46 protein-coding genes and 1 tRNA gene are annotated in these 54,631 nt (G+C 62.4%); 16 read left to right on the forward strand and 31 right to left on the reverse strand.

The annotated features are described in order from the left end of the window. Window positions 1–516 precede the first annotated feature (516 nt). The 15 genes from V6K60_RS04615 to cfbA form a co-directional block, all read right to left on the reverse strand. On the reverse strand, window positions 517–3,387 hold the full coding sequence (locus tag V6K60_RS04615) for a hypothetical protein (protein ID WP_332449339.1): 2,871 nt from the start codon (window positions 3,385–3,387) through the stop codon (window positions 517–519). Next, on the reverse strand, window positions 3,384–3,725 hold the full coding sequence (locus V6K60_RS04620) for a hypothetical protein (RefSeq protein WP_332449340.1): 342 nt from the start codon (window positions 3,723–3,725) through the stop codon (window positions 3,384–3,386). The genes V6K60_RS04615 and V6K60_RS04620 overlap by 4 nt, the downstream gene beginning before the upstream one ends. After that, window positions 3,722–3,889, reverse strand: a complete 168-nt coding sequence (locus V6K60_RS04625; RefSeq protein WP_332449341.1) for a hypothetical protein — start codon at window positions 3,887–3,889, stop codon at window positions 3,722–3,724. Before V6K60_RS04625 ends, V6K60_RS04620 begins: the two co-directional genes overlap by 4 nt. Before the next feature lie 472 nt (window positions 3,890–4,361). Then, a complete protein-coding gene (locus tag V6K60_RS04630; RefSeq protein WP_332449342.1) occupies window positions 4,362–5,516 on the reverse strand; it encodes an ORC1-type DNA replication protein in 1,155 nt (384 codons plus the stop codon). A 163-nt stretch (window positions 5,517–5,679) separates the two neighbouring features. Next, window positions 5,680–6,213, reverse strand: coding sequence for a hypothetical protein (locus V6K60_RS04635; protein WP_332449343.1), 534 nt, complete (start codon window positions 6,211–6,213; stop codon window positions 5,680–5,682). Next, window positions 6,210–7,337 (reverse strand): IS256 family transposase, encoded by a 1,128-nt coding sequence (locus V6K60_RS04640; protein ID WP_332449344.1) that lies wholly within the window; start codon window positions 7,335–7,337, stop codon window positions 6,210–6,212. The genes V6K60_RS04635 and V6K60_RS04640 overlap by 4 nt, the downstream gene beginning before the upstream one ends. Window positions 7,338–8,330: 993 nt before the next feature. Beyond that, a complete protein-coding gene (locus V6K60_RS04645) occupies window positions 8,331–8,585 on the reverse strand; it encodes a type II toxin-antitoxin system HicB family antitoxin (RefSeq protein WP_332449345.1) in 255 nt (84 codons plus the stop codon). Continuing rightward, window positions 8,575–8,832, reverse strand: coding sequence for a type II toxin-antitoxin system HicA family toxin (locus V6K60_RS04650; RefSeq protein WP_292489055.1), 258 nt, complete (start codon window positions 8,830–8,832; stop codon window positions 8,575–8,577). The genes V6K60_RS04645 and V6K60_RS04650 overlap by 11 nt, the downstream gene beginning before the upstream one ends. Beyond that, the gene (locus V6K60_RS04655; protein WP_332449346.1) at window positions 8,829–10,073 is read right to left on the reverse strand and encodes a site-specific integrase; all 1,245 of its coding nucleotides are present in this window, start codon (window positions 10,071–10,073) and stop codon (window positions 8,829–8,831) included. The genes V6K60_RS04650 and V6K60_RS04655 overlap by 4 nt, the downstream gene beginning before the upstream one ends. Before the next feature lie 63 nt (window positions 10,074–10,136). After that, window positions 10,137–10,209: transfer RNA gene (locus tag V6K60_RS04660), tRNA-Glu, on the reverse strand. A 110-nt stretch (window positions 10,210–10,319) separates the two neighbouring features. Further along, the gene (gene ilvE / locus V6K60_RS04665) at window positions 10,320–11,189 is read right to left on the reverse strand and encodes a branched-chain-amino-acid transaminase (RefSeq protein ID WP_332449347.1); all 870 of its coding nucleotides are present in this window, start codon (window positions 11,187–11,189) and stop codon (window positions 10,320–10,322) included. Between the two features lie 114 nt (window positions 11,190–11,303). Then, the gene (gene cfbB / locus V6K60_RS04670; protein ID WP_332449348.1) at window positions 11,304–12,671 is read right to left on the reverse strand and encodes a Ni-sirohydrochlorin a,c-diamide synthase; all 1,368 of its coding nucleotides are present in this window, start codon (window positions 12,669–12,671) and stop codon (window positions 11,304–11,306) included. Continuing rightward, window positions 12,668–13,732 (reverse strand): Ni-sirohydrochlorin a,c-diamide reductive cyclase catalytic subunit, encoded by a 1,065-nt coding sequence (gene cfbD / locus V6K60_RS04675; protein WP_332449349.1) that lies wholly within the window; start codon window positions 13,730–13,732, stop codon window positions 12,668–12,670. Before cfbD ends, cfbB begins: the two co-directional genes overlap by 4 nt. Window positions 13,733–13,734: 2 nt before the next feature. Beyond that, window positions 13,735–14,886, reverse strand: a complete 1,152-nt coding sequence (gene cfbE, locus V6K60_RS04680) for a coenzyme F430 synthase (RefSeq protein ID WP_332449350.1) — start codon at window positions 14,884–14,886, stop codon at window positions 13,735–13,737. A gap of 5 nt (window positions 14,887–14,891) precedes the next feature. Then, window positions 14,892–15,299 carry a sirohydrochlorin nickelochelatase gene (cfbA, locus tag V6K60_RS04685; protein ID WP_332449351.1) on the reverse strand — a complete coding sequence of 136 codons (408 nt, stop codon included), beginning with the start codon at window positions 15,297–15,299 and terminating at the stop codon, window positions 14,892–14,894. 77 nt (window positions 15,300–15,376) lie between these two features. On the opposite strand from cfbA, the gene V6K60_RS04690 reads away from it, so the two are divergent. The 8 genes from V6K60_RS04690 (at window position 15,377) to V6K60_RS04725 (ending at window position 20,418) form a co-directional block, all read left to right on the forward strand. Then, window positions 15,377–15,874, forward strand: a complete 498-nt coding sequence (locus V6K60_RS04690; RefSeq protein ID WP_332449352.1) for a Holliday junction resolvase — start codon at window positions 15,377–15,379, stop codon at window positions 15,872–15,874. Further along, window positions 15,871–17,010, forward strand: a complete 1,140-nt coding sequence (locus V6K60_RS04695) for a methanogenesis marker 9 domain-containing protein (RefSeq protein ID WP_332449353.1) — start codon at window positions 15,871–15,873, stop codon at window positions 17,008–17,010. The genes V6K60_RS04690 and V6K60_RS04695 overlap by 4 nt, the downstream gene beginning before the upstream one ends. Then, window positions 16,997–17,803, forward strand: coding sequence for a triphosphoribosyl-dephospho-CoA synthase (locus V6K60_RS04700; RefSeq protein WP_332449354.1), 807 nt, complete (start codon window positions 16,997–16,999; stop codon window positions 17,801–17,803). The genes V6K60_RS04695 and V6K60_RS04700 overlap by 14 nt, the downstream gene beginning before the upstream one ends. Then, entirely contained in the window at window positions 17,791–18,360 is a 570-nt protein-coding gene (locus tag V6K60_RS04705; protein ID WP_332449382.1) for a DUF447 domain-containing protein, read from the forward strand. The genes V6K60_RS04700 and V6K60_RS04705 overlap by 13 nt, the downstream gene beginning before the upstream one ends. A 146-nt stretch (window positions 18,361–18,506) precedes the next feature. Beyond that, entirely contained in the window at window positions 18,507–18,953 is a 447-nt protein-coding gene (locus V6K60_RS04710; protein WP_332449355.1) for a fasciclin domain-containing protein, read from the forward strand. A gap of 39 nt (window positions 18,954–18,992) precedes the next feature. Beyond that, window positions 18,993–19,427, forward strand: coding sequence for a fasciclin domain-containing protein (locus V6K60_RS04715; protein ID WP_332449356.1), 435 nt, complete (start codon window positions 18,993–18,995; stop codon window positions 19,425–19,427). A 62-nt stretch (window positions 19,428–19,489) separates the two neighbouring features. Beyond that, entirely contained in the window at window positions 19,490–19,915 is a 426-nt protein-coding gene (locus V6K60_RS04720) for a fasciclin domain-containing protein (protein ID WP_332449357.1), read from the forward strand. A 77-nt stretch (window positions 19,916–19,992) separates the two neighbouring features. Then, the gene (locus V6K60_RS04725; RefSeq protein ID WP_332449358.1) at window positions 19,993–20,418 is read left to right on the forward strand and encodes a fasciclin domain-containing protein; all 426 of its coding nucleotides are present in this window, start codon (window positions 19,993–19,995) and stop codon (window positions 20,416–20,418) included. Here V6K60_RS04725 and uvsE read toward each other — a convergent pair whose 3' ends face one another. From uvsE to V6K60_RS04765, 8 genes are all read right to left on the reverse strand, one after another. Beyond that, the gene (gene uvsE, locus V6K60_RS04730; protein WP_332449359.1) at window positions 20,419–21,330 is read right to left on the reverse strand and encodes a UV DNA damage repair endonuclease UvsE; all 912 of its coding nucleotides are present in this window, start codon (window positions 21,328–21,330) and stop codon (window positions 20,419–20,421) included. 33 nt (window positions 21,331–21,363) lie between these two features. Further along, complete coding sequence (locus V6K60_RS04735; protein WP_332449360.1) at window positions 21,364–22,257, reverse strand: A/G-specific adenine glycosylase; 894 nt, start codon at window positions 22,255–22,257, stop codon at window positions 21,364–21,366. Then, a complete protein-coding gene (locus tag V6K60_RS04740; protein ID WP_332449361.1) occupies window positions 22,254–26,078 on the reverse strand; it encodes a bifunctional RecB family nuclease/DEAD/DEAH box helicase in 3,825 nt (1,274 codons plus the stop codon). The genes V6K60_RS04735 and V6K60_RS04740 overlap by 4 nt, the downstream gene beginning before the upstream one ends. 240 nt (window positions 26,079–26,318) lie before the next feature. Next, the gene (locus tag V6K60_RS04745) at window positions 26,319–26,906 is read right to left on the reverse strand and encodes a fasciclin domain-containing protein (protein WP_332449362.1); all 588 of its coding nucleotides are present in this window, start codon (window positions 26,904–26,906) and stop codon (window positions 26,319–26,321) included. A 91-nt stretch (window positions 26,907–26,997) separates the two neighbouring features. Beyond that, window positions 26,998–28,461 (reverse strand): redoxin domain-containing protein, encoded by a 1,464-nt coding sequence (locus V6K60_RS04750; RefSeq protein ID WP_332449363.1) that lies wholly within the window; start codon window positions 28,459–28,461, stop codon window positions 26,998–27,000. A 50-nt stretch (window positions 28,462–28,511) separates the two neighbouring features. Continuing rightward, window positions 28,512–29,408: a hypothetical protein gene (locus V6K60_RS04755; RefSeq protein WP_332449383.1), complete on the reverse strand. Its 897-nt coding sequence runs from the start codon at window positions 29,406–29,408 to the stop codon at window positions 28,512–28,514. 541 nt (window positions 29,409–29,949) lie between these two features. After that, on the reverse strand, window positions 29,950–30,858 hold the full coding sequence (locus V6K60_RS04760; RefSeq protein WP_332449364.1) for a UbiA family prenyltransferase: 909 nt from the start codon (window positions 30,856–30,858) through the stop codon (window positions 29,950–29,952). 252 nt (window positions 30,859–31,110) lie between these two features. Further along, a complete protein-coding gene (locus tag V6K60_RS04765; RefSeq protein ID WP_332449365.1) occupies window positions 31,111–31,941 on the reverse strand; it encodes a helix-turn-helix transcriptional regulator in 831 nt (276 codons plus the stop codon). A 173-nt stretch (window positions 31,942–32,114) separates the two neighbouring features. Here V6K60_RS04765 and V6K60_RS04770 point away from each other — a divergent pair, with 173 nt between their 5' ends. The 5 genes from V6K60_RS04770 to V6K60_RS04790 all read left to right on the forward strand — a co-directional run bounded on the left by V6K60_RS04770 (window position 32,115) and on the right by V6K60_RS04790 (window position 36,763). Then, a complete protein-coding gene (locus tag V6K60_RS04770) occupies window positions 32,115–33,365 on the forward strand; it encodes an MBL fold metallo-hydrolase (protein WP_332449366.1) in 1,251 nt (416 codons plus the stop codon). After that, window positions 33,362–33,601 (forward strand): DUF3006 domain-containing protein, encoded by a 240-nt coding sequence (locus tag V6K60_RS04775; protein ID WP_332449367.1) that lies wholly within the window; start codon window positions 33,362–33,364, stop codon window positions 33,599–33,601. Before V6K60_RS04770 ends, V6K60_RS04775 begins: the two co-directional genes overlap by 4 nt. Before the next feature lie 40 nt (window positions 33,602–33,641). Further along, the gene (locus V6K60_RS04780) at window positions 33,642–34,733 is read left to right on the forward strand and encodes an NAD(P)/FAD-dependent oxidoreductase (RefSeq protein ID WP_332449368.1); all 1,092 of its coding nucleotides are present in this window, start codon (window positions 33,642–33,644) and stop codon (window positions 34,731–34,733) included. A 49-nt stretch (window positions 34,734–34,782) separates the two neighbouring features. Beyond that, entirely contained in the window at window positions 34,783–35,064 is a 282-nt protein-coding gene (locus V6K60_RS04785; protein WP_332449369.1) for an ATPase, read from the forward strand. A 274-nt stretch (window positions 35,065–35,338) separates the two neighbouring features. Continuing rightward, window positions 35,339–36,763 carry an MATE family efflux transporter gene (locus V6K60_RS04790; RefSeq protein ID WP_332449370.1) on the forward strand — a complete coding sequence of 475 codons (1,425 nt, stop codon included), beginning with the start codon at window positions 35,339–35,341 and terminating at the stop codon, window positions 36,761–36,763. A gap of 9 nt (window positions 36,764–36,772) precedes the next feature. Here V6K60_RS04790 and V6K60_RS04795 read toward each other — a convergent pair whose 3' ends face one another. From V6K60_RS04795 to V6K60_RS04805, 3 genes are all read right to left on the reverse strand, one after another. Continuing rightward, the gene (locus tag V6K60_RS04795; protein ID WP_332449371.1) at window positions 36,773–38,365 is read right to left on the reverse strand and encodes a sensor histidine kinase; all 1,593 of its coding nucleotides are present in this window, start codon (window positions 38,363–38,365) and stop codon (window positions 36,773–36,775) included. A gap of 203 nt (window positions 38,366–38,568) precedes the next feature. Next, window positions 38,569–40,011 carry a heterodisulfide reductase-related iron-sulfur binding cluster gene (locus tag V6K60_RS04800; RefSeq protein ID WP_332449372.1) on the reverse strand — a complete coding sequence of 481 codons (1,443 nt, stop codon included), beginning with the start codon at window positions 40,009–40,011 and terminating at the stop codon, window positions 38,569–38,571. Between the two features lie 357 nt (window positions 40,012–40,368). Continuing rightward, on the reverse strand, window positions 40,369–41,010 hold the full coding sequence (locus V6K60_RS04805) for a superoxide dismutase (RefSeq protein WP_442919549.1): 642 nt from the start codon (window positions 41,008–41,010) through the stop codon (window positions 40,369–40,371). A 203-nt stretch (window positions 41,011–41,213) separates the two neighbouring features. Here V6K60_RS04805 and V6K60_RS04810 point away from each other — a divergent pair, with 203 nt between their 5' ends. After that, window positions 41,214–42,842: a glycosyltransferase family 2 protein gene (locus V6K60_RS04810; RefSeq protein WP_332449374.1), complete on the forward strand. Its 1,629-nt coding sequence runs from the start codon at window positions 41,214–41,216 to the stop codon at window positions 42,840–42,842. A gap of 24 nt (window positions 42,843–42,866) precedes the next feature. Here V6K60_RS04810 and V6K60_RS04815 read toward each other — a convergent pair whose 3' ends face one another. Continuing rightward, entirely contained in the window at window positions 42,867–44,909 is a 2,043-nt protein-coding gene (locus tag V6K60_RS04815; RefSeq protein WP_332449375.1) for an acetate--CoA ligase family protein, read from the reverse strand. A 445-nt stretch (window positions 44,910–45,354) separates the two neighbouring features. On the opposite strand from V6K60_RS04815, the gene V6K60_RS04820 reads away from it, so the two are divergent. Both V6K60_RS04820 and V6K60_RS04825 read left to right on the forward strand, forming a co-directional pair. Next, window positions 45,355–46,560 (forward strand): MFS transporter, encoded by a 1,206-nt coding sequence (locus V6K60_RS04820; RefSeq protein WP_332449376.1) that lies wholly within the window; start codon window positions 45,355–45,357, stop codon window positions 46,558–46,560. 135 nt (window positions 46,561–46,695) lie between these two features. Continuing rightward, window positions 46,696–48,033 carry an oligosaccharide flippase family protein gene (locus V6K60_RS04825; protein WP_332449377.1) on the forward strand — a complete coding sequence of 446 codons (1,338 nt, stop codon included), beginning with the start codon at window positions 46,696–46,698 and terminating at the stop codon, window positions 48,031–48,033. 460 nt (window positions 48,034–48,493) lie between these two features. Here V6K60_RS04825 and V6K60_RS04830 read toward each other — a convergent pair whose 3' ends face one another. The 4 genes from V6K60_RS04830 to V6K60_RS04845 form a co-directional block, all read right to left on the reverse strand. Then, the gene (locus V6K60_RS04830) at window positions 48,494–49,834 is read right to left on the reverse strand and encodes an McrC family protein (RefSeq protein WP_332449378.1); all 1,341 of its coding nucleotides are present in this window, start codon (window positions 49,832–49,834) and stop codon (window positions 48,494–48,496) included. Continuing rightward, window positions 49,803–52,010: an AAA family ATPase gene (locus V6K60_RS04835; protein ID WP_332449379.1), complete on the reverse strand. Its 2,208-nt coding sequence runs from the start codon at window positions 52,008–52,010 to the stop codon at window positions 49,803–49,805. Before V6K60_RS04835 ends, V6K60_RS04830 begins: the two co-directional genes overlap by 32 nt. 81 nt (window positions 52,011–52,091) lie before the next feature. Beyond that, window positions 52,092–53,300, reverse strand: a complete 1,209-nt coding sequence (locus tag V6K60_RS04840; RefSeq protein WP_332449380.1) for a multidrug effflux MFS transporter — start codon at window positions 53,298–53,300, stop codon at window positions 52,092–52,094. A gap of 310 nt (window positions 53,301–53,610) precedes the next feature. After that, the coding region (locus V6K60_RS04845; RefSeq protein WP_332449381.1) for a class I SAM-dependent methyltransferase at window positions 53,611–54,631 on the reverse strand (1,021 nt) is incomplete at its 5' end.

Here is a 54,631-nt window from a genome sequence, read left to right on the forward strand (position 1 = left end):
TCGATTGCGCCGGAGGTATCGGAGAAGACCCGGTACCGCGATCTTCTCGATCTCGTCCATCGCGGCTTGCTGGAAGCAGTCGGTGCGAAAAAGGGTAGAAGATACGTTTTAGCCCGGCCACATCCCGGGAAAGCCTGATGTGTCGAAGTATACTCTGCAAGATAACGGACATTTATCGGACATTTATCGGACATATCGGACATCTTCTGTTTTTAGGGGTGTCCGATATCTGACGATCGGGGGTTCTCTCGTCGGGATTGAAACGCTACAAGATCCCCGCAGCCTCGTGGTGCTCGAACTCCGGACCCGCACCTCGCACCTGCGGTGCTCGAACTCTGTTCCTGATGGAACGTCGTTCTTCGGTGCTCCTGCTCCGTTCGCACCTGACGGTGCTCATGTTCCGGGCCCGCACCTACGGTGCTCAAGCTCCCGCCCTACGGGCAGTCGCACCCTTCGGCCCGTCGCTACTCGAAAACCCGGAGGGTTTTCTCGAACTCCTGCCGTCCCGGCAGTCGTTCACCTCACCCCCACCCTCGCGTTCCCCTCCCGCACCAGCCGTGCGTAACACCCCTCGCAGATCTTCGCCTGCGCCTCTCGCGAGCGATAGACTGCCTTCCCCGTCCCGCATACGTCGCACCGGCCGAGCTCGACCTTCACCCGGGCAAATGTCCTGGGGTCAAGCACCCCCGACAGCGGCCGGACACCGTTTGCAGCAGTTGCACCCGTGCTGCAAAGGGGTGCGCAAACAGGAGCGCAAACACTCTTGGCGTGGGGAATCTTCGATACACTGTAATTTTTACGATTCGCCGTTAAATCAGCACGTTCGATCTTTTCATTTGCAGCAGATCTGAAAACACACGACACACTCCGGTTGTGCACGGGATCAAGATGATCTTCCAGTGGAACGGGATCAGGTGAACTGTGTGATCCGGATTTTGCTGCAAACGACCTCTGATCGCCGCGATCAATTTCTGCTGAAATCTCCTCGTTCGAGAAACAATCCTCTTCCTGCCCGTTATTAGCACTCTCGATCTCTTTGCAACTATGTTTGCGCTCCCCTTTGCAGCAGGGTTGTCGATGTTGCAAACCGTCGCCAGAAGGTGGTGGGGAGTCGTCCTCCCCCTCGCCCTCATCCTCCAGCCAGACCGCGAGCTCTGCCGTCCACTCCCGGTAGCGCTCGGCGTCGAACTGGAAGTGGGACTCGTGCCGGCGGACGGTCGTCCCGGTGCTCTCGTCGATGACCGTCGCGTCCACCACACCAATGGCAGGGCACTTCTCCAGCAACCCGCAGTAGACCGTTCCCCTCGTGGTGTAGCCCTGCAGGATCCGCCGGACCTGGTGATACGACAGCCCGGTCGCCTGCTGCAGCATCCGGACCGTGAACGTCTCCCACCCCATCCGGGCGATGGTGGCGAGTGCCGCCGCTTCGTTCCGGGTCATCTTCGAGTCCTGCCCGCCGCCTTCCTGGTTGATCGCGGCGTAGAGGCGTGCAGCCGCGTCGAAGTCCTGCCGGGCCGCCTCGATCCGGATCTCGTCGCCCGTCTCTTTCCCCTCCCGCTGCAGGAACCGGAGCGCCGCATGGCACTTGATCAGGTCAAAGAGCATCGCGGGATTTCGGCGGTTCGCGACGTTTGAGAACTGGATCCTGCGGGCGAAGGGGATCCGGACGAAGATCCGCTGCTGCTTCAGGACCGACCAGAGCGCCCGGCAGGTGAGAACATCCGGGTCGTCGCCTCTCCGGCAGGCGCCGGCCTCCGTCTCCTTGAGGTGCTCGAGTACGCGCCGGTCCCGCTCGGCCGAGTCGTCGATCCAGACCGTGAGCATCCGGTTCATCACCTGGTCGTCGCCGGGGTTCTCGACCTTGGCGAGCCACCAGACGCACCGCTCGGGGATCGAGCAGACCCGGAGCTGCCGGTCGGCCGTGACGGTCCGGTGCTCGATTGGTTCGTGGAAGGACGAGGTGGCCGACTTGAGGACCTCCTGCAGGTCGTCCGAGAGCGATGTGTCGTCAAAGAGGATCACCGTCCCCGGCCGGAGGTCGTCGGCGTAGTAGAGCGCCTTGTTCGAGACAGTGCCGGTCATCCTGTGGGACTCCGGGATGAGGTTGAGCATCGTCGTGCAGGCGTGGCTCTTCCCCTTCCCGGAGTTGCCGGAGATCGAGACGTGCAGCCCCTTCGTATTCGCCACCGACTGCGAGGCGACGGACATCGCGAGGCACTCCGCGACGGTCCGGTCGCCGACGTGGGCTTTGTTGAAGGTGTCGAGGAGGAAGGCGAGCGGGTCGCCGGCCTTGAGGATCTCGACGGCACGCGCCTGGTGCTCGTCCTCGATGAGAACGGGAGGAGGGAGCGGCGGCACCTCGGCCTTCTTCGCCGGGGTCCGGGCCCGCTTCGGCTCGTACATCCCCCGGAGTTCCGGCCAGCGCTGGGCGCCCCCGCCGCAACTCTGGTGGTGGCAGCCGGCGAAGACGGCACCGTTCGCAAACTGGATCGCGAACGCCCCGTCCCTGTGAGCCGAGGAGAACGGGCACTCGTCGAGGACGTAGAGGGTCCCTCCCTGGTAGGGCCTCGTGCTCCGGACCGCGATGTTGTGGTCGAGGAGCCAGGCGGCGAGGTCGATGCCGGGGCCGTTGCCGTTCGTCTTCTTCCGTTCAGGGGGCTCTTCCCGTGGGAGGAGCCCGGCGAGGTGCTGCAGATACTCCCGGGGCACCATGCGGATGTCGTCCGGCACGGCGAGGACCTTCGCCCGCCGGTGCGGGCGCTCCGGGGTGTTGTCGCCCTTCCGCGAGAGCGTGCCGTAGAGTTTCCAGATCCGGGCGGCGTTGTGGTTCGCGGTGTCGACGGTGACGGCCTCGTTGGAGAAGAGGGCGTCGAGGGTGGTGAGGCAGCCTTTCACAAGCGCGGTGGCCGCATCGTCGTTTTCGAGGTCCACCCGGTAGAGGAGGTGGGCGCCGTTCCCGGAGTCAGCCCGGACGGGCGCGGGGAAGCCCTGCTCCGTGAGGTAGGTTGCGATCCGCTCCGCAGCGGCGAGTGCCGCGTCGTGCTCCTCATCCGTCGACGAGACGCCGCTCGGCCGGACCGGGTCGATGTCGACCGGGAACCAGCGCCGGCGGAGGATGTCGGCATCGGCGGTCGTCGCGTCTTTCCGGGAGAGCCGCATCTTGATCCGGTTCGCCCGGCGGGCGAGGAGGGCCGGGTTCACGGTGTTTAAAGTCACGTAAATCCCGGCGACCGCCGGATCGGCGTCGAGGGCCTCGACGGCCCGGGCGAGCGCCTCGTGGTCGTCGAAGTAGCCGGAGTGGGTGACGCCGTCGGCGAGCGCCCGGACCTCGACCACGCTGCCGGTGGCGGCGAGCACGTTCACCGCGCTTCTGATCTCGTCCATCATGCGGTCACCCCCGGCACCAGGGGGAAGAGGGGAGCGGAGATGGCCTCCCCGCGGGCGACCCGCTGGAAACTGATGAGCGGGATGATGTAGGAGCCGACACGGGTATGGAGCATCACCGCCTTGCCCGAGGCGTTCATCGCCGCGTGTCCCTCGATGGAGATCTCGCTGACCAGGATCCCGCCCGGGGTCGTCCGCGAGCGGTCCTCGCAGATCGGGATCACCCTGCCGTAGAAGAGCAGGTTCCTGAGGTCCTCAGGCTCGATCCGGTACTTCTCGGCGTCAACGGAGATGTGGAGCGCCCCGCCGGTGCCGTGGGAGAGGGTCCCCGGCTCAGTCATGGCCGGCCGCCTCCGGTAATGGTCGTGACTGTGTAGAAGTGGCAGCCGGTTCGGACAATGTGGATCTCCCGGATCGCCCTGCCGTGCCGGCCGACCTCGGTTGCCACCACCTGCGAGATGAGGTAGAGCGGGACCGGGTTCGGTGTGCAGCCTTCCCGACTCATAGCGGGCACGCTCCCGGGGTGGGCATCCTTATATCGTTGCAGTGCCGAGTACCATTGGCGGCCCGGTGCACCCTGGTGCTGTGAACATTTGGTTGTGCCTGGCTGCCGCCGCAGATTTCTTCGTGTTCTCTTCTCGATTCTACCAGGGTCCAGATGCCCTCGCGGATCATCAGTCTCCCGATGCCCCGGTACAGCGGATACTGCTTCTCGAAGGCGTCGACATCGTCCTGGGTTACTGGTCGTGGTTGTCGTTTCATGCGTAACCTCTCTGCTACAGTTCGCGGTGCACCGGCGCTCTCCGAGGAAAGCACTCGGCGTGCACCGCTTGATTCAGCGTGAGAGTACGCGGCTTAAAAACGTGTTGTGCGTAGGGTGATGGTGAAAAGAGGCGTTATTTAACCGTTACTTTATCGGAAAACGGGAATTTGGCCGGAAGGGGGATGGATCCGGCATTCCTCGATACGAAGGGGCATTATGCCGCGCTGGTTTTCCCGATCTTTTCGCAGGCGGCGAGCACCTGATCGGGGGCGAAGCGGAGCAGGATCTCCCGGGTCCGCCCCCGGTCGGTGCGGAGCGGCAGGTCGACGAGACCCGCCTCCTCGAGCCGTTTCAACCGTGTCCGGTAGGTCGTCGCTCCGTTCGGGATATACTCCTGCGTCGCCTCGAAGACCGCTCCCGACGTCATGGTCACATCGGTCTTCTGCACCATCTCCGCGATCCGGTAGAGCAGGGCACGCTCGCCCTCGTTGAGGTCCGCGGCCCGCTTCTGCAGGGTGGGCGTGATGATCGTTCGGGAGGCATCCATCACGTCTTTTCGCGTGACGGTCCGGCGCCCGGCGCCCTCCGCGTTCTCGGCGGCCATCCGGACGAGGTCAATCCCGACCCGGATGTCCTGCTCCTTTGCGGTGAGGTCCGCGATGAGGTTCGCGCTCGCCTTCGGCACCACGTTCGGGTACAGCCCCTGCCGGATCCGGTCGCCGAGGATCTCCTGGATCTCCGACTTTGCGTACGGCGAGAAGAAGACCTCGGTCGGGTGGAAGACCGACCGGACACGCTCGTCGACCGCGGTGTAGAGGTTCAGGCGGAGGTCGCTGGAGATGGCGAAGACGCCGGGCTTCCTGACATCCCACGCCTCGTAGAGGCGAAGGATCCGGTAGAGGAGGTCGTTGAGCTGCCGGGCTTCGTGCAAGTAATTGGCGTCGTCCAGGCAGACAAGCAGCGCGGCCTCCCGCTCGCCGAGGCGTTTGGCCGCCACCCGCACGACCTCGTCGAGGTGCTTGCCGGTCGCCGGGGGCGCGTAGCCGACGACCGCCTCAAAGATGCACGCGAAGACGGCGAACGGCGTCCGGTGCTGCTTGCAGTTGATGTAGACCGGGGCGATCTGCTGCGTTGTCTCCTCGATTTCGGCAAACAGCCGGCGAACAGTGGTGGTCTTCCCCGTTCGCGGCGGGCCGCGGAGGATCGCGCTCCTCGGACTGCCGCTCCGGAGGGCCGGCCGGGCGAGGAGGGCGAGTTCGCGGATCTGGGCGTCGCGGTGGTGGAGCTCGTCGGGCATGTAGGTGAACTCGAAGACCTCGTGGTCCCGGAAGAGCGTCTGGTCGTAGCGAAGGGTTTCTCTCTGCCTCATAGGTAAGCGATCAGGAAACGGGGGCATAAGAACTCACGCCGCGGGCGGGGTGAAAGTGAAGAGATCAAAGATCTTCACTGAAGGAGGAATTCGCCCCTTGACAGAAAATGATCGAGTCAGAGCGATGAAACCTCTCAAAAATAAGAAGTGAATTGAAAAAGATTCACTCCTTCTTGATTTCTTGGATATTATAAAGAATATCAAAAAATTCGAAAATGCAGTTTAGGGCATAATCCTGTAAGAAGTCCTCAAAATAATTTAAATTTTCAGTACGGGTTACAGATTCAAAGTTAAGAGAAATGTAGTCTGAAAAAGTTTCATCGAAAAAAGTGATATTTGAGAAAACAACTGTTCTTACATCATTAAGATCCATCTCTTGAATCTCACCGATGAATTGCCGTTTCTTCTGATTTAAGTATAATAGGTAATTTTCTTTTACTACCTCTCTTTCTTCCTCAGATAGTTGATATTCTGCATAATGATCAATATTTTTGAAGATACTGATAGGATCTCTTGTGGCAGGGGAGAGGAGGTTGTATACCACCAGGTCGGGATAACGCCGTCGGCTTCCCTTTGTGATTACTTTCTTGTATTTTTCCATGTATTTTTGCGAAATATCCTCATTGTTCTCCAAAAAATTTGGTAACGTCTCAGATTTTCTGTAATTTGCCTGCGCCCTGTCTCCTTGCCTGATCATTCCTTCTCCAGAGTCAAATATCTTCTGCCGGTGACCCATTCCTCGTTGATGTCCATCAGGATGGATCCGACCAGCCGGAGGAGGGATTCTTCGTTGGGGAACGCTCCTATGACCTTAGTTCTTCGTTTGAGTTCCTTATTGACCCGCTCCATCATATTCGTCGTTCTGAGCCGTTTCCAGTGCTGTTTTGGGAATGCCGTGTAACTCATAAGTCCGGGGAGGAATCGTTCGATGGTGTTGGCAGCTTTCCGGTATCCCCGAGTGTTCAGGTCATCGGCGAGATCCTGGAGTCTCTGCTCACTCCCATACGCCTCCTTCAGCCCCTCTGCAACTTCTTTCTGGTGTTTCCGGGGAATATTCCTCAGCACCGCCCGGGTACAGTGGACTTCACACATCTGCCAGGATGCGCCGAGGAAGGCGGCTTCAGCCGCCTTCTGGATGCCCGTATGCCCATCCGAGACGACCAGTTGAACCCCGGCAAGTCCTCGTTCTTTGAGGTCCTCGAACAACCCCGACCAGAACGCTTCGTTCTCACAATCCGTGATTCTTGCGCCCAGGATCTCCCGATACCCATCGTCCCGCACTCCAGCGACCACGAGGACCGCTTTGGTGACGTACCGTGCGCCATCCCGGATTTTGTAGTAGGAGGCATCCACGAAGAGGTACGGGGTTGCCTGCTCAATCGGCCGCAGGAGGAATGCCTGCACCTGATCGTCGAGGTCCTTGGCCATCCGGGAGACTGAAGCCGGGGAGAGGTGGTCGATTCCCAGATGGGCAACGATCTCCTGGACTCTCCTCGTCGAGACCCCCTGAAGGTAGGACTCGACGATGGCGTTTACGAGAGCTTTCTCCACCCGGGCATAGCGCCCAAAGACCTGCGTCTCGAACGGGAACTCCCGAAACTGGGGTTTCCGGAGGATCGTCTCTCCGTATCGGGTCTTGAGGGATCGGTCCTTGTAGCCGTTCCGATGCGCTTTGCGTGCATCGGTTCGTTCATAGGGGGTGGCCCCCGCCTGCTGGAGAGCCTCTTGGAGCATCGCCTGATTGAGGAACCAGGTGATGAGCCTCTTCATGCCAGTTTCCTGATCGGAAAGATAATCTTCGATAAAAGCTAAGGAATCCATGGCCCTGTTTCTCCTTTGTGCAAATCTAGGTTGGATCCAGGGCCAATTCAATTTTACAGAAGATTCGTTACGTTACCAAAAATTTCTCACTTTTTTTGCAAGCTCACTATTATTGGAGTTTTCTTCAAGGAACTCAATAAAGTCCCACGGAGAAATCCCTTTCAGACAATTCTTTAGATATTTATTGACTGAATTCTGAATTTTTTGAACTACCGTTTCTTTATAATTAGGTATATACAGTTGGAAAAAGCCTGCCATAATGCCAATTAGTGTTATTAGAGCGACAAAATTATTGAAATTAAAATCCTGTGGCAATGATATCCAACCAAAGCTAAACGGGATGAAATAGAAGATGAAAAATAGCGAGCTCCAAAAGAGAGTTAAAACGAAAAGATCATTAAGGACGTTAAAGAAGAACAATCTTTGAAAAATGAGATAGTTATTGATTCTGCCTAGATTTGGACATGAATTATACTGTTCGATTTGTTCATCTGCTGTTTTCTCTCTTTTCTTCTCACGTTTTACTATGGTATCCTTAAAATCTAAAAATAAACTGGTTTTTATGATTGCGAGCGACGCAACAATTCCTAGAACATAGAGGGGAATCGAAAAAAATCCGATTAAGGAGGAGATATGGAAGAAATAGTTAAAAAGAAAAATCATTACCAGATTTGCGCTGAGAAAGCTCAAGAATGGTGTATACGATGCGAATGACTTTACTCTCTCATCGCGGACAAAATTACGCATTCTCATATCTTGAGGGATGAATGCTTTGAGGGTATTAGAGAAAAGGGACATGAAGAAACCTCTGCTTGTAATTTAGCTGGATTTCGATCCTGATTAACTTTACCAGAAGCCTTGTACAAATCTTAGTGTTGCATCCTTGTTTATCATCAGATTGTGGAGAAAGGTTTTCTCAGGAGATGATCAAGACAAATCCGTTGCTTGCAACATGAAAATAGAAAGATTCGAAAGTATGAATAGGTAATTAATTCACGCCATCTGCTCGCGAGCAACGCCCTTCCCGGCAAGGATATCCCGGAGGTGCTCCCGGCCGCTCGGCTCCGGGATCTCTCGTCCCTCTTGCCGGGCGGTGTCGAGCCAGAGGCCGATAGCCACCTTCACTTCGGAGAGCGCCTCCTCTTCGGTCTCGCCGAACGCGGAGCAGCCGGCAAGCTCCGGGACGACGGCGATAAACCCCTCGTCCTCGTCGCTGTAGAAGATCTCGATTGCGTATTTATGCGGCATCTTCGTCCTCCAACAGAGTATAGTGTTCAATGATCTTAAGAAGTTGTCTTACCTGGTACGGTTTTGCTTTACCCTTCACGTCCTGGAAATTGAGGATCTCAGGGATCCCGTCCCGCACGTAAACGGTGTGGCTGCCCTTCCCGCCCTTCCGGTGAAACCCGAAGGCCTCCGCCGCATGGCAGAGGTCTTCGAAACGCACGTTCTTCGGGTTGTGCTTCAGGTGTTCGTATGTCTCGCGCCGGTTCATGGGGCGCACCCTTGCAGTTCACCACGCTTGATCTTCTCCTCGATCAACTCGTTCAACAGTTTCCGCACGAGTTCCGGGTTATCGAGCACGTCCTTGCCCATCGCCTCCTGCACATCCTCCCTGTCGCCGGTGAACGACCTGCCGCAGGTGGTGCAGTAGTTCGCACGCGGTGCGTTGATGGTCTTGCAATCGGGGCACTGCACCGGTTCGAGGTACCGCTCCTCCGCTTCGTCTTGCTGGATGAGGCCGTACTTCCCGAGAACTTCTCTGTCGATGTCCTGGCCGGTGAGGTGGGCGTAGGTGGCGAACATATCGGTGTTGAGGTTCCCCCACATCATCAGCTTGATGACCGACTCCTTCATCCCCTGGTTGATGAGGTGCGTGATCCGCGAGTGCCGGAAGATGTGCGGGGTAATCCTCTTGATGATGCCTGCCCGCGTTGCGATTTTATGAAACTGCTGATAGACAGTGGCATGCTGAAGCGGCTTTTTCCGGTAGGTAATGAAGACCAGGGCGTCGCCGGCGGGTTCGAAGGGATAGTCGTTCCTCCAGGTCGCGAGGTACGGCGTGGCCATGACCAGCCGGACGTAGCGCTGAGTGTGGCATTTCGTGTCTTCGATGGAGACCACTATCCCGTAGGCGTCGAACTGCACGCGCTGCCAGGTGAGCCGGCCGAGTTCGCCGATGCGGCACCCGGACTCGTAAAGGAGTGCAATGATCGCCCGGTCGCGTGAGGACTGGCAGGCCCGCAGGAGCGCTTCGATCTCTTCCGGCGTGAGCATCTGATCCGGGAGTTTGGTGCAGCGATCTATCCGTGGCGGTCTGATCTTCCGGACCTTCTTTTCCGAAACGTCCGAGTATCCGTTCTCGATCAGCCAGAGATAGAACCGTTTGAGAAACATGACGTAGTCGTGCAGGGTGTTCTGCTTGAATGGCCTGCCACGCTGGTTTTTAGCTTCCTTGATGGTTGCTATGGCCGAGAAGAGATCGCCGGTTGTTGCGGTCCGGTATGGCCCGAGGTAGAGGCGCCAGTTGATCAGGTGCGATACGATCTTGTTCACCCTGATCAGGGTAATCCCCCGCGATGCCTGGAGTTCGGTCACGAACTCGTTGATGAGGTCGGCGTCGTCGCGAGTGAGGAGGCCCCTGGTCAGGGCTTTCCGGACGGCCGTGCTGGCATAGGTTTTGTCGACGTAATGGAACTCTCTGTCTGTTTGGGTTGGTGCTGTGAACGCTCCCATGCAAGGGAGGTCGGAGCGAGGGTATAAAAACATTTGGCGACAGATTTGAGCCTGAAAACAAGATGCTGCTAAGGGGATTCGAACCCCTGTCGTCGGCGTGAAAGGCCGACATGATTGGCCTCTACACTATAGCAGCATGCACAGTGTGCCATACAACTTCGATGCCGCAAGATAAAAAAGTTGCGCCGGGAAAAGGGCCGGCCGCCCGGAGATGGACTCCCATCCCCGGAGAACCCGAAGACCCCTTCACCCGTAGATCGGGGACCCTTCCTTCTGGGTGACGGCCTTGTAGGCCGCCATCAACTGCCGGGTGATGGGGCCGGGCTTGCCGTTCCCGATGACCCGGCCGTCGATCTCGCGAATCGGGCCGATCTCCGCCGCAGTCCCCGTGACGAAGACCTCGTCGGCCGAATAGAGGTCGAAGTAGCCGAGGTTCCGCTCGACGACCGTGAGCCCCATCGAGGCCGCGAGCTCCAGCGTGACCAGGCGGGTGACGCCGCGCAGGTTGTTCAACGTCGGTGGGGTGATGAGGACACCGTTCTTGACGACGAAGATGTTGTCCCCGGAGCCCTCCGAGACGTTGCCGTGGATGTCGAAGAAGATCGCCTCGTCCATGCCGTGGTAGTTCGCCTCGATCTTGGCGAGGATGTTATTGAGATAGTTCAGACTCTTGACGTTCGGGGGCATCGACTCCGCGGGGGTCCGCCTGACCGAGACACAGAGCGCCCGGAGACCCTTCTCGTAGAGGTCGCCGTACATCGCGCCCCACGAGACGGCGATGACGATGACGGTCGGCTTCGCGCACTTCCGGGGGTCGAGGCCGAGGTCGCCCTTACCGCGGGTGACGATCGGGCGGATGTAGGCGTCCGTTAAGTTGTTCTTCCGGAGCGTCCCCTTGATCGCCTCGGCGAACTCCTCCTTCGTGATCGGGACGGCAAGGTCGATCGTCTTTGCCGAGTCGTAGAGCCGTGCAAGATGCTCGTCAAGACGGAAGACCCTTCCGTTGTAGGCGCGTATCCCCTCGAAAACGCCGTCGCCGTAGAGGAGCCCGTGGTCGAAGACCGAGACCTTCGCCTCCTCTTCGGGGACGTATTTGCCGTCAAGGTAAATGATCATGGAATCAGTGTGGTATCGGTAAGTTAGTATGTTTTGTGCTTCGTGCTCCCGGTAGGGGCCAGCAACGGCACGGAGTGCCGCAACGACCGATAAAAAGGTACTGCGGGGGATCTCTTAACTCCGGCAGCAGTCGACGAAGTGGGCGAGCATTCCCCTGCTCGTCACCGGGTGGAGGTGGGTGTAACTCGCGATGGTCCGGTCCCGGACTGCACCGTCGAGCCCGTCCCGGATCCCGCTCCCCCGGGTCAGCCGGTAGGCGTAGCGGGTCTCCGGCGCGAGGCTGACGCTGCTGTAGTGAAACTCGTGCCCCCGAAACGCCGAAGGACCCATAGGACTTTCCGCCGCACTCGTCCCCACGACGTAGCCGAGCATCCTCCGGGCCGGCATCCGGGTCTCGCCGGGAAAGACCCCGGCGAGGTCGTAGGCCCGCTTCCCTTCCGCGTCCATGAACCCCGGAGCAAGGACCATCCGGTCGGTGAGGTAGATCAGCCCCCCGCACTCCGCGTAGATCGGCACCCCGTTCCGGGAGACCTCGCAGAGTCCCTCCCGCATCGCGGTGTTCGCCTCGAGTTCGGGGCCGAAGAGTTCCGGGTAACCGCCGCCGAGGATGTAGCCGTCGGCCTCCGGGAGCCGGTCGTGGACCGGGGAGAACGGGACCACCTCCGCCCCGCACGACGCGAGGACGTCGAAGAGGTCGGCGTAGTAGAAGTTGAAGGCCTCGTCGAGCGCGACGCCGACCCGGACGTCCGGGTCGCGGGCCGCGTAGACCCCGCCCGCTTCTCCCGGCGGCTCTCCCTCCCGGGCGAGCGCGAGGAGTCCGTCGAGGTCGACGTGCTCGCCGATCATCCGCTTCACCGTCTCGATCCGGTCGAGGAACTCCCCGTGCCCCTGCCCTTCCCGGTAGGGGACGAGGCCCAGGTGGCGCATGGCAAGTTCCATCTCCGGCGTCCGGGGGATGGTGCCGATGACGGGAATACCGCAGTAGTGCTCGATTGCCCGGACCGCCTTCTCCTGGTGGCGGGTCCCGGTGACGTTGTTTAAGATCACTCCCTGGATATCGACGTCCGGGTCGAATGCCTGGAAGCCCTTCACGATCGCCGCGGCGCTCCGGGTGATGCTCCGGGCGTTGATGACCAGCACCACAGGGAGGTCGAGTTGCTTTGCGATCGCGGCCGTGCTCCCGAGGTCGGTCAGCGCCTCCGCGCCCTCAAAGAGCCCCCGGACTCCCTCGACGACGGCGATATCCGCCCCCCGGCAGCCGTGGGCATAGACCGCCCGGACCTCCTCCGGGCTCATCACGTAGCCGTCCAGGTTCCGGCAGGGCCTCCCCGTCACTCCGGTGAGGTAGGAGGGGTCGATGTAGTCCATCCCGACCTTGAAGGTCTGGACCGTCCGGTCGGCCGAGAGGAGGGCCGAGAGCGCCAGGGTGACGCTCGTCTTCCCGCTCCCGGAACGGTCGCCGGCGATGAGGAAGGACTTCATCGCATGCTCCGGAGGACCGCCCCGAACTCGCTCTCGACGATATCCCGGACCCCGAGGGTCTTCGGGTGCAGGTCGATCTCGACCATGACGTGCCGGTGCCCCATCTCCCGGAGCGGCGCCACCTGCCGGGGACCGTTCGTGACCGAGAAGACCTCGATGCCTTCCGTGTACTCCGGCGGGACGGCGTGCGGCACCCCGACGATGAGGGCGAAGTCGGGGTCGATCTCCCGGATCCGCTCCCCGATCGCGGTCCCGTTCGCCCCGTACTCGTCGAGCGCCCCGAGGAGTTCGGGGTCGACTCCCTTCTCCCGCATCCCGGCGAGGATCCGGTCGGTGTCCGCCCGGACCTTCGGGAGCCCCCGGTCCTCGAGGTTTGCGATGTAGGTGATGGCGGCGTCCGGGCAGGCGTCGTGGAGGCCGATGAGTTCGTCGGCGAACATATACGCGGTCTCTTTCTTCGCGTTCATGATTGCGACTCCTGTCGCGCCGGAGTCGGCGAGGTCGACGAGCCTTCTTGCCGCAACATGCTTGAGGTCCCCGCGCTCGGGCTCGATGTAGGTCCGTGACGCGGCTCCCCGGAGCCGCTCCACCTCGTTCGCCTTCGCTAAAAGGTAGCGCTGCCGCTCCAGTTCGTCGGCGCTGATCCAGCCCGCGGCCGCGGCGGGCTCGAGCGTCGCGAGCACCCCGTCGATGTTCTCGCGGAACCCGGCGTGGATGTCCACGGCGATCGCGGGCGTCGCGACCCCCGCATCGTGGATCGCGGACTGGAGGTCCTCCCCGATGATCATCGAAACACACGTCCCGACGACCGCCATCCGGCGGGGTGCGAACTCCTTCTCCGCGTGGCGGAGCACCCGCATCAGCGGGTCGTGCCCGCCGAAGATGAACTCGTTGTCGGCAAGCGACGTCGTCAGGACCCGCATGCCGTCCTCCTCGAGGAGGCGGGCGTGCTTGAACGAGCAGCCGGACGGGCCGTGGAGGATCGCCACGTCCACCCCCAGGTCGCGGGCGGTATAGAGCGCCGCGACGATTGAACTCGGTCTTGGTTGAATGTAATCCATGGTCATCTCCACGTCTTCACGGCGAGGACGATCGCCCCCGAGGGCGTGATCCTCCGGGCGGCATCGAGCCCCGCCTCAAGCGTCGGGGCGGCCTGCCCCTCCCCGACGTAGACGGTCGCCGTCGGGTTGACGGCCGCAACCGTCCGCCGGATCTCATCGGCCGAGAACCCTTCGCAGACCGCCCGTGCCTCCTCGCCGATGACGAGGGTCAGGGTGCCGCCGCCCGAGAGTTCCCGCGCGTAACGGGCGGCTTCAATCGTGGTCGCCCGGTTCGTCCCGCTGTTTGCGTTGTCGAGGACCAGGAGGCCGCCCTCCCGGCGGGCCGCCATCCGGCCGTCCAGGGCGGAGAACCGCTCAAGGGGCGCGGGATCGATCCCGAGGACGCAGGCCGTTGCCGCTGCAAGCGCGAGGGGGGTGCGGTAGCCCGCAAGGGTCGAGAGCGGGTTTGTGAACCCGGCCCTCCTCGCCCCGGCATACCGGCAGACCTCCCCCTTGAAGGATACCAGATCCCCGGCCCTGACCCCGCTGGCGAGGTCGATTTCGTCCGGGAGGACGACCGTCCGCGCCCGCGAGAGGAGCCGGCACTTCTCGGCGATCGCGCTCTTCTTCCCTGCCGCGACCGGGTAGTCCTCCGGCGAGGTAAGGACCGCGACATCCCCGGCGCCGGTGACGCCGAGCGACTCCTCCGCGACCAGCCAGCCCCCGAGCCGTTCGGCTTCGCGGACTGCCGGGATGAGGGAGGCGGGGGTGATGCTCTTCTTCCAGAGGACCTCCCGCTCCGGGTAGCGGTAGGTCCCGGTCGATGTGTGCAGGATGCCCGGGCCCGGCAGCAGCGCCGCGAGGGCGTGGGCGGTGGTGGTCTTCCCCCGGGCGCCGGTGATCTCGACGAACGGGTGCGGCAGCCGGTCGCCGAGGACTTGCTGCACCATCTCGTGGTGCGAGACCGCGGGCCCGTGCCGCCGGAGGAGAGGGTGGTCCGGGTCGAGGTGGACCGGCGCGGTGACGAGGTCGTAGGTGCGGACGAGCGCCTCCTCGACCGGGATGCCGGCCCGCCCACGGTAGACGTCCACCTCGTCCGTCTCGTGGCCGGCGTCGCGGAGTGCCGCGGCGAGGTCCGCCCCGCCGTGGATGGTGTCGAGCACCAGGACCCGCATACGTCTCAAGGCTTCAGTTCGGCGATCGCGTCGGAGGCGTTCTTGAGCATCAGTTCGGCGAGCAGCGGGTCGCTGCCGATAGGGTTTGCATAGACGAGCGGCACCGTCTTCCCGTTCAGCCGGAACTCGCCTTTTCGGGCTCCTGCCGGGAGGCCGAGGATCTCGGGGATGTCCTGCTCGATGTGGACGCCTCGCGCGAGGAAGAGCGGGACGACGACCAGCATATCGATATCCTCGCCCCGGAACGCCTCGAGCTGCTCTTCTACCGTCGGGGTGTTCAGGCTCATGAAGCCGGGTTTGACGAGGTAGTCGTCGGTCTTTTTGGTGATGAGGTTTGCCGTGGTCTCGATCAGTTCCTTATTGTAGGGAAGTTTGCTCCCATGGCCTACCAGTAACATTCCAGTTCTACCCATATATTACAAGGTAATACGAGTGACTATTAAAATAATTACCGATTGTTTTTATGGGTCCGATCCCAAACCTCTTACCAATGGCAAACTTCGAACGGGAGATCACTTCCTGCATCAACCGGTTCTTCGCTCACCGGAAGACACAGGGGTTCGCCTACCGGCTCAAGCAGAGCAAATTCAATACCCAGTACGTCGATGTCCTGGTCGATTCTCTCGATCCCCGCTACTACCTGGCCATCGAGTGCAAGTCGATATCCGGCAAGAAGATTTATTTCTCCCAGCACTTCCACTTCGACAAAAACCACGTCCACCAGGTCGACTCGATCACCGACTTCATCAGGAGGACCGGCCGCCGCGGGTTCCTTGCCGTCGAGTTCCGGTTCGGTGCAGGGAGGGCAAAGGAGGCATACCTCATGCCCTGGGAGACCCTGCTCGGCTACTACGGGGGCGTGCCCGGCATCTCGATCGACGACTTCCGGCTCTGCTGCACGCTTGCCCGGTCCGGCGAGGAGTATGACCTCCCGGGGCTTGACACAAATGAATATCCTCTCGCATCACCAACAGGTAGAGAAGTATGATGGAAGCTTATGATCGTTTTGAACTCCTCATAAACGATCGGGTCGTAAGAACACCGATAGCGATCGCGTCCATGGCCGGGATCGTGGATGCGGCCTACGTGCTTGAGCGTGCGGCTCATGTCGGGGCCGCCTTCATCGGTGGCTACTCCATCGACGGCCCCACCCTTGACGCAAGCCGGCAGATGGCAGAGGAGGGCCGGAAAGAGTTTGTATACGACGATCCCGTAACGGCGCTCTCGCGGGAGATCGATGCCCTGAAGCAGAGCGACGTCGTGACCGGCATCAATCTCCGCGGGAGCACCCCGGCCGCCTACGCGGAGATCGCCCGTGCGTTTGAGGACCGCGTGGTCTACGAGATCGACGCTCACTGCCGGCAGCAGCCGATGATCGAGGCCGGGTGCGGCGAGCATCTCCTCCGTCACCCGGGCGACCTCATCGCGATCGTCCGCGCCCTGAAAGCGGAGGGCGCGACCGTCTCGGTGAAGGTCCGGGCCGGTGTCGCGGAGAACGATGCGGGACTCGCCCGCGCCGTCTGGAAGGCGGGGGCGGACATCATCCATGTGGACCTGATGGACTTCGGGCACAACAAGGTCCGCCAGATCAGGAACGCCTCACCCATGATGCTGATAGCAAACAACTCCATCACCACGTTTGAAAAAGCGATGGACGTCTTCTCGCACGGGGCGGACCTCGTCTCGCTTGCCCGGAAGTCCGATCCCTGGACGCTTGCCGGCCTCGATGCCGCCATCACCCGGGCTGCCGAAGAAGGCGGGTGGTACAACGCCCCGAAGCAGATCTGCCGCGGCGGCGACATCCGGGGGCTCGCCTTCTGCTGCATGCCGGTGAAGACCTGCCCGCTCCTCCCGACCCTTGAGAAGATCGGGCTCTCGCGGAACGAGTACCTGAAACTCAAACAGGAGGCGGCGAAGGGGACGGCGCTTGACGACGGGAAGAGCACCTGTTTCGGGAGCCTCGCCTGGTGTTGCAAGAGCAGTACGCCCTGCATGTTCCGGAACATGACGCTCGAGAATAAGGGCCTCTCGGCACGGGAGTACATGCGGTGCAAGCACCACCTCTCCGACAGGATCGTCCAGAGGATCTTCGATGCAGAAGAGTCCACCGATGAGTCGAGCTGAACGGGCACAGATGGCGATGATGCTCGAGGTCTCGGCCTACCCGAAACCCGGGAACGTGGACCGCTGCCACGACTACGCCGATACCCGTCTCGAGCACTTCCTGGCCTCGACGATCCTGGTGCGGCCGGTCTTCGATGCAGCCGAGAGGAACGGCGGTCGGGTCGGGAGGCTTATCCGGGAGGCGGTTCTCGCGACGAACAACCATTCCGGGGGAAACACCCATTTCGGGGCGTTCATCCTCCTCTTCCCGCTCGTCCTCGGGGGGGATATCGAGGGGGCGAAGGCTGTCGTCGCCGGGACCGATCTCGAGGACGCAATCGATTTTTATGCCGCGTTCGGCCTTACCGAGGTCCGGATGGGGAAGAGCGACGACCTGGACGTGAACGACCCGGCATCGGTCGACGCGATCCGGGAGCGGGGGATGACGCTTCTCGACATCATGGCCTACTCGGCGGACCGGGACATGGTCGCCCGGGAGTGGACGAACGGATTTCGCCTGACGCGCCGGTGCGCGGACCTCCTCCATGCGCACGGTCCGGGCCGGCAGGCGATCGTCGCCTCTTTCCTTGACCTCCTCGCGTCCGTGCCGGACACCTTCATCGCGAAGAAGCACGGGATGGAGGTCGCGGAGAAGACGATGCGGTGCGCGGCCGGGGTGCGTGCCGGGGACCGCGACCTCGCCGCCTTCGACGCGGAGTGTATCGAGGCCGGGATCAACCCGGGCTCGATCGCCGATATCATCATCGCCGGGATCTACGTGGCGCTCGGGGAGGGATGGCAGTGGGACTCCTGACCGAGGGGATCAACGAGGTGATCGCGACCAGCGACAGCAACGCCGCCCCCATCGGGATCATCAACCGGAGCGGCGCCCTGCACATGGTCCTCTTCCGGGGGAGCCACACGGCGAGGAACGTCGCCCGCGACCGTTGGGTGGTGGCAAACTTCGTCTTCGACCCCGTGCTCTACGTCCGGACCGCGTTTGAGGACCTGCCCGAGGACGCCTTCGTCCGGGAGGAGATCGACGGGATGGTCGTCTCCCGTCTCCGCGACGTGGAGGCCTGGGCCGCGTTCGCCGCGGAGGTGGAGCGGTCGAGCGACGAGGCGATCATCGTCCGGCTCGTCCCCGTCTACGAAGAGGTGCTCGATATCCGCCTGCACCCGGTGAACCGGGGCTTTGCGAGCATCGTGGACGCGACGGTCCATGCCACCCGGTTCGTCAAAAACCGCGACCCCTGGCTCGGGAAGTTGATCGAGCACCATGCCGGCCTTGCCCGGAAGTGCGGCGGCCCGCGGGAGTGGGAGGCGCTCGCCCTCCTCGAGCAGTTTGTCGCCGACCTGACTCGCGAGTGACCGTCACGTGCCCCGGGGGCGGGGAGAGACCTCGCCACCCGGCCCGGAACGGAGAGATAAAGCCCTCTCATTTTAATATTGTTCTGAATATAATAATCCATATATACGATAACATACCACGCAGGGCCCGATAGAGGTTACCTGGTATGGCGAAGATCTTTGATACCCTGAAGAATGACGGGCGGTTCAGCCGGCTCGTCGATATCATCCAGACCCTCGGCGAGGAGACGTCGCTGCAGGGTGAGGGGCCGATGACGTTCTTTGCACCGGTCGACTCGGCATGGGACAGTATCCCTGAGCCGAACCGGGCGATGATCTTGAACGACAAGCAGATGCTCTCGCATCTCATCGACTTCTTCACGATCGGGGGGCACAGGTGCACGCTTGATGCGCTGCTCGGAAAGAACGTCATAGAGACCGTCGAAGGGAACCTCATCATGGTCAGGAAGACCGACCGGGGCACGCAGGTGGATGAGGCCGTCGTGCTCGAGGGGAACATCGAGGCGGAGAACGGTATCATCCACGTCCTTGACGGCGTCCCCTTCGTGACGCTCTCGCAGGCCTTCGAGGCCTACTCAGCAACGAGCGAATGAGCCGATCGCGACCATACAGAGCCGGGTGGAGACCGACGCATGAAGAGCATATTTGAGACGGCACGGGAAGACGGCCGGTTGAGCACCTCCGTCCGGATGGTGGAGGTCGGCGGAGCGACGGAGACCCTCCAGGGAGCGGGTGAGTACACGGCTTTCTTCCCGACGGACGAGGCATACTCGGCGTTCCCCGGGGAGGTGCTCGACGCCATCATGGGCGACCGGGAGAGGCTTGCCGGTATGATCCGGTATCATGTTGTCCGGGGCAAACTCACCGTGCACGACCTCGTAGAACACGAGGCGATCGAGACCCTGCAGGGCGATTTTCTGGATATCACGGGGCCTGAGGTCGCATTGCGGTTGAACGACGCCACGGTGATCCAGTCCGATGTCTGGTGCACAAACGGCATCTACCACGTCATCGACCGGGTGCTCCTGCCGCGGGCGGTCGAGGCACGGGTCAGACGGGTGGTCTGAACCGGCCCATCCGCACTATTATATACCCTCGCCCCTCCATCTCCCGCCGGAAGGTGGTCCCGATGAAGAGCATCCTTGCAACCCTGGAGGAGTCCGGGTCATTTGCCGTCTTTCTCGACCTGATACAGGCAGCCGGCATGGAAGAGTTGTTGAGCACCGGAGGGCCGTATACCCTCTTTGTCCCGGACGACGACGCGCTCGGGGTGGTGCCCCGGTCGGAACTCAACGCGATCCGGGAGGACGCCGACCGGCTCGCCGGCGTCCTGAACTACCATATCGTGCCCGGGGTGCATTCCATGATCGACCTCCTCGGCATCCGGACCCTCCGGTCGCTCCTGGGGGAAGACCTGGCCGTGGAGATCGCGGCGGAAGGGGTGCTGGTCAACAACGTCCCGGTGGTGGAGTGCGACGCCTGGTGCACGAACGGGATCTGCCACGCGGTCTACACCCTGCTCCTGCCGCCCGTCGCGAGACCTGTTACGGTCTGAGTAAAGACGGCCGGACACACCCCCGGGAGAACGTATAAATATCCCCGAGCATGAGTAGGCCGGGTGGAGAGAGCATTGTGAAGAGCATCATCGAAACCCTGGAGGACTCCGAGAACCTGAGCGTATTCCTCGACCTGATCATGATTGCGGGGATGGAGCCGATGCTCCGCGAGCGGGGGCCGTTCACGGTCTTCGTCCCGACGGACGAGGCATTTTCACGGGTCTCAAAGGAGCGGATGGACGAACTCCGGCAGGACGCGGACAAACTCCTCCTGATCATGAGTTATCATGTCGTGCCGGACCTGCTGACCTCAGAGGACCTCCGGTCCGTCGCCGCCGTCAGGTCGAGCCTGGGGACGGACCTCATCATACGGTCGTCTGACCGGGGCATCACGGTCAACAGCGTCCCGATCGTCGAGGCAGATGCGTTCTGCACGAACGGGATCTGCCATGCCATCGCCTCGGCGCTCGTCCCGCCGACGATCGAGGTCGTCGCGCCCTGATCAGCCGTTGCGCTCAATTTGCCGGAAAAACCGCCCGTCGCGGCGGGCAATCTCGACGGCAGAAAGAGCGCTCTTCTCTTTGTCCTTGATCTCGAGCATGATGTCCATCTCCGTCGGTGCGGTCCGGTTGAGAAACTCTCTGAAATCGGCACCATCGAGGCTCTCTGCGTGCCTGCCCCTCCGCCCGCCGGGCATCGGGGAACTGTAGTCGACCATCAGGACCCCGTCGCGGGGCCGCCAGGTCGCCCCGGCCTCTTTTACCGCTTCGGCCACCCCTGCGCCCGAGGGGTTGACCCTGTGGTGGAAGACGTCGAAGAGCACGGGGATGCCGGTCTCGTCGTGGATGCGGAGGCAGTCGGCAAGGGTGTAGCGTGAGTCGTCGTTCTCGACGACCAGACGGCGGAGGATGCTCTCGTCGAGACGGGCGTACTCGCGGCAGAACCTCTCGATGCCCGCCTCCTTATCACCGTAGACGCCGCCGATGTGGATCTGCACCTTTGCCGTCGCATCGAGGTGCAGGGTGTCGAGGACCGCGGCATGGTACTGGAGTTCCGCAGTGCTCCGCTCGACAATCTCCGGGTCTTTTGCGTTGAGGACGATAAACTGGTCGGGGTGCATGGAGATCCGCATCCCGTGGCCGGTGATGAACCGGCCGAGTGCCTCAAACTCCCCGGCAAATGCCTCTTTCCATCCGGCGGTGGCGACCGGATGCGACCCGAAGGGGACGAGGTCGGAGGTGATCCGGAAGAAGAGCAGTTCCCGCGCGAGGTTGAAGTTGAGGATTGCGCCAAGGCAGCGGAGGTTCTCCCCGACGGTCTCTATCAGCCGCTCGTCGGAGTAGGAGGCAAGCCGGAACGTGCGGCCGCTGGAGCACCCGATGCTCCGGTTGATGCACGGGTAGCCGATCTTCATCTCATCAAGGGTGGTGCTTGCCGGGCTTCAACCTTACCGGCAGGTGTAGGTGCCTTCGTCCTCGGCGACGAACCCTTCCCGCGCGAGGTCGCCGAGGATCCTCCTCACCCGTCCGGGCTCCTCGCAGAGCTGGAGGACCACCTCTTCTTCCGTGACCCTGCCCTCCTCGAGGACGAGCGCGAGTATCCTTCCCCTGACCTGCCGGTCGGATCCCTCGAACCTGCTCTGCCGGGTATACGACGCGCTTCGCCGGTTCGGGTTCGTCGTCCGTTTCTTCAAGACCGTGCCGTAGTCCATCAGGGCGCTGTACCACTCCCGCGGGTTCTCGCGGTAAAGGGCCCGCTCCACGAGCACCAGGACCTCGTCGTCCCTGACGCCCTCACGGTCCTGGAAGAAGAAGTGGATGAAGATCCGCCGGATGTTCGTCTCGATGTAGACGACCGGCATGTTGAAGGCGTAAGCGCAGATGGCCGCCGCGGTCGCCTTCCCGATCCCGGGGAAGGTCGCGAGCGCCTCGACGTCGGCGGGGAGGTGGCCGCCGTACTCCTCGACGACCCTTTGCGCGGCGGACTGGAGCGCGATGGCCCGGCGGTTGTAGCCCAGGCCCTGCCAGGCGAGGAGCACCTCGCTCCTCGGCGCACGTCCAAGGCTCTCGAAGTCGGGGAACCGCTCGAGGAACTCAGCATACTTCACGGCGACCCGCTCGACCTGCGTCTGCTGGAGCATGATCTCCGAGACCAGGATCCGGTAGGGGTCGGTGGTCTGCCGCCAGGGGAGGTCGCGGCCGTGGGCACGGTAGTGCGCGAGGATGAGGTCCCGGAAGAGGCGGAGGGCTTCCGGGGTGGGCCCGTGCTCGCGGGTCTCTTCGAGAATGCGCCGTTCGAGGTCGTTCTGGTCGGGGTCGAGGCTGCCGATCACACCCATCATTCGGCCGGGCGGGGGATATAGGTTGGGCCCGGTGGCTGCCAGAGCGCTCGCGTCACCGTGAGCCGGACGCCTTCCTCTCCGTCGAGGTCAAACGTCCGCTCTTCGCCGTGGGTCCGGCAGAACTCCTGGAGGTCGAGCATATGCCGGAGCCCCGCCGCCGCCCGCTCGTCCTGCACCAGGTCGAGCGGGGGCTCGAGGAGCGGCCGGGGGAGGAAGACGATGCATTTTGCCCGGCTCCGGGTCAGCGAGACGTTCAGGCGGTTTTTGCTGTAGATGAACCCGGCCTCGGCGAGCGCGGTCTCGACGTCGCTCACGCCGTAGCTGATGATGACCGCCTCCGCCTCCTGGCCCTGCATCTTGTCGACGGTGTCGACGAACGGCGGGGATGCCCACTCCCGCTCGCGCGAGAGCGAGTCGAGGATGGCACCGATCTGGGCGTGGTGCGGGCTGACGATGAAGAGCCCGCGCTGCCAGAACGGGTAGTCCCCCTCCCCTGCCGGGTACGGCTCGCCCGTCCCGGGGTCGATGAGCCGCTCCCGGAGCGCTCCGGCGAGCCGGGCAACCAGTTCCGCCTCCACCCGGTTCTCCACCGTCGTCCGGACCCCCTCGAGGACGCAGAGGACCAGGGGATATCCGGGGTCGAGGGCCCATTCGGCCCACTCCTCCACCGGTGAGCCCGGTGCGAGACAGATCCGCTGCCGCCCGACAGCCTCGGTCGCGGGGGCGTAGCCGGTGCCGTAGAGCGTCTCCGCCGGGAACCGCGAGAGTGTGCGGTTCATCCGCCAGTTCTCCTGGAGCTGGCAGGTGTAGACCGGGCGGGCGGGGTCGTCGCGGTGCCGGAGATAGGCGAAGATGGAGTCCTCAAGCCCCGGGAGGCCGTCCTCCGGGGCGGGGTACTCCCCCTTGAGGACCGGGGGAAGTTGGAGGTCGTCGCCCGCGAGGACGAGCCTCCCGCCCTGCCCGAGCATCGAAAGGACCATCGCGAGTTCGGCCGGCCGCATCTGCGACGCTTCGTCGACGACCAGGAGGTCGAGCGACGGGAGGGACTTCTCGAGTTTTGCGAAACTGTGGACCGTCCCGCCGAGGAGGAGGGACGGGTAGCCGACGACGCTGTCGGCCCGGTCGTGGGGGAGGACCTCGAGGCACCGTTCGCCCCCGGGCGTCCGGAGACTTTTCAGTTTATAGATGGGAAGGCCTGTGGTAAGGTCGAACGCATCGACGGAGCCCTGGACCTTGACGAGCAGGTTCTCGATCGCGGCATGGGTGAAGGCCGCAACCCCCACCCGGACCCGCTCCCCGTGCGCCCGCCGTGCCCTGACGAGCGAGAGGATGGCGTTCGCGAGAAAGTGCGTCTTCCCGGTCCCGGGCGGGCCCCAGACCAGGGTCAGGCGGTTCGTCATCACCTGGTGAAACGCCCGGACCTGGCTCTTCGTGAACCCGGCCTCAAGGGCGAGCCGTTCTGCATCGGCGACGACCCCCTCCGGTTCGGCGACCGGGGCGGCGAACCCCTGCGGGTCGCGGAGGAGGCGGATGAACGTGTTATCGGCCTCTTCGTCCAGGGCAAGGAGGCGGTCGACGTAGCGCGGTGCAAGGAAGTCGGTGAACCGGGGGAGCAGCATCGCACGGTCGCCCTCGGCGAAGGGGGCGCGGTCCCGGCCGCAGGTCGTCTCGAGGGCGAGCCCTCTGACCTGCCCGGCCTTCCGGTCGACGATGGTATCCCGGACCATGGCGAAAGAGACCCCGCTCGCCCCGGGGTTCAGGCTGCTCCGGTAGCGCAGGTCGTCAAACGCGAGCCCGGCTTCGCGGCCCGCATCGTCGTCCGTGACCAGGAGGTAGCTGAACGCCTGCGACTGCTCGAAGAGCGCGAGGTCCAGGGGGGTGAGGACCTTCCAGAAGTTCCCGACGCTCTTCTGGAGGGGAATACCGGCGCCGTCGCGGACCTGCACCTCCCGCGGCCTGCTCCGGACCTCCTGCGCCTGCCGGGCTCCCAGGGTCGATTCGTACTCCGCGATGAAGAGGAGGCGCGAGACCTCCGGTGTCCTGGCATCCCACGGCGACGGGAACCGGAAGCGCTCCGCCCACCGAACGAGCCTGCCCTTCACCCGTTCGCGGAGCCCGTCAAGCACGCTTCCCGTTGCGAGCAGGCGGCGCGAGACCTCCTGCCGGACCCAGTCGGCGGCCTCCTCCCTCGCCCCGTGCCACGCCATGATGATGGCGTCGCTCTTCATGGCGTTGCTCTGTTCGTTCCAGAAGAGGCTATTCGGGTTGAGGTGGTAGTCAAACCGCGATGACGGGATCGCCGCGAGGACCTCCGGCAGGCGGAGGGTGAACGGGACCGGAAGCGCGAGCAGCCGCCGGACCTCCCGGGTGATGACGACGAGCGGGAACGGGACCGGGGTCGACGGGTGGCTGGACCCGAGGGCGATCCCGGGGTCCTGGTAGTAGAACCGCAGCCGGAGCGCGTCCTCCGCCGCCCCGGGGTCGTCGAGCGCCGTATCGAGGAGCCGGGTGAAGAGTTCCGCCTCGTAGGTGTCGTAGACGTAGGTCTGCACCGAGACCTGGCCTGCCCAATCCCGGCCCTGGTTGTAGTCATGGGCGGCCGCAAGTTCTGCGGCGAGCGCCCGGAGGAACTCCCGCTGCACCCGGGTGCAGTCGTCCGGGGTCCGGGCGACGAAGACGGCCTCGTGCGAGGGCGTCCCGTAGACCGCTCCGCCCCTGCTCCGGCGGAACCCGAGGGCGTATATCCGGCCGGAGACCGGGTCCTTCTGGAGCGTGAGGACGAGCTCGATATCCTCGAAGATTGGGAGGGCGAGCGATGTCGCGGAGAGGGGGATGACCTCGCCCGTCCTGAGCGCCCGGAGAGTCGCCCGCAGGCGGTCGCCCTGGCCCGAAAGCGACCCGCAGTCGTCGAGGTGGCGGTCGCTTGCCGGGTCTTCGAGGAACCGCTCGAGGTCGGGAAGCGTCTCGATGGAGCGGCCGCCGCTCCACGGGGCCTCCCGGAGGTAGCGTCGCCCGGCGGTGGAGAGGCCCGGGACCTGCGATACGGAGTCGGTCATCTCCGCTTCGCTCCGGCAGTGGGGATAGAACTCGCAGGACTCGCACCGGGCGGTGAGGTGCCAGGGGACGTCTCTCGCCGGTCCGGCCAGGATCCCCGGGAGGCGGTGGCGGAAGAAGTCCTCGATCACCCGTCTGTTGAGGTGCAGGCTGAAGGGTTCCGGCTCGTCCGCCCCGGAGAGCCAGATCCCCGCCTGCGAGAGGTTGACCGGGCGGTTGATCCCGAGGAGGACGAGGGCGTGGTCGAGGATCAGGGCGTAGAGCGTCGCCTGGATCCGGTGGCTGACGCTGAGGTCTTCGCTTGCCTTGATGTCGATGACCGAGAGGGCCGGCTCCCCGTCGCTCCCCTCCCTGAACCGGATCAGGTCGGGGCGGCAGGGGGAGAACCGGTGCAGGTCCGGGTCGAGGCCGTAGTTCCGGAGAAAGTGGACCGAGACTGGGATGGTGGTCTGGTAGATCGCCTCCCCCGGGGCGAGGCGGGGGAGGAGGTTGAAACTCTCCTCGATGGAGAACGACCTCCCGGAGAGCGGCCCCGTTCCGCCGGGGACCCGGACGCGACCCGCGAGTTTTGTCCGGACCACCTCCTCCTCCCACCGGATGCCCGCCTCGAGGAGGGCCTGCGTGACCGGGCTCCTGTCGGGTGCGACCGCCGGGATGCCGGCTGCTTCCCGCTCCTGCTCGGGAGTCGCGTGGTAGCGGAGGTAGCGCTCGCAGTCGTGGTAGAAGAACCAGCCGATGAGCGACGGGCTGAGGTTGAAGCGGGGCATGGAAGGAACCCGGGGAAAGCCCCCGTAATGACTCACCTGTTTGTGCCGCCACGGGAAAATGGTTGGGATTTGGGCTTTTTTGCTATCGGCACGGGGTGTGGCGGCAGGTCGGGTGGGTGAGGGGTTTCACCCGTGTCTTCGAGGGGGTGAGCCGTTCGAGCACGAATACATGTTGTATACAATTGTATGCATTCTGTATACGATTCTCCGGCGTGGAAGAAGCGGGGACCGGCTCGCTCCTCACCCGGTCTCGTTCGTCGTAGTGTTGGTCTCCTCCACCACCGTCGTCTCCTCCGGCAGGGGCACGTCCGGTGGGAGCATGACCGTATCGATGACGTGAATGATACCGTTTGAGGCCGGGATGTCGGTCCGGAGCAGTTCCGCACCGTTCACCGTCACCTTGCCACCGGCGGTGTCGATGGCGAGCGGGCTGCCCTGCACGGTCGCGAGGGTGTCGTTCTGTGCGATACTGGCGACCGTCTGCCTGCCCGGGGCCATGTGGTAGAGCAGGACCTCGGCGAGGTGGCCCTTCGGGTCGTCGAGGAGGTCCTCCATCACAGGGTCCGGCAACCGGTCGAAGGCCTCATCGGTGGGCGCAAAGACCGTGTAGGGGCCCGGGCCGGTGAAGAGCCCCTGAAGCCCGGCCAGCTTGATGGCGTCGATGAACGTCGAGAAGTTGCCGTCCCGGGCGAGTACCTCGTCGATCGGCAGGATCTCACCACCCGGCGTGCTGTTCAGGGTCCCGTCCCCTGGTGGGGCTGTGCAACCGCAGGCGAGCACCGCCGCGACGGCCAGGGCGGTTATGATGAGCGTGTAGTCCCTTCGCATGGTCCCCCTCAAGAACACTTCCTCCGTTCTCCCTGTAAATAAATCATTGGTCTCCGGTTCCCGGGAGGGAGCCGGAGCGCTCAGGACGCACCTACTTCCAGAGCATCATGGTCGAGACCAGGTGCCGGACCGGGTCATAGACCCGGACAGCGTGGTTGCCGGTATCGGCGATGTACCGGAGCCCTCCCAGGTTCGCGAGACCGTTCGGCCCGTTCAGGGACGCGTCCCCCGAGAGCCCGTCCCGGTCGCCGCGGTCGCCGCTCCCGACGATGGTGAGGACCCAGCCGGTGGCCGGGTTGAACTCTTTGACCTTGTGGTTCTCGGTATCGGCGATGAAGACCAGGCCGTCGCAGCAGGCTATGCCCGCCGGGTGGTTGATGCGTGCCATCCCGGCGATGGTGTCGAGGTCGCCGAAGTCATCGGGGGAGTGGCCGATGGGCGTCTCGACCATGCCCCGCTTGATGCGGCGGATCGCCGACGCCCCGGTGTCGGCCACATAGAGGGCCTCGCCGTCGGTGGCGATCCCCGAGGGGCCGACGAAGGCGGCCTCACGGAGCGGGCCGTCGACCAGGGCCTCCAGGCCCGTCCCGGCGTAGGGTTCCACCTCATGGGTGGAGAGGTCCATCCGCCAGACCTGGTTTGCCCCCGCCATCGCGATGTAGAGGTGGCCACCGAGCAGAGCGAGGTCCCACGGCGCGTTCAGCGCGACGTCGGTCCCCGGCCCGCCTCTCGTGGGCGCGGTTGCCGCAAGCCCCGTCCCGGCGATCGTCGTGACCCTTCTTTCGGGCCAGGAGACCTGCCGGATGGTGTGGTTCCCCGCGTCTGCAACGTAGAGGATGCCGGCCTCTTCGTCGAAGACGAGGCCCCGGGGCAGGTAGAACGCCGCCTCGTCGAACCCCCCGTCGGTGCTCCCGGCGGTCCCGGTCCCGATCGTCTCCAGGATCCTGGCGTCCCTGCCGGCAACGACGATCCGGTGGTGGCCGGTGTCGCTCACGAAGAGCCGCATCCCCACGTTGTCCGCCGCGACCTTGCCGGGGCGGTAAAGGGCCGTCTCCTCTTCGCCTTTAAGCATGGCCCCGGACTGCAGCGGTCCCTTCTTGAGCCTTCCACGCTGTTCGAACTCGCGGGTGAGCCGGTCGATCTTCGGGCTGAGCCGCCCGTAGAGCCCCTCCCCGGCGGTCTTCCCGACGACGTTTCCCGCCGGGTCGATCAGGACAAAGGTCGGCCAGTCCCGGATCGCGAAGGCCTGCCGGAGCAACCGGTCGTGGTCGATGGCGATGGGGTGATCCGTTCCGGCACGGCGAATCGCCTCCCGGATCTCCCCGGCGACCGCCCGAGATTCGAGGTCGGGGGAATGGATCTCGATGACCGCAAGACCGGGATGCTCGTCCCTGAGGCGCCGGAGGTCCGGGGCAAGCCGTATGCAGGTTGAACATGCAAACGTCTCAAACACGAGCAGCACCACCCTGCCGGAGAGGTCGCGGAGGGAGAGGGGGTGGTCGACGTTGAACCACTCAATGCCCGCGGGGAGATCGGGAGCCGCTATCGGTATCATGCGGCACCCTCTGGTTCTCTGAAATTATGAACCTTCGCGATCCGGATGGATCACGCCGGCGGCGCTGCATACGCCGGCTGCGATGCGGTGAGCATCTCTTCGCAGAAGGCGATGGCTCCCGGAACCCTGCTCCTCTGGTAGACCAGGGGTTTGATGCAGGGCGTCCCCGGAAGGCTGCCGACCAGCCGGAAGACTTCCCGCCAGGGGATCGCGTCGCCCATCGACGGCGGGCTGAGGTCGTTATGGATGTGAAAGGCCCGCAGCGCCTCGGCCGGTAGCTCGCCGAGCACCCCGAGGAACTCCTCTCTCGCGGCGGAATAAAGGTGCCAGGGGTCGAGCGCTATCCCGGCGAGGCCGGCGATCTCGGGATGGTTGTTCTTGAGCACCGTCCAGAACGCCTGCATCCGGCTCCCGGTGGAGATGCTCTGGTCGGCGTGGTTCTCGACCAGCACCAGGGGTTCCACGCCGAACGCGTCCCAGTGGGCGACGATCAGGGCATGCATCGCCATGACGATATCGGCATGGGCGTTCCTCCGGTCGCCGGGGTGGATCTCGATGATATCCGGGGGGATGCCGAGATAGTCCTCGATCTCGAGGAGCATATCCGAGAAAGCGCCCACCCACTCCGGGTCGCGCCATCGCAGGGCTGCCGTCACCTGCCGGCCGTGCTGGTCCTTCCGGGGGATGGCCGCCTCAGTGTGCATAACGTAGCCGAGGTGGCCGGGAAGGTTTCTGTCCTGCTCGTAGAGGTGCTCGATGGACGACCGGGTGAGCATGGAGCCGATCTCCTGTCCGGTCCGCTCCACCTCGGTCCTGTTCTTGATGAAGTCGGCGGGGATCTCGACGTAGGTGCACCCGAGCGGTTCAGCGAGGTGCCAGCGTTCGAGGAGCCCGCCCCGCCGGGCCACTTCCGTGACGTTTGGGTAGATGTAGTCTGCACCTGGCATGGCGATCAAGCTACGCCATAGTAGGGGTGGCACAAAAGTGTTGGGGTTCGCGTGGTCTGCTCAAAATGCGGCATGATTCAGCGCCGTCGCCCTGGATCAGCTGCGTTTATCGAGGATCTGCGGGCAGGCGAAGAGGATATCTACGGGTGCATGGATGTAACCGCAGTAGGCCCGCTCGGGGTCATAGTACATGCATGTGGCACATGCGCCTCGCTGTGGTCGTTCTCTGTTCATCTGGGCCAGCATGGTTAGTGCATCATCTCTCATCGTAAATCCGCTCCAATCCAGTCTCTGCTGATCCGAAATATTGAGCGCCGGGGTTACTCTTCAGCGGATCGCTGCCTTCGGGTATATCCCCATCTCTCTTCTAAGATACTCGCGCGTTACAAGACATTTATTACGTCAATGAATCTTCATCAGACTAACGAAGGTATACGTTTATGTGGTAGAGTTCGCCCTGAAATCCCTCTTTCTCCGGCAGGGATTCATAAAATGGGGTGTGTAGAGTGCCGGGAGAGTGGCAGTGCAGGCAGCATTCCGGTCATATCGGAGGATACGGCAGCACGAGGAGCAGGGAGAAAATACCTGCCAGTACGATGAACTGTCCATCGGCAAGCAATTCGAAGAGGAGTTTGTCCTTTTCAAGCCCCCGGAAGCAGAGGACGTATCCTTGAGCGTAAATTACGCTTGCAACCAGCATCAGCACCATAGAGGGATCCGGCAGGTACCTGCCGATGAGCACCAGCACGGCTCCGAGGCTTACGTTTATCCCTGTGAGGAGAAGGGACGTCCTCCGGGCGCCGAGGATTGTCGGGATCGTCCTGACGCCCGACGCTGTGTCTCCCTCCACATCGCGCATATCGAAGATCACGGTGTTCGTGAAGACCAGAGAGAAGAAGAAGACGCCGACGATACTGGTGGCGATATCCACAGGGAGGGCGGCGTGAAAGACCGGCAGGAGAGCTGGCGGGATGGTCCAGGAAAACGCCACGACGAGACTTTTCATGAGAGGAACCTCTTTTAATCGCCGAAACCCGAACCTGGCGGGAAAGAGCGGCACGCTGTAGACGATCCCGGCGACCAGAGGGGCAGCCGTGACAAGAAGGCTGCCTAATCCCAGGAGGGCTGAAAGGCAGAGGGCGACAACGTAGGCACCGACTGCGGAGCGAAAGAGGATGGATCCGTAATTTTTTGTGAACGTATACCGCTCGGTGTGGTTTATCGCGTCTTCATCCTCGTCGGTCTTGCGGTTGAGGTTGTAGACGGCAAACACGACAAGCATCAGTATTGCCGCGGCAACCGGGTCGAAGGGGAGATCCTGCAGAAGGCAGGAGATGTACACCATCGCTGCTCCTGCAACGGCGAGGTACAGGGAACTATACACGATGAGGCGGACAGCGGCCTGCCAGGCCGGCTGAGCCGGGTTGGTTCGATTCGCGGGTGCGAACATATAACAGTTATGACAAAAAGAGGCGAACATTAGTTGTACCGACGAATATTCGTCGGTACAATTAGCCCAAAAGACCCGGATCCGCTACCCGGCAGGGCTACGTAGATATAGGAAATGTATCATCCACTCTTCGAGCATCGTTCCGGCTCCTTTTTGTCGATATGGGTGACTCTTCGAATGCCCGGCCGATCGGAGAGGTGACTTCCCGATAAAAGTTCCGCTGAACGTTGCCGGCCGAGATTTGAAAAAGAGTTATTCCGGGGGTATCTGCAACGGTTTTGCCGCCATCCTGTAGCGCTGGAACAGCCGCTCTCCCCAGGCGACTGCCGCCGCGTCGGTGCTGATGAGGTCGGCAGCGGCGTCGTAGGTCTTCGTATCGCGCCTGTAGAGGCCTAACGAGAGGTATCCATCGGTCGCTGTCAATCCGAGGCGAATCGGCAACGGGGAGATAAACAATTCAAACTTGGCGTGCCCCTGCAGGGACTCCAGCATGGCCCGGTACGGTTCGTCGGCCAACCGGTCGGCAAGTTCAGGGGAGACAACGAGTTCGACCGGCTTGCCCTGCAAAACCGCCTCTCTGATCACGTCTGCATGGGCCGGGCTCATGATCGAGGACACGCCGTGAATCCACGACGCTTTCTTGAGTATGGCGGTAAACGCTGCGTATACGGCAAAGATGTCCTCTTCGACGCTCCGTATCACCTCGGCGTTATAGAGACATGGCAGATCGCCCAGGGAGTCCGGGGGTATACCCTCGATCTCGTGTTCGATCCAGAACTCCCGGTGGCGCTGGAGCACCCCCATGCGCGCCACCAGCCGCCCGATCTCCGGTTCGACGAGCCGGCCCATGGGGGTGAGCGCGTAGTCGCCCCGTATCGATTCGACGTAGTGCAGGGCTTCGAGCTGCCGGATCTTCGGGATGAGTGCTTGCGACGAACTCCCCGTGATATCGCGGAGAAATGAGAGAGATTTTGCCCCGTCCTCCAGGGCAAGCATCACCTGCATCAGCAGTCTTGACCGAAAGATCGCCTGAACATCGTCCTGGACTCCGCTATAGATCTCCAGGAGGGAAATGCTCTTCATCGTTCTCCAGTTAAGAGATATCAGCCGAACCATATCACCCTTTCCTTCCCCGGCGCTCTCACCTCCCGCCGGGGGTCAGAACCGGCGCTTGCTTGCGTGCCTGCCGAAGATAGTGCTCCTCGCCCGACGAGACGCTCTTATATCCCGGGGTCCGATATCTCTAAAGAGACAGCATGACGTCCGTACTCCGATACCTGATCTGCATCGCACTTGCTGCATGCATCCTCGCCGCCGGCTGTTCCGTTCCCGGCGGACAGCCTGAGGTCGTTTCCGACCTCTCCGGCGACCTTGTCGTCCACTTCCTCGACGTCGGCCAGGGGGACTCGATCCTCCTCCAGTTCCACGATAAGACCATGCTCATCGACGCCAGTGAGCGCGGGATGGCGGACCGGATCATCGCCTACTTAGACGACCAGAACGTCGAACGGCTCGACGTGGTGGTGGCAACCCACGCGCACTCCGATCATATCGGGGGCCTCGCCGCCGTCATCTCCGCCTACCCGGTCGGTGAGTTCGTCGACGCTGCGCAGCCGCACTCGACCGCGACCTACGAGAACCTGCTCGCCCTGATCGAGGAGAGGGGGATACCGTATACGGCGGCGGAGCGCGGGCAGACGATCGCCCTCGATCCCGACCTCGAGATCCTGGTCCTGAACCCGGCCGCTGAACCTATCGGCGAGATCAACCAGGACTCGGTCGTCCTGAAGGTCACCTACAACGAGATCTCCTACCTCTTTATGGGCGATGCCGAGAAGCCCGCGGAGGAGAGCATGATGGGGGCCGGGCTCGACCTCGATGCCGATGTCCTGAAGGTCGGCCACCACGCGAGCCGGTATGGATCTTCGGCGGAGTTCCTCTCCGCAGTCAGCCCTGCGATCAGCGTCATCTCGGTCGGTGCCAACAACGATTACGGCCACCCTCACGAAGAAACGGTCGAACGCCTTGAGGCGACCGGCTCGCGCATCTACCGGACCGACCTCGACGGGAACGTCGTCATCGCCACCGACGGCCGGGCGCTCTCCGTTACGGCAGGCGGGGCGCCGGCCGCCACCGTGACGACCCGGGCACCGGCCCCGACAGTGACCGCGACAGCGACCACGACCCCGGCGCCGACTCCCCTCCCCACCGGCGTGTACGTCGCCGACCTCGACCTCCAGGAGGAGCGGGTCACCGTCGCGAACACCGATCCGGCGGCGGTCAATCTCACCGGCTGGACGATCACCGACGAGGGAGCCCGGAACACCTACACCTTCCCGGTCTTCTCCCTTGATCCGGGTGCCGACGTCACGGTCCACTCCGGCGCGGGGAACGACACCGCGACCGACCTCTACTGGGGCCGGTCGGGCCCGGTCTGGAACAACGACGGCGACACCGCCACGCTCGCCGACGCGAACGGGGCGGTCGTCAGCATCCTGGAGGGATGAAGATGGAGTCGACCTTCCGCGTCAGCCTTGATCGGGTCGAGGAGGGCCTCGCCGTCCTCCTCGTCCGCGAGGAGGAGTCGGTCAGTTTCACCCTCCCTCGCTCCCTCCTCCCCGACGATGCCCGGGAAGGGGATATCCTTGAGATGACGGTCCGCCGGGACGTCGAGGCGACCGAGGCGTCGCGGCAACAGGTTGCGGAGAGGATCGCGCGGCTGAAGAGCCGTAGCAGACAATAATCCCACTCTTTTATATCCCGCCGCTCCCACGGAAGCACCGATGCAGGACCGGTGCGATCTCCTCGTCGTCGGTGCAGGCCCCGCCGGGAGCACCGCCGCACGCTACGCGGCGGAGGCGGGGCTCGACGTCCTCCTGATCGAGAGGAAGACGGAGATCGGCACTCCCGTCTGCTGCGGGGAGTTCAACGCGTCCCCTGCGGTCCTCGCGGAAGCGCTCCCGAACGCCCCGGGTCTCGACGAACTCTTCCCGGTCGATCCCGGGCTGGTCAGGCGGGCGATCAAAGGCATGGTCGCCGTCTCCCCGCGGGGCCGGGAGTACGGGTTCGACCTCGAGGGGTACACCGTCGACCGGGATGCCTTCGATCAACACCTCGCGGATGCAGCCGTCCGTGCGGGCGCCGTGCTCGCGACGGAGACCGTGTTCCTCGGCCGGGAGGGGAGCCGGGTGCAGACCAGCCGGGGCGATGTCGAGGCTCGCGTCGTGATTGCCGCAGACGGCCCGCTCTCCCGGGTCTGCCGGCTCGCCGGGATGGAACGGAGCGCCGTCCTCGCCCCCGCCGTCACCTGCCGGGTCGACGGGGAGTTCGGCGACCGCCTCCGGATCTTCTTCGGGAGCCGCATCGCTCCCGGCGGGTATGCGTGGGTCTTCCCAAAGCGGGGGTGCGCGAACGTCGGGCTCGGCGTGCAACGGCCGGCGCCGCCGGTCCCGGTCCTCCTCCGGGCGTTCCTCTCGAAGCACGGCTTTGTTGCCCGGGACGTCCAGGCCGGGTTCGTCCCCGTCTCCGGCCCCATCCGGACGACGGTCCGCGGCAACGTCCTCGCCGTCGGGGATGCCGCGGGGCAGGTCGTCGCCTCGAACGGCGGCGGGATCGCGACCGCCATGATCTGCGGCCGGCTCGCCGGGCTTGCCGCCGCACGCCACCTGCTCGCCGGCGAGCCCCTTGAGGCCTACGAACGGGCGTGGCGGTCGGCGCTGGGCCGGGAACTCCTGGCCGCCGCGGGGACGAAGAGGATGGCCGACCGGGTCTTCGGCTCCGACCTCCTCATCGAGCAGGCGATGCGCATGCTTGGGGCCCGCGGCATCAGGAACGTCATCGTCTACGGCGGCGTGGGGGCGCGGACAGGACCGTAAGTCTTAATATCCCCGGGTCCGCCCGGGACCGCACACGGAGGTGTATGAGGTGGTCAATGTTGTCAAGGCTGATGGCAGGCGCGAGCCGTTCGTGCGGGAGAAGGTCATCGTGAGCGCGCTCAAATCGGGCGCACCGGTGGAGGATGCCCGGGCGATCGGGGAGGCGATCGAACGGGTCGCTTACGACGGGATGCCCACCGGCGAGATCCGGCGGCGGGTCCTTGAGCAGTTCCATGACCGGAACCCGGAGTGGGAGGAGAACTGGATCCTCTACGACCGTGCCGTGAAGAGGCGGGGGGCGGCGGCGATCGCAGCGCCGACCCCCCGTTGAACCTTTTTCCTGCCTCTCCCCCGGGGGTGTGTCCCCCTCTCAGAACAAAGGTATATCTACCAATCCGCGCTCATATTTTTCTTGTATTGTCTTATGCCGTCCGAAAATCGGGTTATGGGAATTATTCCTTCGAGGCCGTTTTCTCTTTGGCCACCGATACCGGGCACACCTGACAATCCGCAGCCAGAAAACGGCACGGCGTCCCATCCACCCTATAGCCGCTCCCGGATTCGACCGGGAAGCCGCGACGTGGGCACGCCAGCAGGCGATATGTATGCCAACCAGCGAATCAGAAGAAGATATACCCTCAAGTAGTAACCAGAACGAGACAGAAGGAACAAAACTCCTCCTTGCCGATCCGAAGACCGCCATCATCCGGCTCTCCATACCGATGATGGTCGCAATGACCCTCATGACCCTCTACAACGTCGTCGACGCGTTCTGGGTCGCGGGCCTCGGTGAAGACGCTCTTGCCGCCGTCGGGTTCTCATTCCCGCTCATCATTATAACCATCGGGTTAGCGACGGGCCTTGGCACCGGCGGTGAAGCGGCGCTCTCCCGGATGATCGGCACCCACAACCGGGCCGGTGCGAGCAGCGTCGCGATGCACACGATCCTCCTGATGACCGTCCTCGCCGTCGCCGTCACCATCCCGCTCTTCCTCTTCGCCGAAGAGATCTTCGTCCTGATGGGGGCGGGGAGTGCCGCCGTGCTTGCCACCGAGTACGCCCGGATCCTCTTCCTCGGGACGTTCGCCCTCCTCTTCGGCGAGGTCGCCTACGCGTTGATGCACGGGGAAGGAGACGCAAAGCGGGCGATGTACGCCATGGCGCTCGGCGCGGTGGCGAACGTCGTCCTCGACCCGATCCTGATCTACACCTTCCAGATGGGGATCGCCGGCGCAGCCTGGGCGACGATCATCGCCGAGGTCATCGCCGCCATCCCGATGGTCTACTGGCTCTTCGTGAAGCGCGACACCTACATCTCCCTTCACCCGAGAGAGTTCGTCCCCGACGCCGCGGTCACCCACGACATCCTGCGGGTCGGCTTCCCTGCCGCCGTCGAGCAGCTCTCGCTTGCCCTGATGACCCTGGTCCTGAACGGCGTCATCGTCCTGATATCGAGCACGGACGGCGTCGCGGTCTACTCGACCGGGTGGCGGATCGTGAGCATCGGCTTAACGCCCATCCTTGCCATATCCTCGGCGGTGGTTGCGGTCACCGGCGCCACCTACGGCGCCCGGGCGTATGCCCGGATGGAGTCCGCCCTCCTCTACGCCGTCAGGCTCGGGGTCGTCATCGGTCTCGGCCTCGCGGTGGGGATGTTCGTCTTCGCCCCCCAGATCGCCGCACTCTTTGCGGCGCCGGGCGACGCAGCCGGAATAACCCCGGAACTGACGACCTACCTCCGGGTGATGAGCCTGGTCTACCCGATGATCGGGTTCGGGTTCGTCTCGGCGTCGTTCTTCCAGGGGACGGGCCTCGGCGCACGGTCGCTCACGATCACGGTCCTGCAGACCGTCGTCCTCACGGCCCTCTTCGTCTGGGTCTTTGCGATCGAACTCAACCTCGGCCTCTCCGGCGTCTGGTGGGGGGTCGCGGCGGGCAACGCGCTCGGTGCAGTGGTCGGGTACGTCTGGGCACGCCGGTATACGGCGGGGCTCAAGATCGGGCAGGCCGTGGGGGCGGCAGCGGCGTGAAGCCGCTCCTCACTCCATCTCGTCGTCGGTCCCCGTGCGGACCACCTCGGAGAGCGCGAACCGGAACGAGGCTCCCTGGTCCGGGTGCCCGCAGACCCGGTCTTCGACCCAGACCCGGCCGCCGTAGCGCGTAACCAGCGTCCCGACGATGTAGAGGCCGAGCCCCTCCCCGTAGCCCCGGTTGAACCGGTCAAAGACCGTTTCTTTCATCTCGTCGGGGATGCCGGGCCCGGTGTCCTCCACCGAGACCACCACGGTATCGACCTCTTCGGGGTCGTCCTCCACCCGGATCGTTATCCCGACACCCGGCCCGCCGAACTGGACTGCGTTCCCGACCAGGTTCGTAAAGACTTCGGAGAGCAGGTCGTCGGCCCAGACCTCGGCCGAAGAACCCGTAAACGAGACGTCGGCGTCCGGGGTGCGGTCGATCCCGGCCCTGATGACCTGGCCGAGGTGGACCGGCGCGAGTTCGGGCGGCTCCTGGTGGATGCGGCGGATCGTCGAGACGTTCTGGAGGATGCCGGTGCTCTTCCTGACGCTCTCCTTGAGCTTCTTCGCGTAGGCCGCGGCGTCCCCTTCGAGCATGTCGAGCAGGAGGTCGCAGTAGAGGCTCGCGACGTTTTCCGCGTTCTTGATGTCGTGGGTCATGATGTCGAGGTAGAGGTTCGTCTCGCGGTGGGCCGCCTCCAGCCGCTTGTGGAGCATGCTCCTGAGGACGCCCGAGCCGATCTCGTTCCCGATCGCTTCGAGGAGACGGCGTTCCTCGTCACTGAGCCCATCCCGCTCCCTGCTCCCGAGAAGGAGCGCCCCGACCACGACCGATTCCGCCAGGATCGGGATGCAGGCAAGGGTGGCGACCCCGAGCGATGCGAGGATCTCTTCCTCGAGCGTGCCCGGCTCGCTAGAGAGTTCGAGGTAGCGTGGCTTCCCGGCGACGAAGACGAAGTTCCAGGGCCAGTGGTGGACCTTTATCTCCCTGTTTCGGGCGAGAAACGCCTCCGGGACGGCGTGGTGGTAGCGGGCGAGCGCGAGCGTCCTCTCCGGGTTCAGGAGGTAGGTCAGCCCGAGATTGAAGTCGAGCAGGTCCAGCGTCCTGGAGAGGGACGCCTCGAGCAGTTCGTCGAGCGAGAGGGACGACGCGGAGACCCCCATGATCTGGTTGAGGACCTGGAGCTGCCGGTTTGCGGAGAGCAGCCGTTCGCTCGTCTTCCTGCTGGTGACGTCCCGTATCCGGAGGACCCACATCCCTGCGAACGGGTCCTGTTCCAGCCTTCGGCTGGAGTAGACGTACCGCCGTTCCTCTCCCCGGGCGTCCTGCACCCTGAGGTCGAGGCAGGAGACCTCGTCCCCGGCACCCATCGCGGTGAAGAGTTCCCGGGTCCCTTCCCCCTCGTCGACGAGCGGCATCAGGTGCGTATCGAGAACCTGATGGATCCCGGACCCCAGGACCTCATCCTCGCTCGCTGCGAGGATCTCCCTGGCATAGGCGTTCACCCAGGTCACCCCCATATCTTGGTCGAGCACCAGGATGCCCACGCCCGGCTCGTCGAGGATCTGGAACGTTTTTTCCGGTCGAGTAGACACCGAATCTACAATGCTCATGCGAGTTTACCCCCTTCAAGATTAGTATTTGGTAAAAATTATATTAAGAAATTCATATTCGTGTTGATAAGTGGTTTGCGGTCACGACCCCTGCAGGACCGTATCGCCAGCTATGTACAGGCACCTCTCACCCGCATCAAGGCTGGCTCGTATCCCCGCAACGAGGGCCGGGAGGCTGGCCCTCCAGAGCAGCCGCTCCGGGGTTAGAGGAGCCCGATCCGGCTGAGCGCCGGTTTGAGCGATGTCATGTGGCCCTGGAGCCGGACCGTCTCCCGGGGGTCGGCGCCCATCGCGAGCGCGAGGAACTCGGTGATATGCAGCACCGGCACCCCCATATGGTCGTAGACCAGCTCGCACCCCGGGCAGTCGACGACCATCACGTCCAGGCGGCGCTGCACGAAGTCCTGGTAGACCATCCGGCTCAGCCGGGAAGGTTCCCGGGCAGGAAAGGTCAGGTGCCGGTCGAAGAGGTTCTTGACCCCGCCGCAGCAGTAGTTCTCCATATCGCCCCTGACGATCTTTGCCCCGGTGACCGCCGCGAGGTCGTGCAGCCCCGTTGGGACGGCGAGGCTGCCTTTCATCTTCTTGTAGTGGCAGCTGACATGCACCCCGACACGCAAGCCCGAGAGCCGCGTCTCGACGAGCCGCCGGAGTTCGTCGAGGTAGAGGGGATAGAGGTCGAGTATGTTCGCGACCCGGAAGGCCCCCGGATCGCCCACTTCTCGCCCGATCCGGCCCAACATTTCGTTTGCCGCCGCCCGGTTCCCGCTCCCGGAGAGCACCTCCAGTGCGGACGCATACGAGTCGCTGCAGGTCGGGCATATCCCGGTGATGGCGATCTCGTTGCCCGTCCCGGGCGCATCCTGGATGACGCTGAGGTTCCGGGCGGTGAGGAGCAGCCGGTCCGCAAACCCGGCGCTGCCCATGTAGTGGGGAGCCCCCCCGCAGCAGGTCTGCATCCCCGAGGTATCGCACCGGACCCCGAGCGAGGCGAAGATCGCCCGCTGCGAGAGGTCTGCCCCGGGGTAGTTGAAGGCGCAGCAGGAGGTGAGGTGAAAGACCCGGTCCGGGGGTGCGGCCGGCCGTTCCGGCACGTGCCCACCGGGGTGGGAGAACGTCGATGCCCGGGCAGGGTGGAGCAGCATCGTCCGGACCTCGTCGACTGCTCTCGTCTCCACCGGGGACGGGCGTTGGGCGGCCTTGGCGACGAACTTCCTGAACCGGCCCCTGCCGGTGTAGAGCGGGAGGAAGGCGGGAGGGGGGAGGCACCCCCGGTCGAGGAGCATCCTTCGGAAGAGCGGTTGTGTGTGCTCCGTCTCGTATACCGCGTTGATGATCCCGCCGATGCTGATCGACCGCGGGCAGGCGGTCGCGCAGGAGTAGCACTGGACGCACGCGGAGAGGTCGATATCCGGGCACCTGCCCGCCTGGAGGGCTGCGGTCACCTTCCGGGCAAGGTATCCCCAATCCTTATCCGTCCCGGGATCGTTGATCCGTGCTGCGCAGTAGGGTGTACAGGAGCCGCACGCGTTGCAGAGCCGGAAGTTCCGGAAGCGTGGGTCGTCTTCGTGCAGCAGACGCTGCACTGCCCCCGCCGTGATTGCGTCCCGGATCTGCTCCTCTTCGAGGAGGGCTCTACTGAGCATGGTTTATCCCTGTGCCGGCCAGGTATGCTCGTGAAATAGAGTATGGCAGGGTGCAGAGCTCTCCAGCCTCTGCCGTCCGTATATGAGGACTGGCGGTCGGCTCTTCCCGTGGAGAGTCCGGGCGTCTCGTAATAGTGGTGTATCGCCTGCGGTATTGGTTCATTCTTCTTCCCCCCTTTTCTGATAACGTCGTCTGACTACGATCCAGGGACGACTACTTAAACGTTATGCCGGAAGCCGGGAGGGCGCCGCGACGCTACCTTCCCGGCGAATCCGGGGATGGAGTATCGGGTGCAGGTCGGCGCGGGAAACAGATGCCCGGGGCCACTGCGGCCCGCCCCGGTCAAAAAAGAAAGGTTAGAGGTCTGCCAGTCGCTTGTTCACGGTCTCCCAGTTCACGACGTTCCAGAACGCGTCGATGAACCCTGCCCGGTTGTTCTTGTAATCGACGTAGTAGGCGTGCTCCCAGACATCGAGGACCATCAGGAGCGGGAACGTGGGGTAGACATTGGTGTTGTGCTTCTCGACCTGCATGATCACGAGACGGTCCGTCATGGCGTCGTAGGCCAGCGCGGCCCAGCCGGAGCCCTCGGCGCTCGCGGCGGCCTTCGTGAACTCGGCCTTGAACCGGTCAAACGAGCCCCATTCCTGGTTTATCCTCTCGGCGATGGCGCCGGTCGGGGCTCCGCCGCCTCCCTTGCCAGCTGGTGCCATGGTCGGCCAGAAGAGGGTGTGCAGGACATGGCCGCCGATGTTGAACGAGAGTTCCTTTAACAGCGCTTTCATATCGACCTCGGCACCTTCCTGCCGTGCCTTCTCCAGCTTCTCGATGTTCGCGTTCGCCCCGGTCACGTATGCCTGGTGGTGCTTATCGTGGTGGAGGGAGAGTTGCTCCTTTGATATGTGCGGCTCAAGAGCATCGGGAGCGTACGGCAGGGGCGGCAGTTCATACTTCTTCTGCGGCGTCGTTGCCATCTTCTGTTCAGCCATAGTTATCATTTGACAGAAGGAAAGCGATCTATTTTAGAGTATCGGTGGCCAGGCGCAACAACGAATCCAAACCGGGTATGCCCGAATATGTGGATCATACGCGGGTATTTTGATTTTAATCCCTGATTTGAGGTGATAATCCTGGAGGAGCCGTTCCGCGGTTCCCGGGTGGCGGTGCACCTTTCTCCGCAACTTTTAAATAATCCTGTAGGGTGGAGGATACAGAAATCGCCTCGCACATCAGGAATCTCACCCGGGAGGATCGCGATGGCGTCGTATGCGCTCTTATCCGGAGAACGGTGGACCCCATGAAGACGGCAACGCGTATCTCACTCTTCACCGCCACGCTCATGGCGTTGCTCGCATTCGTCCTCCTCCGTGACCTGCACCTCCTCCTCACCGGGGCAGAATGGGGGCTGGTTGCACGAATCCTCTCGCTCTTCCTCGTCGCCGTCACCGCGTTCGGGATTGTCCAGTTTGTGAGCTACGCCGATCACCTCCTGCGGTCGCTCTACGCCTACGCCGAACGCCCAATCGTGCCGGAACGTTCCGGCACTCCCCTCCCCGGCGCCGCGGTCTTCATCCCTGTCTACAACGAGGAGCCCGGTGTGGTCGAGGCCTGCGTCCGGGCATGCACGGCGATCGCCTACCCGGACGTCCGGATCTTCCTCCTCGACGACTCCACGGATGCGGGGAAGCGCTCCGCGATGCAGGATATCTCCCGGCGGCATCGCCTCCGCTACGTCCACCGTGACCACCGGGAGGGGTTCAAGGCCGGAGCGATCAACCATGCCGTCTCCTTCCTCGACGCCGAGACCCCCTACCTCCTGGTGATCGACGCCGACCAGAAGGTGAAGCCGGCTATCCTCGCCGACCTCATCCCGGTCCTCGATGCCGACCCCTCCGTCTCCTTCATCCAGACCCCCCAGTTCTTTCCGTCGAAGCCAGACGACCCGATCAGCGTCACGTTCTCCTACCAGCAGCACATCTACAACAAGCACACCTGCAGAGGGCTCTTCGTCAACCGCACCGCCATGCTGACGGGCTCAAACTGTATCTTCCGGGTGAGCCACCTTGCCGCCATCGGGGGGATGGACGAGACATGCATCGCCGAGGACATCGCCACCTCCTTTCGCTTCCACCTCCGGGGACGCCGGGGAATCTTCCTTGATGCCGTCTACGCGGAAGGGATCGCGCCGCCGAACCTCGCCGCCTACTTCACGCAGCAGCTCCGCTGGGCATACGGCAACACCCGGCTCCTCGGGACCATCCTCCGGCAGCTCGTCACACGCCCCCGGAGCATGGACGCGGTGCAATGGCTTGAGTTCGTCGTGATCGTCTCGATCTACCTGCTCGGCGGGGTGAACGTAGTGCTCTTCCTCCTCCCCGTCGCCACGCTGATCTTCGGTATCCCGATCCTGCCAGTCTGGCTCCCTCCTGTCTTTGCCGTGGTGCTCGCCGTGGTGATCGCGATCCAGGTCATCATCAGCATCCGCGAGCGGCAGTACTCCCTGCGCGACCTCGTCCTCTCGCAGGCGATCTTCAACACCCTTGCCTTCGTCTACGCCAGGGCGATCTGGTACGCCGTTTCGGGAAAGCGGCTCGCGTTCGTCGTGACGCCGAAGGTGGCCTCAGGACCCGCCCGTGTCCGGATAGCACCGGTCCTCGTCGTGATCGCGGCCATCCTGGTCTCGATGGGGGTCGGCATCATGCGGCTCGCCTCCGGGGAGCCGGGTTCAGGGACGGCGATCCCGCTCTTCTGGGCCTGCTACACGTTCGCTGTCCTCTCGTCGTTCCTGGTGGTCTGGCGGAGAGATGGAAGAGTGGTGCCCGGCGAGTGATCGCCGGCGAAAAAAAGATGGGTCCTATCGGAACCGCTGCCAGAGGATCCGGCCCATCACCCTGAAGGTGAAGTCGAGTTCATCGAAGAGCGGGATGCCGTTCTCCTTGAGGACCTTGCGGCCCCGGTCCATGGACCCGCCGCCGAGGAGCGTCGCGACGATCACGTTCTCGGTCTTCTCCGAGAACCCGATGATCTGGTTTGCGAACTGCTCCGACCCGATGACGAGGTTCGGGAACCCGACGACGAAGGCGATGTCCCAGCAGTCCTGATGCTTGGCGAGGACGTTGAAGGTCTGTTCGAACCGCTTTTCGTTCGCGTCGCCGAGGAGGTCGATCGGGTTGTTCTTGTTCCAGAACTCGGGGAGGAGGTCGTTTAACTCCTTCAAGACGTTTGACGGCAGGGTGATCAGATTGATGCCGTACCGCTCGGCGTAGTCGGAGGAGAGGACGGCGAATCCGCCGGCGTTCGTGATCACGACCGCACGCTTGCCGCGGGGGTAGCCTTTCGGGAGCGAGAGCATCTCGGCGACCTGGAAGGTGCCGGAGAGGGTGTGGACGGGGATGACGCCGGACTGGCGGAATGCTTCCATGTAGACGTCGTAAGACCCCGAGAGCGAACCGGTGTGGGATGAGGCTGCTGCCTGTCCCTTCTCGGACGAACCGGACTTGATCGCCACGATGGGTTTGGTCTTTGAGACTTCGCTTGCCACCTTCATGAAGGTCTTGCCGTCCTGGATCTCCTCGATGTAGAGGATGATGCCCTTGGTCTTCGGGTCGCGCTCAACGAACCTGAGGAAGTCGATGAAGTTGAGGTCCGCCTGATTGCCCACGGAGACGACGGCGGAAAAACCGATGTCCTGCCTGATGCTCCAGTCGACGACCGTGTTGACGATGGCGCCGCTCTGGGATATGAAGGCGATGTTGCCGGGTTTCGGGGACTCATGGACGTAGGTGGTGTCGACGCCCTTCGGGGGGATGATCAGCCCGAGGCAGTTCGGCCCCACGATCCGCGTGCCGTAGCCCTTTGCGATCGCGAGGACCCGTTCTTCGAGCGCCTTTCCGCCCTCGCCCATCTCCTTGAACCCGGCCGTGATGATGATCGCCATCGAGACCCCTTTCTGGCCGCACTCCTCGATCACGCCCGGGACATGTTTTGCCGGGACGGTGATGACCGCCATATCGACGGGGTTCGGGATATCTAGGATCGAGGGGTAGGCTTTGAGTCCCTGGATCTCCGGGCGCTTGTTGTTCACCGGGTAGAGCTGCCCCGGGAAGTGGAGGAGGTTGTGCATCACGGCGTACCCCATCTTCTTGGGTTCGGATGAGGCCCCGATGACCGCGATCGAGCGGGGGTTGAAGTACTCGATCGGGACGAATGCCCGCTCTTTGGCCACCTTCTCGACCGCTTCGTCATCGATGAAGACCCGGGCGTCGACGATGCAGGCCCCGGACTCATACAGCCGGACCGGGTTGATGTCGAACTCGACGACGTTGGTGTTCTCGGCAAAGAAGCGGTTGATCGCCCACATCACCTGAACAAGCGTCTCCTCGTCCCGCGGCTTCGATCCGCGGTAGCCCTGGATCATCGGGTAGCCGTCGATCTCCCGAACCATCTTCCGGATCTCCTCTTCGGTGATCGGGAGGATACGCAGGGTGACATCCCTCATCAGCTCGACGAGCGTCCCGCCCATGCCGAAGGTGAGCACCTTCCCGAACGCAGGGTCGGTCTTCCCGCCGACGATCAGTTCGAGCCCCGGCGCCGCCTGCTGCTCGACGATGATCCCCCGGATCTCGGCTTCCGGGTTATACGCCTTTGCGTTGGAGACGATCTTGGTGAACGCCTCCTCCGCGGCCTGCTTCGATGAGATGCTGACCATCACACCGCCAGCGTCGCTCTTGTGGACGATCTGGGGCGAGTGGATCTTCATGACGACCGGGAACCCCATCTTCTCCGCCACTTTGCCCGCTTCGGCGGGGGTCTTGACGATGGCGTGTTCGGGTACCGGTACACCGTACTGTTTCAGGAGATCGTACGACTCGAATTCACTCAGCATTTTTTTGACCATGGTGTCTCCTCGTGTCTATGAGTGTCGTTACTCTGGTGGCTTCATGATCCTGTGGGTTCATCTTCCCTGAACGATGGGCTGTTTCAGGGAAAGCAGAACCAGCGAGTAGGAATGAACTGTAAAGCGTGGTCTCATATTCGCTTTATAGGTTTTGTAATGATTCAACATGATAAATACCCCTCCGGGGATATCAGATCTCATTAAAAATCGGCGGAATTTTCCGGGCCGTTGAGGTAGGGCCGCCATTTCTGTATCCCGCGTAAGGTCCCTTCTGTGGATGCCCGGCCTCGGGGGCCGGGACCTTCGCTAGAAAAACGCCGTCCGGGAGAGGGCATCTCGCGTCCGATCCGTGTGGGGTGGGGTGTCCGGAAGGCCGTGTAGCGACCCTTCCCGGTCGATCACAACGTATAAGCCCGCTCACGGAGAACCACAAGCGATAAGAACCATGGTCAGGCATCATTTCGCACCGGACGCGATGTATGGCCTCTTTCTGATCGGGTTCTTTGCCATCTTCTCAACGACCATCTCGAAGAACCCGGTGCTGCCCCTCTTCTCGCAGGCCCTGGGTGCCGGCGATGCGGTCATCGGCCTCATTGCGGCGATCTCCCCGCTTGCCGGGATCCTCTTCTCGTTCCCGGTGGGAGTCCTCTCGGATCACCTGGGAAAGAGGAGACTGCTCATCGCATCCGGAGCGATATTCCTCTCGGCGCCCCTGCTCTATCTCTTCATCACCGACCCGCTCTGGTTGATCCCGGTCCGATTCTTCCACGGGATGGCGACCGCGATCCTCGGGCCGGTGATCGCTGCGATGATTGCCGTACGGTTTCCCGGGAAGAAGGGGGAGGTGCTCGGGCAATATTCTTCCGCGACCTTGATCGGGAGGACCCTTGCCCCGCTCGTCGGCGGGGCTATCCTATCGTTCTTCGTCTTTTACCCCGGGTTTATCCCGTACCGGATGGTCTACCTCGCTGCAGCAATCGCCGCAGTGCCGGTGGTCGCCCTGATCCTCCTCTACCGGGAGGAGACTCCGGGCCCCCTGAAGGTCCTCCCGTTCTCAGCGTTCTGGAGAAGTTTTGTCACGTTCTTCACGAACCGGAGGCTGCGGGCAACGGCACTTGTGGATATGGCGACCTACTTCGCCTTCGGGGCGTTTGAGACGTTCCTGCCGCTCGTCTTGCTCTCCCGGGGAATGGGTGCCTACCAGACGGGGGTCCTCTTCGCCGCCCAGACGCTGATCATCGCGGCGTCAAAGCCATCTTTCGGCAGGATCGCCGACCGGGTCGACAAGAGGGTCCAGATCGTCATAGGGCTCCTCGTCCTGGGGGTTTCAGTTGCCGCCATCCCGTTTGCGCCAGGCTTTTCGGAGTTTCTTCTCATAAGTTCTTTTCTTGCCCTGGGCATGTCGCTCTCTACGGTTGCGACCAGTGCGTACGTCGCGGACGTTGCAGAAGATGAGCAGATGGGGGCCTCGATGGGGGCGTTGTCGTCCATCATGGATATCGGGCATTCGGCAGGTCCTCTGGTCACCGGGATCATTGTTGCCGGCGGCGGTTTCGGCCCCGGGTTCTTCGCGAGTTTCCTCCTTGCGGCGGCCGTCTGTGGGTTCTTCGCCCTCTCGGTCCGGGACCCGGCACCGCAGGGGAGCGCATAGATCCTTCTCTTCGGGGACCCATCAGAGGCGCTGCCCCACCGCAAGGCTCACTTACCTTCGAGACAGTAGGTGCCGTAGCGAAATGATCGTGCACGGCCCCTCACCGTTGGGACCCGTGCGGGCGGCAAGCACGAGATGAAGGGCCTCAACGCTCTCCTGCAGGGCAACCCCGTAACTGCGAAGATCGCCGGGGTTCTCCGGGACAACCCGTTATATAGTGGCGTCGCCGTCATCGGCGGTAGCACGGCACTTGCCCAGGCGATAGGCGTTGCGGCCCTGCCGATCATCACGCGGCTCTACGGCCCCGCCGACCTCGGCATCCTCGCCGTATACACCTCGGTCCTCTCGATCGTCGTCGTCGCCGCCTCGCTCCGGTATGAGTCCGCCTACGCGATCCCCCGTCAGGACGAGACCGCCGCGAACCTCTTTGCCCTCTGCTTGGTGCTGCTCGCGGTAACATCAACCGTCTTTGCGCTCGTCGTCCTCATCGCCGGCGATCTCTTCACCGGCACCTTCAGTCCGGGCCTCTCCGGCCAATACCTCTGGCTGCTGGTCCCGGGGTTCTTCGGCGTGGGGCTCTACTCGATCCTCAACTACTGGGCCATCCGGCAACGGGACTACCCGAGGGTGGCCTCCACCCGGGTAAACCAGAGTGCAAGCGGGGCGGCGTGCAAGATCCTGCTCGGGCTCCTCTCTGCCGGGACGGCCGGCCTGATCGTCGGGCACATCGTCTCCCAGGCCGCTGGAATCGGGACGTTTGCACGCAGTATGTGGAAGACCGATCGGGAGAACCTCAGCCAGGTTTCCGTCGACGGCATCAGGGCCGTCGCAAAGGAGTACTGGAGTTTTCCGGCATTCAATCTCCCGGCATCCGTCGTGAACACCCTCTCGCTCCAGCTCCCCACGATCATGCTCCTTGCCATCTACGGCTCGCAGACGGTCGGCCTCTACGCGCTTGCCCAGAACCTGCTCGTCCTCCCGGGGAGCATCGTCTCGACCGCGCTGGCACAGGTCTATCTCGGCGAGGCGTCGAAGCTGGTCCGGGAGGAGTCGTCCGACCTCCGGCCCCTCTACGTCACCACGGTCCGGCAGCTCGCCCTCGTTGCCGTCCCGTCGATAGGCGCGCTCGCGCTGGCTGCCCCGTTCCTCACCCCGGTCATCTTCGGGGGAGCCTGGGTGGAAGCAGGCTGGTACTGCCTCCCGCTGGCCCTCATGATGATCCCGCAGTTCGTTGCCGCCCCGACATCGCGGTTGACGATCTACGGCTACAACCACTGGATGCTGATCTGGGATCTCACCCGGGTCTGTGCGGTAATTGCCGGGTTCTCCATCAGCCAGTACTTGGGGTTCTCCGTGATGGCGACGTTGACGGTTTACGGGGCGATCATGCTGGTGATGTATCTTGTCAACATAGCGTTGAATCTGAAGGCGATCGCGAACTTTATGTCCCGGATCCCCCGGCGGGAGGGGTGAAGGGCCCGGGCTACCTGCCCTCCCCTCCCGCTCTCCACCACTCGATGAGCGCCCGGGAGATACTCTGGCGTTAAAGACTCAGTAGCACGGCGAGGCCCGGAACGCAACAATACTCGCGGTGATGGGAGGCCCGGGCATCGACGGTGGGTGCATCGAGGGTGAAAAAGGCGTTACGGTCAGGCCCGTGGTCGCGTGCTGCTCAAGCAGGTCGAGGATCCGGCTGAACTTGTCCCCGTATTAAGCCATCTTCTCTCAGACAATAGCGTGCGTGGCCACAGTGTTTGATTCCGTCGCTGATGGCAGGCCGGATGCATCGCCGGTCTCTAATACGTCCTGACCTTCAGCCCCGGGAACGCCGTAGTATTCGACGGGCGTCCGGGCGCTTGCATCGCGGCTCACCGGGGGAAGGGTCGCGTCCTCCTCGTGTACCATCGGAAGGTGGCGGCGTTGTTAAGGACGCTCATCGCAGTGGGTTCACAACCTCTTTAAGTTCGCTGAGAAATCTTTGCCACCCTTCTTTACGATTGAGATCATGAGAGAGCCGAATTGCCCGGATCATCAGTGGAACGTCGGTTTCTGTTCCATCGGGAGAGCGCACCGGGAGGATTAAATCCCGCTTCTGTGCGAGAAGTGCCTCGGGGTAAAGGAGTATACATCTCCTGGCGTTGGTCTTTGTTGCATACGCATACATCTGGTAGAGATCTGCCTGTGAGATGCCTAGATTCCGGTCGTTCTGATCCAGCTGCTTATACTTGGTATCGATGACAACCTCGATCCGGGGGGCTCCGATGACGATATCCGGCCTTAAATTGAAGACCTCAGTGCCGCTCATATCTCTGGCGAGCCTGCCCACGGTTGCCTGCGATCTGATCGGCATATCACGCCCGAAGAAGTATGCCGGGTTTTCTGAGAGGACCGTGCTGATGAACTCTTCAAACAACCTCTCCATGGGGATCAGCAGCGAGAAGAATTCGACTTTTGAAGCCTGTAAGGTGAGGGAAGAGTTCGAGAGGAATATTTTGCACATCCGGATATAGGGCTCGAAGATGCGGTTGAGTCGGGAGAATGTAATACGATCGATCTCGGCTACAGAGACCGGCGTCAGCGTCACCGGATCGAGGAGATTTATGATCGAACGGAGCAACCGGATCGTTGCAAAGTCAGAAACCGTCCTCGACATAAGATAACACGTATACTTGAGGGTTCGATTCAGGAGGTTGTCAATCGAGAATTCGTGGTAAAGACAGGGGATAATGTGCATCCGGGCGGGGTTTATGTGGCGCTTGATGTCTATTCGCCCGCGGATTACCCGGAGTTCGTCTGAGTCCTGGATGTATTCTCGTTTTAGTGAATTCTTCATCGTGACCAACAGGTTCTTTGCAAAGAGATGAATGAAGACCTCGAAGATGTCCATCTTCCTGAGGTCAAGACCCGTCAGGTCTACTTCGGTGATGGGAACGTTTCTTGTATGGGAGAGCATCTTGAGGAGATTTCCGGCCACTGTAGATCTCTGTTCCCGATAACTCCCGTGTTTGAACAGTTTGGGAAAGATCTGAACGGTGAAGCCGCTGGCTCTTACTACTCCGACGTAGTTCAACGGTTTTATCGTGTTCCTGCCGATATCAAGGAATGGTTTTTTGTGGTTCAGAGAGTCCAGCAGTTCGATGGTTTTGTCGGTCAGGTAGAGAGTTTCTCCACTGAACGAATCCGTTTTTGAGGATCTGTAGGGGTATCTCCCGTACTCAAAGAGGGTTGCTACTGATCGGATCTCATTCATCTGGTTCGGCGCGTCCTTGTTCATGGTTCGTGTTCGCAAGCGCTTCAACTGCCATGAGGAACTCGTCACCGTACAGTCTCTCACGGACTTCGAAACCACGTTCATCTGGAGATATTTTGATGAATCTGCTCCCGACAACCTCGTTGAACCTGGCGGGCGCGTCATAGTAGTACTCCTGAAGGAGGGGAACGATCTCATGGTACCACGCGAAGCGTAGCATCTCAAGCGCATCATCTCGCGATCCGGTATCTCTTACTTTCATCAGATAACTGTGGCCGATCTGATGATCCCGGTCATAATTTGCTGTAATTCTCCCATTTATCGCTTCCAGGGCATCCGTAGCGATATCGATGATCTCCCTTGCCCCACCGTCTTTATTGCCTGAAATGTTCCTCAGGACATCGTAGTCGGGCATCATCTCGATGAAACCGAATCTACGTCGGAGCGCGGCATCGACGAGCGATATCGATTTATCGGCGGTGTTCATCGTGCCGATGATGTAGAGGTTCGGCGGGATTGCGAACTTCTCTTTGGAGTAGGGGAGGGTTATCGTGATCTCATGCTCCTCACCGTAGCGTTTGTCAGCCTCAAGGAGTGTGATCAGTTCTCCAAAGATCCTGGAGATATCCCCACGGTTGATCTCGTCGATGATGAGGTAGAAGGGCACCTCTGGCGCAACACTCAGTAGTTCTTTCTTCTCCTTGTCGTCAAGGGGTGGAATGCTCCCCGGTTCATTCCACCGGTTTTCAATCCTGGCCCTGTCTGCGAGCGCATTGAATGCACGGCGAGACAACGACTTGAAGATGCCGCCCTCCACGCGGTAGGTGAGGGTGCCGTCTTCGGTGGTGACTGGACGGAGACCTTCGATGAAATCCTCGTAGCCGAAGGAGGGATGAAAGGTGACGAACTCTTTGTTTGGAATTATCTCCCGAATTTTCTTCAACTCGATACCAAGTGACTCGTATGTCAGGCCTTCGGAAAGCGCGATGATCCGTTGCAGTTCGACCTGACTCAACTGTTTCAGGCCGCACGCCATTTGTATTCGCACCAGGATAGACTCTTTCAATCCGGGATCGTTCTTCATATCTTCAAATGACGGGCCGTTGAACTGCTGAACCACCTCAAATTCTATGGAGTCCGCTTCTTTTCGGATGCACCTCACCACCGTCGTGAACCTGCGCATCTTTCCGGCGGTATATGCCAGCGCTACATCGCTCTCCTGGAGCTCGTCATAGTATGTCTGCCAGTTTCGCCTCCCTTTCCAGTCGTAGAGGAAACGGGTTCCTGGGGCCATGTCCAGAATCTGGCCGTCTCTTGGCTCATAAATAGTCACGGAGAAGATCCGTTGATCGAGGAGCGAGTCTTCATGAACTTCATAGTCATGGGCGTTGAGATGTGAGATGTAGTTGTTCGCACGGTACGTCTTTCCCGTACCCGGAGGGCCGTACAGGATGACCTGTTTCTTGTGCGCGAGCAAGGTTGTTATTTCATCATCTTCGGTTGTTATGCCAGGCATTGGATCGATCTCACTTAATTTCAATCCGGGCAGTGCCCAGGCAATGCCCGCGACCGTCCATAGTGGGTGTTCGTCTTGCCATGTCCGTCTGAATGTTCTGGTTTCAGTAAGATCTGCCGCAAATTGTCCGGCCCATATGATGCCCTGACCATAACTCCCGGCAGCCGGAAAAGAGATGTCGTAGCCCACTTTCTGTGCAAAATCTCTCCATCGCGACTGCCTGTAGTCAACAAAACTCTCCGGGAAGAGAGCAGTCAGTAGAACGCTACACAGTGCTGCTGCAGCAGACCCGTTCGGTGAACCTTTTTTGTCCTGGTATCCAAGGCGTACCGCTTCGTCGGTAAATGCATCAATTCGGGCGGCTGCTTCGACATCGTCCTGTGGGAAGTCATTGATAAGCGTTTGAATTGTCAGAATTGCTGCTTTCTCTTCTTCGATGAACCTTCCGAATTGGATGATGTCAAATCTACTTCCCGATGCCCAGCAATTTTTTATGACCTTTCTGAACTCAGCAATATCCAGTTCCTGCCGCAAAAGAACCTGCTTCAACTGAGGGTAAAACGTTCTTCTGTTCTCGATCTCTTTAGATGCGAATTTATCTCCCAACATCTCAACGGTTGTGTTCTCATGCTCTGCTATTGCCTCAAGCAATTGTGAGAACCGCGTATCAAGATCCCGACCCATAACAAAACCCCTTCACAGAAGATCGGAGTCACGCGGCATTAATTTTGCCAATTGCCTTTTAGTTATCCTCGCCGGACCCGATCAGAACCTCACCAGCCCCCGTCTCACGATCAGCACCCACCCTGCAAGACACACAACCCCAACCGCCACGTTGATCACGCCCAGGGTGAAGACGAGGCTCCCTCCATCGAGGAAGACGAGGATCATCCCGGCGCTGCCGAAGACGAGGCCTGAGCAGTTGATCAGGGCGGATGCGGAGCCGGTGTCTTCCTTCTGCTGGTCGAGCATCAGGAACGCACCCGGAGGCCGCACAGAGCTCCCCATCAGGGACGCCGGGAAGAGGGCGAGGGCAAAGAAGAGCGGCCCCAGGTTCCCGAAGAGGCAGACGAGAACACCCCCGGCGATAATGACGGCAAAGCCGGACGCGACGATCGGCCGGCGGTCAACGTGCCGTGAGAGCCAGAGGTAGAGGAACGGGCCGGCTATCAGGGCAATGGCGTTGAGGGCGAAGTAGAGACTGTACCCCTGCTCCGAGAGCCCGAACTCCTCCTGGTAGATGTATGACGAGGCGGAGACGAACGCGAGCGATGCGGTGCTCACGAGCGAGAAGACGATGAGGAGCGAGGTGAAACCGGGGTTTTTGAGCACGGTCCCGAGCCGGCGAACGGACTGTGCCACGGTACCGGTATACCGCGAGGGGATGGTCTCCTGGAGGAGGAGGCCGCCGATCATCGAGACGACCCCGATGAGAGCGAGTGCCACGAAGAGGCCCCGCCACGATGTGTAGGGGAGCATGAACGCGCCGAGGACCGGGGCGACGGCGGGCGAGATGACGACCATCGACTGGACGAGCGCGAGGACCGACTCACGCTTCCTCCCGTCGTAGACGTCTTTGACCATCGCAGTCGCGACCGCAGCAGCGGCGCTCCCCCCGATTGCCTGGAGGATGCGGAATGCGATCAGGTGCCAGATCGCGAGCGACGCGGCGCAGCCGATGCTTGCGGCGATGTAGAGCGCGAGCCCGGCAAGCAGGACGGGTCGGCGGCCGTATTTATCGGAGAGCGGCCCCCAGAAGAGCAGGCCGAGGCTGAAGAAGAGGAAGAAGAGGATCAGGGTGAGGTTTGTCTCGCTCGCGGAGACGCCGAAGTAATCCCCCATGCCGGGGAGGGCGGGGAGGTAGAGGTCGGTCGAGAGCGGGACGAAGGCGGAGAGGAGAGCGATCAGAACAATCAGGCCATGATCTCCAAGGTATTTTTGAGATCTCCGGGTTCTGTCGGGGGGATAGTCCATGGGGGCGCCTCGGGGGGAAGGTATTGAAGAACAGGATCGCCGTTGGGCATCCCTGGCCCGGGTTGGCTTGCTGTCTTCTCCAGATTCTGTTTATACGTTGAACCTTCCCGTAGTTTTAGATTTGCACCCGGCGTTTGTCCAGGGCGGCGCCCACCGGGGGCGGGAGGGCCGTATGGGTGCGGGATCTTCGCTGCCGCATTCACCCCTCGTACGTTCAAGCCGTTCCTCCAAAGACCGGAGGCCCGTCCCATGATCGCTTCCTCCTCGCGTTCCTGCATCCGTTCCCTTCAGCACGGAGTTGCAGTACTGCCTATGCTTCCCGCCCGTAATGCATCGTAAAGAGCGTCGTCTGCTCGTCCGCATGGCAGGGCGAGTGGCAGCCGGGGGTGAACTCCGGGCCCAGGCATTCCGTGAAGAGGCTCTGCCACTGGCCCTGCAGCATATGGTAATCGGTCCTCACACCGCGGGGCTCGGTGAGGAACGAGATGACCTCCGTCATCAGGAAGAGGTCCACGCAGGCGACGGCCACGTCCACCGGGGCGTCGTGCGAGAAGACGGCATCGACGACGCCCCCGTAGGACTGGTAGACCGAGAGCGCAAGCTCCGGGGAGTACATCTCCGGTGTGTCGTTGTTTGCGTCCATCTCGAAGAGAACGAAGTGGTCGATCCAGGGTTTGAGCCGCGCAAGGTGGACCTTCTTCTGTTCAAGGGGCATGTGGTGGTAGGCAAGCGAACTGACGGCGAGATCGAACCGGTGATCGATGCTGCCGGAACAGTCCTGGATCCGGCTGTTCACGGTCGTTATGCGGGTATCGGGGAATGCTTCGCGGACGGTCTTCTCCGCAAGGGCGAGCATCGCAGGCGACGAGTCGATGAGGAGGACCTCGCCGATCCCGGCGACCTTGCCGGCGCCCTGCAGGTGCTCTAGCAGCGATACGGTGAGCCCTCCGTTGCCGCACCCGATGTCCATCATGGAGAATGGCTCATCGAACTGCGGCAGGGTGTTGCCGCACTGTGCAACGAACCGCTTTCGTGCCTCCTGCATCATGGGGACGCCGGCAAAGTGCATGAACGGGCGCGGGTCGGCAAACGCCACGGTGGGCATGGCGAGCCTTCCGTTATGGCGCTCGAGAAAGCCGAGGAGAAACCCCGCCGAGAGGAGATCGTCCTCCTCGGCAAGAGCGGCGGCGTTCAGCCACGTGATCCCCTCTGCGGCCCGCCCGTGTGCGGCAAGCACGGTTCCCATGTAGTAGTCGAAGGCAGAGAGCAGATTCGGCCGGATATCGCCGTCATAGGTGCCCGGCGCAGTCCCGTTCCTGAGAACCTCGTCG

Source organism: Methanoculleus sp. (assembly GCF_036677455.1).
Lineage (GTDB): Archaea > Halobacteriota > Methanomicrobia > Methanomicrobiales > Methanoculleaceae > Methanoculleus.

What these genes read in the sequence shown, in the direction of transcription:
- V6K60_RS04765 (WP_332449365.1), bottom strand. Translation starts at nt 31,941, where the DNA reads ATGAAGAGCATTTCCCTCCTGGAGATCTATAGCGGAGTCCAGGACGAT.
- V6K60_RS04775 (WP_332449367.1), top strand. Translation starts at nt 33,362, where the DNA reads ATGAAGATGGAGTCGACCTTCCGCGTCAGCCTTGATCGGGTCGAGGAG.
- V6K60_RS04740 (WP_332449361.1), bottom strand. Translation starts at nt 26,078, where the DNA reads ATGCCCCGCTTCAACCTCAGCCCGTCGCTCATCGGCTGGTTCTTCTAC.
- V6K60_RS04805 (WP_442919549.1), bottom strand. Translation starts at nt 41,010, where the DNA reads ATGATAACTATGGCTGAACAGAAGATGGCAACGACGCCGCAGAAGAAG.
- V6K60_RS04615 (WP_332449339.1), bottom strand. Translation starts at nt 3,387, where the DNA reads ATGATGGACGAGATCAGAAGCGCGGTGAACGTGCTCGCCGCCACCGGC.
- V6K60_RS04795 (WP_332449371.1), bottom strand. Translation starts at nt 38,365, where the DNA reads ATGAGCATTGTAGATTCGGTGTCTACTCGACCGGAAAAAACGTTCCAG.
- V6K60_RS04760 (WP_332449364.1), bottom strand. Translation starts at nt 30,858, where the DNA reads ATGTTCGCACCCGCGAATCGAACCAACCCGGCTCAGCCGGCCTGGCAG.
- cfbE (WP_332449350.1), bottom strand. Translation starts at nt 14,886, where the DNA reads ATGCGGGTCCTGGTGCTCGACACCATCCACGGCGGGGCGGACCTCGCC.
- V6K60_RS04755 (WP_332449383.1), bottom strand. Translation starts at nt 29,408, where the DNA reads ATGCCAGGTGCAGACTACATCTACCCAAACGTCACGGAAGTGGCCCGG.
- V6K60_RS04690 (WP_332449352.1), top strand. Translation starts at nt 15,377, where the DNA reads ATGGCAAACTTCGAACGGGAGATCACTTCCTGCATCAACCGGTTCTTC.
- V6K60_RS04780 (WP_332449368.1), top strand. Translation starts at nt 33,642, where the DNA reads ATGCAGGACCGGTGCGATCTCCTCGTCGTCGGTGCAGGCCCCGCCGGG.
- V6K60_RS04800 (WP_332449372.1), bottom strand. Translation starts at nt 40,011, where the DNA reads ATGCTCAGTAGAGCCCTCCTCGAAGAGGAGCAGATCCGGGACGCAATC.
- V6K60_RS04630 (WP_332449342.1), bottom strand. Translation starts at nt 5,516, where the DNA reads ATGAGGCAGAGAGAAACCCTTCGCTACGACCAGACGCTCTTCCGGGAC.
- cfbA (WP_332449351.1), bottom strand. Translation starts at nt 15,299, where the DNA reads ATGGGTAGAACTGGAATGTTACTGGTAGGCCATGGGAGCAAACTTCCC.
- V6K60_RS04635 (WP_332449343.1), bottom strand. Translation starts at nt 6,213, where the DNA reads ATGATCAGGCAAGGAGACAGGGCGCAGGCAAATTACAGAAAATCTGAG.
- V6K60_RS04720 (WP_332449357.1), top strand. Translation starts at nt 19,490, where the DNA reads ATGAAGAGCATCCTTGCAACCCTGGAGGAGTCCGGGTCATTTGCCGTC.
- uvsE (WP_332449359.1), bottom strand. Translation starts at nt 21,330, where the DNA reads ATGAAGATCGGCTACCCGTGCATCAACCGGAGCATCGGGTGCTCCAGC.
- V6K60_RS04640 (WP_332449344.1), bottom strand. Translation starts at nt 7,337, where the DNA reads ATGGATTCCTTAGCTTTTATCGAAGATTATCTTTCCGATCAGGAAACT.
- V6K60_RS04820 (WP_332449376.1), top strand. Translation starts at nt 45,355, where the DNA reads ATGGTCAGGCATCATTTCGCACCGGACGCGATGTATGGCCTCTTTCTG.
- V6K60_RS04650 (WP_292489055.1), bottom strand. Translation starts at nt 8,832, where the DNA reads ATGAACCGGCGCGAGACATACGAACACCTGAAGCACAACCCGAAGAAC.
- V6K60_RS04655 (WP_332449346.1), bottom strand. Translation starts at nt 10,073, where the DNA reads ATGGGAGCGTTCACAGCACCAACCCAAACAGACAGAGAGTTCCATTAC.
- V6K60_RS04620 (WP_332449340.1), bottom strand. Translation starts at nt 3,725, where the DNA reads ATGACTGAGCCGGGGACCCTCTCCCACGGCACCGGCGGGGCGCTCCAC.
- V6K60_RS04700 (WP_332449354.1), top strand. Translation starts at nt 16,997, where the DNA reads ATGAGTCGAGCTGAACGGGCACAGATGGCGATGATGCTCGAGGTCTCG.
- ilvE (WP_332449347.1), bottom strand. Translation starts at nt 11,189, where the DNA reads ATGATCATTTACCTTGACGGCAAATACGTCCCCGAAGAGGAGGCGAAG.
- cfbB (WP_332449348.1), bottom strand. Translation starts at nt 12,671, where the DNA reads ATGAAGTCCTTCCTCATCGCCGGCGACCGTTCCGGGAGCGGGAAGACG.
- V6K60_RS04710 (WP_332449355.1), top strand. Translation starts at nt 18,507, where the DNA reads ATGGCGAAGATCTTTGATACCCTGAAGAATGACGGGCGGTTCAGCCGG.
- V6K60_RS04695 (WP_332449353.1), top strand. Translation starts at nt 15,871, where the DNA reads ATGATGGAAGCTTATGATCGTTTTGAACTCCTCATAAACGATCGGGTC.
- V6K60_RS04830 (WP_332449378.1), bottom strand. Translation starts at nt 49,834, where the DNA reads ATGAACAAGGACGCGCCGAACCAGATGAATGAGATCCGATCAGTAGCA.
- V6K60_RS04735 (WP_332449360.1), bottom strand. Translation starts at nt 22,257, where the DNA reads ATGATGGGTGTGATCGGCAGCCTCGACCCCGACCAGAACGACCTCGAA.
- V6K60_RS04825 (WP_332449377.1), top strand. Translation starts at nt 46,696, where the DNA reads ATGAAGGGCCTCAACGCTCTCCTGCAGGGCAACCCCGTAACTGCGAAG.
- V6K60_RS04750 (WP_332449363.1), bottom strand. Translation starts at nt 28,461, where the DNA reads ATGATACCGATAGCGGCTCCCGATCTCCCCGCGGGCATTGAGTGGTTC.
- V6K60_RS04790 (WP_332449370.1), top strand. Translation starts at nt 35,339, where the DNA reads ATGCCAACCAGCGAATCAGAAGAAGATATACCCTCAAGTAGTAACCAG.
- V6K60_RS04815 (WP_332449375.1), bottom strand. Translation starts at nt 44,909, where the DNA reads ATGGTCAAAAAAATGCTGAGTGAATTCGAGTCGTACGATCTCCTGAAA.
- V6K60_RS04835 (WP_332449379.1), bottom strand. Translation starts at nt 52,010, where the DNA reads ATGGGTCGGGATCTTGATACGCGGTTCTCACAATTGCTTGAGGCAATA.
- V6K60_RS04645 (WP_332449345.1), bottom strand. Translation starts at nt 8,585, where the DNA reads ATGCCGCATAAATACGCAATCGAGATCTTCTACAGCGACGAGGACGAG.
- cfbD (WP_332449349.1), bottom strand. Translation starts at nt 13,732, where the DNA reads ATGGATTACATTCAACCAAGACCGAGTTCAATCGTCGCGGCGCTCTAT.
- V6K60_RS04625 (WP_332449341.1), bottom strand. Translation starts at nt 3,889, where the DNA reads ATGAGTCGGGAAGGCTGCACACCGAACCCGGTCCCGCTCTACCTCATC.
- V6K60_RS04715 (WP_332449356.1), top strand. Translation starts at nt 18,993, where the DNA reads ATGAAGAGCATATTTGAGACGGCACGGGAAGACGGCCGGTTGAGCACC.
- V6K60_RS04745 (WP_332449362.1), bottom strand. Translation starts at nt 26,906, where the DNA reads ATGCGAAGGGACTACACGCTCATCATAACCGCCCTGGCCGTCGCGGCG.
- V6K60_RS04840 (WP_332449380.1), bottom strand. Translation starts at nt 53,300, where the DNA reads ATGGACTATCCCCCCGACAGAACCCGGAGATCTCAAAAATACCTTGGA.
- V6K60_RS04770 (WP_332449366.1), top strand. Translation starts at nt 32,115, where the DNA reads ATGACGTCCGTACTCCGATACCTGATCTGCATCGCACTTGCTGCATGC.